The following is a 48,560-nucleotide window of genomic DNA, read 5'->3' as shown; positions in this document are numbered from 1 at the left end:
TCAAATATATTTAAAGTCCTAAGACTTACGTTTACACCATTTATTGGTTTGCCATTTCTGGCGTTTTGTTATTTTCATAACTTCTGACTATTTTCTCTATTCGGTTGTTAATGTCCTTATTTTTTAACTTTCGTCTGCGGTGTTTCCCACTGACAAAAATAATAATACCACAAATTTGAAACTTCGTCAACAACTTTTTTTATTTTTTTATAAAATATAAAAAAAAAGAGGATTTCTCCTCTCTTTTAATATTTTATATTAATTAGAACTTATAGTTCCATCCAGCTACAAACTCTCCATAATAAGACTTTTTAGCTTCTGTAGAATATTTCACTATTTCATATAAGTAACTAACATTAAAACTTAAATTTTCTGAGTATTTATAGTTTGTATTAATTCCATATCTTTGTAAATCACCAAAATCATAATCTGACTCTTCATTTTTTGCTAAAGCCTTTTCATTTTTAGCATCTTTTTTTAATCCTAATCTCACTTCTGCATCAGAAGAAAACTTTCCTGAAGCAAATAATGGGAAGTAAGCTCTTAATTGGTGCTCAGCCACTGAATCTGTAGTATTTCCTATTGTTTCATCTCCGTAGAAGAAGTATCCTAATGTTATTGGTCCCATTGTAATGTTTAAAGGCATAATTTCTATACTTTGAACATCAGCCGTACCAGGAGTCCCATTATTTGATTGATATCTTAAATCTACCCATCCAGATGTAAATCCATACGAATATTTTCCTCTAGCATAGTATCTATCATAGTTATTCTGAAGTCTTGCTCTAGCTCCTAATGAGTATCTAAAGTCTTCATTTCTATTAAAGTGTCTCCACGCATCTAATTGGAATCTTTCGTTATCCTGACCATCTAAAACTCCCTCATCCGAGTCTAATTTCCATGCCTTATAACCTTGAACAGCATATGTCCAGTTTCCTGAAGCTGAAGCTAATCCGATATCTGCTGCTAAGTAAGTTAATCCGATATCACCGTCTGAACTTCCAGCATTATTATCATTCTCTGTCCACATTCCAAAACTCGTTACTCTAAGTAATGGTTTTTCCTCAAAAACTACAATTTCTTGAGCTACAGGCTCAGCTACTACTACAACCTCTTTCGATACTTCCACTGGTGCTACTACAGCCTCTTTTGCAGATGCAGTTGCTCCAACTACTAATAAAGAACCTAATAAAAGTGCTAACTTTTTCATATAAATTCCCTCCAGTTATTATTTTTTTTAGAAATCCCCGTTTTTGAATTTCTCCCGTTACCTAGTTTATACAATATTTTAATCCTTTTGTAAATATTTTTTTATTTTTTTTCAAACTTTTTACCGACTTTTTACGTCTGGGTTTAATAATTTTTTTAGTTTAATTTTGTATTTTGTCATATTTAAGTTCATTTTTATTTATTTTTTTAACTGTAACTTCACTGAACTTTCAGTCATCTGTTTAAACCATATATTTTTTTTATCTTTAAATTCATTATATATATTTATTTTTTTATTCTACAAAAATAAAAAAATAAAAAAAAAGCAGATACATAAATGTATCTGCTGTAAATTTTCTTGAATAAAAAAGCGATTATCTCTTTGAGAATTGTGGAGATCTTCTTGCTTTTCTCTTTCCGTACTTCTTTCTCTCTACCATTCTTGAGTCTCTTGTTAAGAATCCAGCTTCTTTTAAAGCTCCTCTTAAAGTCTCATCAGCTTCTACTAAAGCTCTTGATAATCCGTGTCTGATAGCTCCAGCTTGACCAGCGTTTCCTCCACCGATTACGTTTACTTTAACTTCAAACTTATCTAAAGTCTCAGTTAAGTTTAATGGTTGCTCAACGATTTTAGAAAGTAACTCTCTTCCACCGAAGTAGTCTGCCATAGTTTTTCCATTTATTTCAATTCCTTTTCCACCAGGGATAAGTCTTACTCTTGCTACTGAAGTTTTTCTTCTTCCAGTTCCTCTATATTGAATCATTTCTGCCACTGTCAATCCCTCCTAAATTAAAATTCTACCTTTACTGGTTTTTGTGCAGTATGAGCGTGCTCAGCTCCAACAAATATTCTTAATCTTGTTAATTGCTCTCTTCCTAATCTATTCTTTGGAAGCATTCTCTTAACAGCTAGCATTAAAGCTTCTTTAGGATTCTTTGCAAGAATCTCTTCTAATCTTCTTTCTTTTAATCCACCAGGGAATCCTGAGTGACTGTAGTAAACTTTATCTGTTAATTTCTTTCCAGTTACAGCAACCTTCTCGATATTTGTAACGATTACGAAGTCTCCTCCATCAATATGTGGAGTGTAAGAAACTTTATCTTTACCCATTAATTTCTTAGCTATTTCTGCAGCTAATCTTCCTAAAATTTTTCCTTCTGCGTCATAATGAACGAATTCTCTTACAACGTCTTCTTTTCTTTGCATAGCAGTGTATTTCTTCACGTTTTTTTCCTCCTCGAAAATAGTTATATTTATTTTAATATAACGAACGGCGTTCCTTTGTGGGAAAGGATTTATTATACCTATCTATTATATCTACTTTTTCCTTTTTTGTCAATTACTTTTTGAAGATTCCTAAAGGTTTTCCTAGTGGTAAAAACTCTCTTCCAAAAGTTTTATTTAAAACATTTGCAGCTGATCCATAGAATGACATCATAGCTATTGCAAACTCTGCTACTGCAGCTAATGTGTGCATTGCATGTGGTGCAATTCCAAATGTTGTTCCAGCTAATCCTATAAATAAGAAATCAATTAATATAAATATTATTAATAATGTTTTATTAGTTTCAACTGCTGCAACTGTCATGAATAGTGTAAATATTAAATATCCTATAAATACAAATCCAAACGCCTTTGGATCTGCTGCAGCTTTCATAGCTTCACCAAATACTCCAAGTTGTATCATCCAGCTCATAGCCATTCCAAACCAGAAGAATGCATATCCACCAAATGCTGTTGTTCCAAATACATTTCCATGTTTAATATCATTTAAACAAGCTATTAACTGAACAAAAGCTCCTAAAAATATTGCCCAAGGAATTACTAGTGATACTCCACTTACAATTCCAAACTTATTTGCTGATGCTACTAATGTAACTATTGCAAGACCTAATAGTCCTAATGCTGAAGGGTCTGCTACTTCAATTTTTACATGATTGTTTTGATTCATCTTCTCTTTTCTTACTCCTTAATTAATTTTTTTACGCAAGGAGTATTTTAACCTTTTCATAAAACTTTGTCAACAAATACTTAACTTTATTTATTTTTTATATTGTTAATGCTGAAGCACCTTTTATTCCTGCATCATTCCCAAGTTCGCCTAGTCTGATTTGAAGATTTTCAATTGTTATCCCCAGTGCATAATTTGGTAACTTTTCTTTTACTTTATCCAATAAAATATCCCCTGCTAAAGCTACTCCTCCTGATAAAATTATTATTTCTGGATTTATAATATTCAAAACATTTCCAATTCCCATAGCAAGATACTCTGAAATATAGTCAACTATATCTAAAGAGAATTTATCCTCTTTTTTAGCTGCATCAAAAACATGTTTTGCTTCCAACTTATTTAAATCACCATCTATCAATTTATAAAGTTCATTATTTTTATTTATTTGTAATCTTGATAAAGCCTCTCTTACTACCCCTGTAGCTGACGCATAAGCTTCTAAGCACCCTTTTTGACCACATCCACATACTTTCCCATCTTTTTCTAATTTCATGTGACCAATTTCACCCCCTGCACCAGTAGCACCAGAAATCAATTTACCATCTATAAATATTCCACCGCCAACTCCTGTTCCAAGAGCTATTGTTACACTTTTAGAATATCCTTTTCCAGCTCCATATAAAGTTTCTCCAAGAGCTATTACATTGACATCATTATCCAACCTTGTTTTTACTCCTGAAATCTCCTCCATTTTTTCACTGATATTTATATTTTTCTCCCAAGGAAAGTTAGCAAAAAACCCAACTTTTTTCTGATCAATAACTGGTCCTGGTATCCCCATACCAATCCCTTTTATCATATCTCTAGTTATATCTAACTCATCTGATAATTCTAGAACTGTAGCCCAAATTTTGTTTAAAGTATAATCTACACCCTCTATTGATTCTGTTTTTATGCTTGTACTTTTTAAAATATCTCCATCAGAATTTAATATTCCAATTTTACTATTTGTACCTCCAATATCTATTCCTACAAAATATTCCATAAAACTCCCTCCTAATTATAAATATTTTTATACTTTTCTTTTAAGTACTTTATATAATATTCTGGATTTAATTCTTCTCCAGTTACTGAAACCATAATCTCTTTTGGTGTTTTCAACTTTCCGTATCTATGAATTTTCTCTCTTAACCACTCTTTAATCTTTTTCAACTCTCCTCTTTCTAGTGCTCCCTCTATGTTTATATCTTTTTTCATAGCATTTAAAATTTGAAGCGAATAAACATTTCCCAAAGCATATGATGGAAAATATCCAATAAGTCCACAAGACCAATGAACATCTTGCAGTACTCCTTCCGAATCTGTTGATGGAATTACCCCTAAATATTCATACATTTTCTCATTCCAAATTTTTGGTAAATCTTTTACCAAGTATTCTCCTGATAAAATCCCTTTTTCAATTTCATAACGTATCATTATATGTAATGAGTATGTTAATTCATCTGCTTCAACTCTAATCAAAGATGGCGATACTTCATTTATACCTTTATAAATCTCTTCTAGTGATAATTCTGATAATTCACTGTATTTGAATTTACTTTTTTCTAAAATTCCAAACCAAAACTCTTTACTTCTTCCAACAATATTTTCATAAAACCTTGACTGAGATTCATGTATTCCCATAGATGCCCCATCTGATAAAATTGTATCTTTCAATGTTTCATCCACCCCTTGTTCATATATTCCATGTCCACCCTCGTGAATAGTACTAAAAACACTTGAAAAGGGGATATTTTCTAGATATCTTGTTGTCAATCTAACATCATCTTTATTTACAGTTAATGTAAACGGATGAGCACTTTCTGATAAAACTCCTCTTTCTAAATCAAACCCTATATACTCTAAAATCTCTTTTGAAAAAAGCTTTTGATTATATTCTGAAACTTCAAACTTCACTTTTTTTTGAAAATCTCTTTTGTTTTTACCCACCTCTTTTAACAAAGGTACAATCTCTTTTTTTAACTCAGCAAAAAAGTTATCCAACTTTTTAATATTCATTCCTTTTTCATAATCATTTAAGATTTCTGAGTAAATATCCTCTTTTATTCCTCTATATTCTATAAACTTTCGATTAAAATTAAAAATTTGTTCTAAAACAGGGGCAAAACTTTCAAAATCATTATTCTCTCTAGCTAGCTCCCAGATTCCTTGAGCTTTAGCTGTAAGTTCAGAGTATATTTTATACTCTTCACTGGGAATAACTTTTATCTTTTCTATCTCCTCTTCTAAAAGTTCTATCTCTCTTCTAGTTGTATCATCTAGTTCATTTTCTTGTTTTTTTAACTCTTTTAATACCTCTAAAAACTCTTTAGAAGTAGTTAAATTATAGCTCTTCAAACTCAATTCTCCTATCATTTCAGAGATCAATTTATAACCACCTTTTGGTGCTTGTGTTTCCAAATCCCATTGAAGTAAAGCTAACATAGAATCTATTATTTTTTTCTCTTTTATCATTTTTCTAAATCTTTTTATTTTTTCTTTCATAATTCCACCCCTTTACCTTTTTATTTAATTATATTGAATTTTTCTCTCTTTAACAAGAATTTTCACGTTCTATTGATAATTTTAGTAAAATAATGTAAACTTATATGTAAAAATATAATAAATAGTATAAAAAGGAGCTTTTATGAAAAGAAGTATATCAGGTATTCAACCTAGTGGAATATTGCATTTAGGAAACTATTTTGGAGCCATGAAACAATTTATAGAAAACCAAGATAAATATGAAGGGTTTTATTTTATTGCCGACTATCATTCACTTACATCTCTCACTGATCCAAAAGCACTTAGAGAAAACTCTTACAACATAGTTTTAGATTATTTAGCTTTAGGACTTGACCCTGAAAAATCAACAATTTTTTTACAATCAGATGTTCCTGAGCATACAGAGCTTATGTGGCTGCTTTCTAACATTACTCCTGTTGGTCTTTTAGAGAGAGGACACTCTTATAAAGACAAAGTTGCAAAGGGATTTACACCTAATACTGGACTTTTAACTTACCCTGTTCTTATGGCTGCTGATATACTTATGTATAATGCTGACATCGTTCCAGTAGGAAAAGATCAAAAACAACATTTAGAAATGACAAGAGATATTGCACTAAAATTTAATCAACAATATGAAGTTGAGCTTTTTAAACTTCCAGAACCTCAAATTTTAGAAGATTTAGCTGTTATTCCTGGAACTGATGGACAAAAAATGAGTAAGTCATATGGGAATACAATCAATATGTTTGCATCTAAAAAAGAACTTAAAAAACAAATTATGAGTATTGTTACTGACTCTACTCCTTTAGAGGAACCAAAAGATCCAAACAATAATATTGTTAAGCTTTATGAACTTTTTGCAACTAAAGAACAAGTTGAAGAGATGAAAAATAAATTTGTTGCTGGAAATTATGGATATGGACATGCTAAAACTGAACTTTTAAATGCTGTACTTGAGTATTTTAAAGAGGCTAGAGATAAAAGAGAAGAATTAGCTAACAATATGGAGTACGTGGAAGAGGTTCTCGCTAAGGGAGCTGCTAAAGCTAGAGAAATTGCTAAAGCACAAATAATAGCTGCCAAAAAAGCTGTGGGATTAGTAGGAAATGCATATAGAAAATAAAAAAAGACAGTGAAAACTGTCTTTTAATTTTTTTATGGCGCACCCGAGAGGAATCGAACCCCTAACCCCCTGATCCGTAGTCAGGTGCTCTATCCAATTGAGCCACGGATGCATATTTTATCTATAAAAAAAAGGTAGTTACTCTACCTTAAACTACTTTTATAATGGCGGTGAAGGTGGGATTTGAACCCACGGTACGGGATTAACCGTACTCTCCCTTAGCAGGGGAGTGCATTAGGCCACTCTGCCACTTCACCATCCTTTATGGCGGAAGGTCAGAGACTCGAACTCTGAAGTCTTGCGACGCCGGTTTTCAAGACCGGTTCCTTACCAATTAGGATAACCTTCCGTACACAAAGATAGTATCATTTTTTTTGTTAATTGTCAAATACTTTTTTTATTTTTAAAAAAAAAGCTGCCTTAAAAGCAGCTTTAATTAACTATTTTTCTTCAGTACCTGTTGTTTCAGTTACTTCTTCTTTATTTTCTTCCTCTTTTGGAATAGGATTTCCAAACATCCACTCAATTTGTCTTCTAACTCCAGTCAACTCTACTACTTGACCATCAAATTCTAATCTATCATTCTCAGGAATAGCTAAGAATCCATCTTCTATTGGAGCATCTTTTAATAAGTTATGTTGAATTTTTATACCATTCTCAAATCCAAACGGTTTAAACTCTGTTTTTACACTTCTAATTAACTCATCATTTTTAGAGATCTCCTCTATTTGTTCTGGAGTGAATCTTCTTTGTGGTGGGTACTCTGCTATGAATAAAGTTTCTGTTTTTAAAAACTTTAACTCTTCTCCCTCTTTTTCAAATATATCTATTGTATATCTTCCTCTTGTTTTAACTAAAAATCTATCAATATCTACAATCTTTTTTCCAACACCTAAAGGATCTACCATCGGTGTTAACTCCCCTCTTGATATTAAATCATCATCAGGTCCATTTAATCTAACTTCAAATACTGTTGGTTTTGTAACCTCTTCAAAAGTTAAAACGATTGATAATCTCATCATAGGATGAGGAAATATCGGTTGAATTATATTATCAAAAGAGCCAAATATATCTACAGCTCCTCCTACTTGTTGACTCATTTGAGCTGCATGTGCAACTACTATATTTTTTACCTTAGCCATCTTATCCCCCTTTTTGGTTGTTTTGTTCTAATTTACTATAGCATACCTCTTTTAATTTGTAAATTTTTATTTCGAGATTGTAAATATAAAAATAGTACCTTTCCCCTCTTTGGAAATAACATCCACTTTTCCTCCGCATCTTTCTACAAGTTCCTTTACAATAGAGAGTCCCAATCCAGTTCCAGCCTTGTTACTCGTCCTTGCTTTATCCACTCTATAAAACCTTTCAAATATTTTTTCAACATCCTCTGAAGAGATTCCCACTCCATTGTCTTTTACACCTATTTTATACATACTCTTCGTTTCTATTATTGATATTTCTATTTCTGGTTTTAAATCTCCTCTATATATAATGGCATTTTCAACTAAATTTTTTAAAATAGTCAAAACTTTTTCAAAATCAATTTTTAACTCTCCCTCTTTATTTAAAAGGTTTAGATTATACGTTATATTGGCTTCACTTGTCTTAATTCTTTCATTTAATATTGCATGTAACTCTGTTTTTAACCTTGCTATTGGAATCTTTTCAATATTGACAATATTTGAGCTTTCAATTTTACTTATATTTAAAAAATCTGCGATAATATTCTCTAACTTATCTATATTATTTTTTATAGTCTTTATAAACTGAACTCTTAATGGTTCAGGTGCATCTTCTAATGCAATTACATAACCTTTTATATTTGTTAAAGGTGTCTTTAACTCATGACTTACATTACTTATAAATGTTTTTTGAATTTCTATCATTCCTTTAGTTTGAGTTATATCTTTTATAGACAGTAAGTATCTTTGATCTTGATCTAAAAATTTTACGTTTACACTGAAGTATCTTTTTAACCTCAAAATATAAACCTCTGATTTTTGATTTTGTTTTTCTCTCACACTTTTTTTTACTATATCTATAATTTCAATATCTTTTATCAAATTTAAATAACTCAATTTATCCTTTTCATAAAGGTAATTAAATCTACTATTTTTAATTATCAACTGTAAATTTTCATCAAAAAGACATATAGAAGAATCTATAGATGTTATTATTTGGTGTAAAATTCTCTTTTCTCTATTGAGATTAACTATATTTTCTAAATTTTGTTTTTGCCACTTTTGGACAATATCCCACAAATTAAGAATCCAAGGGTCTTTTTCAAAATATAGATTTTCTCCACTTCCTTTTTCTTTTAAAAAATCTTCAATAACTTCTATCCTTCTATAAAGATCTCTTTTTAAATACTTTTTATAAAAAGCATGTATTATAAAGTTTAAAAATGTAAAAAATAAAAGTTCTGCAACTAAAATTATATTTAACATTTTTAAAGTATCTCCATAATTTTTAGAAACTCTTACAACTACTTTTTCTCCCTCTTTATTAGTTCTTTCAACTGCATAATATGCCATAGTTTCATCTGAAATACTACTTTTTCTTATGTCAAATCCTATTCCAGTATTTTTAACTTCAAGAACTTCCCTTCTATTACTATGATTTTCCAACTTTCCTTCTTCATTATATTTTCTCGAATCATATATTACTTTTCCATTTAAGCCGATTATATTAAATCTCATATCAGAGTTTTCAAATATTTGTTGGTAATCTTTCTTGTCGTACTCCTTTATTAAATTAGATATGATAAAAATATTTTCTTTTAAGCTGTTTTTCACACCATCTTTGTATAAGTGAGATAGAAATGAAATATTAGTTATTACAAAAATTATTTCAATCATAACTATAAAAAATAAGGCAATTATCTCTTTTCTTCTAATCTGTATCCCACTCCTTTCACTGTTTTTATACACTCTGTTAAAAATGGTATCTTCTCTCTTAATTTAGATATATACACATCTACAGTTCTATCTCCTGAATAGTAATTACTTCCCCAAACTTTATCTAAAATTTTCTCTCTACTTACTACAATTCCTTTATTTTTAACTAAAAGCAAAAGTAAATCATACTCTTTCTTAGATAATTCTACCTCTTCACTATTATTTGTAACTAAATGTTTATCCTCATCTATTTCTAAATCTAAAAATCTATTTCTTATTTTTTTATTTTTTTCCTGTTGATTAAGAAGTTTTTTTCCTCTCAATAGAAGCTCTCTTGGATCAAATGGCTTTTTCATATAATCGTCTGCTCCAACTTCTAAACCTTTTAATACATCTTCAACCTCTGTCTTAGCTGTCAACATAATTATATACGGAGTTCCGTATTCATCTTCCATCTCTTTTACAATCTTCGTAAAATTTATTCCATCTAAATTAGGTAACATTAAATCTAAGATGATTAATTCATGTTTATCTTTTTTTAAATACTTCAAACCTTCTAATCCATCAGAAGCTACAGTTACTTTATAACCCTCTTTTGTGAAATAATAGTTTATTAACGCCTGTATTTCTAAATCATCTTCAACTACTAGTACCTTCATATCATCTCTCCTTATTTTTTCTTTTTATTATATCACAAATATAAAAAAGGTGTCCTCTTTTCATTAGGACACCTCTACCTACTATTTTGCTGGAACAAATCCCTCATCAGCAACTACTCTTTGTCCATCTGCTGATAATGCAAAGTCAACTAATCCATTTACATTTTTATTATCCGTATCTATAACATACCAATAGATTTCTCTTGCGATTGGATATTTTTTATCTGCTACGTTTTGTACACTAGCTTCTATCGAATCTACTTTTAAACTCTTTACAGATTTGTCCATATATCCCATCCCTATATATCCAATTGCATATTTATTACTCTTTGCTTCTTGCTTTATAGCTTCATTTGAAGGCATATACAAAGTATTTTTACCGTACTCAGCATCTTTCTTTGTATTTTCTTCTCTTATAATATGCTCTTTAAAAAACTCATGTGTTCCAGATGATGAATCTCTTGATAAAACAACTATTGTAGCATCATCTCCTCCAACCTCTTTCCAGTTAGTAATCTCTCCTCTAAATATTTTAGCCAAATCTTGATGCGTCAAATCATTTACTTTATTCGAATCATTTACTACTACTGTTATACCATCATATCCTAAAACAACCTCTTTTAATTTTAATCCCTTATCTTCTGCAGCTTTCATCTCTTTATCCTTAATATTTCTAGATGCCATTCCTATATCTGCTGTTCCATTTATTAAAGATGAAATTCCCACTCCAGATCCTCCACCTGTAACAGCAATTCTAGCATCCTTATTTTTTCCCATATACTCTTCAGCAATATACTGAGAAACATTTACTATTGTATCTGATCCTTTTACTTGAACAACTTTCGATGCCATTGCTGTTGTTGAATATGCTCCCATCATAGCCATTAACCCCATTAGAAAAAACTTTTTCATTTTCATCCTTCAACTCCTCCTAAATTTATCTTTATTTAAATTTTTATTTTTCTAGCCTTGTAAGTAGTATAGAACATCAATGTTAATCCAGTTTAAATTTAGTGTAAAAAAACTGTAAAAAATTTTTTACAGTTTTTTTACATACAATTAATCTTATTTTAACAAGCAGGATATATTATATTCATATGTAGTTTAATTTTAGTTTAAATTCAGTTTAAATTTTTTTTAATTTTTTAACATAGATTTAGGAGGTTATCATGCATAATATAAGAAAAGTTAAAGATTCTTTTATGAGTGGAGTACACTCTATCGTTGGAATTTTTAACATTCTAATTGTTATACTTATATTCATTTTTATTTTAGTTAATAGTTTATCTTTCTTTAAAGACTACCCTATTTCAAAATTTTTCTTTGGAACAGAATGGATATCTCTTTCAGGTAAATATGGGCTTCTACCCCTTTTAGTTGGATCATTTTGGGTAACACTAGTTGCACTTTGTATCTCTATTCCTATTGGAATTATAACTACTATATATATATCTGAATTTGCTAATAAAAAAACAAAAAAAATCATTAAAATCATCATAGAGACAATGTCTGCTTTACCATCAGTTGTTTTAGGGTATCTAGGACTATACGTTTTATCTGGCTTTATAAAAAATTCATTTAATTTACCAAGTGGATTAAATGCTTTAACTGGAGGAATCATGCTTTCTTTCATGGCTATTCCTACTATAGTAAGTTTATCTGACGATGCTCTAAACGCCCTTGATAAATCTTATCGTGAAGCATCTCTTGCCCTTGGAGCTAATAAACTTGAAACAGTTTTTAAAGTTCTTTTACCTGCAGCATTTCCTGGAATTTTCGCAGGTATTATGCTAGGGTTTGGTAGAATCATTGGTGAAACTATGGCTGTACTAATGATAACTGGAAATGCTCCTATAATGGCAACATCTCCACTATCTCCTGTTAGAACTTTAACAGCTACCATTGCTGCTGAAATGGGAGAAGTTGTTCAAGGTAGTCAGCACTACCATGCTTTATTCGCCATCGGTTTAGTATTGTTTGCAATAAGCTTCTTAACAAATAGTATTGCAGATAAATATATTAGAAAATCAAGAAAACTGATGGGTAAATAGGAGGAGTATTTAAATGAAAATTTTAAAAGGAAAAAGTGGTTTCGCTATCGAATTACTTATTAAGACAATTGCTTTATTAGCAGTAGTCCCAATATTTTTGATATTAGGGTACATTATCTATAAAGGCGTTCCTGCAATCTCATGGGAATTTTTAACTGAGGTTCCTAAAAGAGGAATGAGGGCAGGAGGAATTTTTCCCGCTATTGTCGGGACTATCTACCTAACTTTTGGAACTATTGCCGTTTCTGTTCCATTCGGAATTTTTACTGGAATATACCTTGTTGAATACGCTAAAGACAGTGTCTTAACTAGATTAATAAACTTAACTATTATCAACTTGGCTGGAATACCTAGTATTATATATGGACTTTTTGGAATGTCATTATTCGTTATATACTTTAAATTAGGTGTTTCAATCTTATCAGGATCTTTAACTTTAGGTATTATGTGTTTACCTGTTATTATAACAGCTACGAGAGAAGCTCTTTTAGCTGTTCCAAATAGTCTAAGAGAAGCATCTCTTGCTCTTGGAGCAACAAAGTGGGAAACAATTTCCAAAGTTGTGGTTCCTGCGGCATTACCTGGAATCTCAACTGGAGTTATCTTAAGTATTTCCAGAGCTGCTGGAGAAACTGCACCTATTTTATTTACAGCTGCAGCGTTCTATTTGCCATTTTTACCTCAATCAATATTTGATCAGGTTATGGCTTTACCTTATCATCTTTATGTTATATCAACACAAGTACCTAATATGCCTCAAAGCAACATGCATGGAACTCTATTTGTTCTGGTATTTATAACTGTAGGATTTAACCTTATTGGTGCATATATTAGAAATAAATTTGAAAAATAATAATCTCGTATAATTTTGGAGGAATATATAGTATGAAACAAGACGTTAGAATATCTGTTAAAAACTTTAACTTTTATTATGGTGATTTCAAAGCTTTAAAAGGTATCAATATGGATATAATCAAGAATAAAGTTACAGCACTTATCGGTCCATCTGGATGTGGTAAATCAACATTTTTAAGATCTTTAAATAGAATGAATGATCTTATATCAAGTGTTAAATACGAGGGGGAAATCCTACTTGATGACCAAAATATATTTGATAAACAATTTGATATTGTTGAACTTAGAAAAAAAGTAGGAATGGTTTTCCAAAAACCAAATCCATTTCCTAAATCTATCTATGAAAATTTAGTTTATGCTCCTAAATTACACGGAGAAACTAATAAGAAAAAATTAGATGAAATTGTAGAATCATCTCTTAAAGCAGTTGCTCTTTGGGATGAGGTAAAGGATAAGCTTCACCAATCTGCCCTTGGATTATCAGGAGGACAGCAACAAAGACTTTGTATAGCTAGAGCTATCTCTATCAATCCTGAGATACTTCTTATGGATGAACCTACTTCAGCTCTTGACCCAATATCAACTGCTAAAATCGAAGAGTTAATTGTTGAGCTTGCAAAAAATTATAGTATAGTTATTGTTACTCACAATATGCAACAAGCATCAAGAATATCTGATTATACTGGATTTTTTTATCAAGGTGTTTTAGAAGAGTTCGATGAGACTTCAAAAATATTTACTACACCTAGTGTTAAGAAAACCGAAGATTATATAACAGGAAAATTTGGATAAAAAGGAGATTTTATGAGAACTTTAAACGAATCTTTAAAAGCTTTAGACGAACATTATTTAGAAACATTAAAATATGTTGGTAGAAATTTCGATGTAAATTTAGAGATGTTACAAAACAATAGTTTTGATCCTACACTTTATGGAGAAGCTAAAATGATAGAAGATTTTATTAACTCTTTTGAAGTGAAATTAAAAGAAGATTCTATTATTACAATGGCTAGATTTCAACCAGCAGCTAAAAATCTTAGAAAGTTAGTAATGATTATCAATAGCGTAAGAGTACTTGAAAGAATGGGTGATCTTTTAAAAGCGAATTTATCTTTAATTAAAGATATCGAAAAAAAATCTCCAAACTTAGCTTACGCTTTAAGTGAGAAAGTTTTACCAATCGCAAAAAAAATCAGAGGTCTTTTTCAAATGTATGTTGATGCTTTTTTAAATGAAGACGTACGTTTACTATATAATGTTCTTTATCTAGATGAAGAGATTGATGACTTAATCAATGCTAATACAGATTATTTCCTTACTAAAATGAAAGAAACTCCTGATAACGTTGTTGGTGGTTCTGAGCTTATGCTTTTAGATAAAAAATTTGAAAGATTGTCAGATCACATAATACATTTAGCAAGTGATTTAATTTATATTTTAAATGGTGAAAACACTAGAAAAGCTGAATTACAAAATAAAAGTAAAGGGAACCAATAATGGTTCCCTTTTTAATTCTCTCTAATTCCTATATAATCTGCTAATTCTAAAAAAACTTTAATTTTTTCTTCTGGAAAAATATTTAAACTTCTCTTAGCATCTGAGATAACTTCCTGTAATATCTCTTTACTTTTCTCAATTCCAAATATACTCGGATATGTTGTCTTTTCCAGTTCTAAATCACTACCCACAGGCTTACCTATTTTTTCAAAGTCACCCTCTATATCTAATATATCATCTTTGATTTGAAAGGCTAATCCTATTCCATCTGCATAGTTTTCTAAAGCTTTATACTCCTCTTCTGTTGCTTCTGAAATTATTGCACCTATCTCCACTGGTAATTTTATTAATTTTCCTGTTTTATTTTCGTGAATATATTTTAAAGTTTCTAAAGATACTTTCTTTTTTTCACTTTCTATATCTACTGTTTGTCCACCAATCATACCATTTATTCCAGCATATCTTGATATCATACCTATTATCTTTACAAGTTTATCTGAAGCTACTCCTTTTGTTTCATCTGCTACAACAGAAAATGAATGTGTCAATAGAGCATCTCCTATTAGTATCGCTTCAGCTTCTCCAAACCTTTTATGAGTTGTTAATTTCCCTCTTCTATAATCATCATTATCAAGAGCTGGCAAATCATCATGAACCAAAGAATAAGAATGAATCATCTCTATTGCAACAGCTATTGGTAACCCTAAATCTATTTCTTTATCAAAAAGTTCTAATACCATTAATAACAAAATTGGTCTTAATCTTTTTCCTCCGTTTAAAACAGAGTATCTCATACCTTCTGCTATTACATTTGGATATTTTAATTTATTTAAATGATATTCTATATTTGAATCCACAAGTTCTCTTTTAGTTTTTAAGTAATTTTTAAGCATTTTCATCAACCTCTAGTTGAATATTATTATTTTCTGAAGTTACTTTGATTATTTTTCCCTCTGCTTTATTCAAAATATCTGAGGATTTTTTTAATAACTTCATAGCTTTTTCATACTCTTTAATTGATTCATCTAAAGATAACTCACCTTTATCTAATTTTTCAATTATCATATCAATTTCACTAATATTATACTCAAAACTATCTTTTTTCATGGATCCTCCCTCTTTTTATCTTGTATAGAATGTCACAACTTTTTTCCCGTATTTTCTTTCGTCTGTCTTTTTAAATTCTCCAACTTCTTCAGACATATCCTCATACATATGATGCTCACAAATTATTAATCCATTTTCTGCTAATAATCCAGCTTTTGATATAGCTCTCATAACTCTCTCACAAACCTCATCTTTATAAGGAGGATCCATAAAAATTATATCGAATTTTTCACCTTTTCTTCCTAAAATCTCAACAGCTCTTAAAGTTTCATTTTTGTAAGCTCTTGATTTGTTCTCATATCCTAAATTGTTGATATTTTTTATTATATATTTTAACGCTTCTTGATCTTTTTCTATCATTACAGCTCTTTTAGCTCCTCTGCTTAAAGCTTCTAGAGCTATATTTCCTGTACCACTAAAAAGATCTAAGAATCTAGCATCAGTCATATATGGAGCAATTATTGAAAATAGAGATTCTTTTATACTATCTTGAGTAGGTCTTGTATCTGTACCTTTTCTACATTCTAATCTCTTTCCTTTTGCTTCTCCTGCTATTATTCTCATCTTTTCACCTCTTTTTTATTAATAAATAAACATTGCATCTCCAAAACTAAAGAAATGATACTCCTTTTTTACAGCCTCTTTGTATACTTCCAACATAAACTCTCTATTTGAAAGAGCTGATACTAACATAAGAAGTGTTGATTTAGGTAAGTGAAAGTTAGTTATCAATGCATCTATAACATTAAATTTATACCCTGGGTATATAAATATCTCTGTACTTCCTGTTTTAGAAATTAAGTTCCCATCCATATCCACAGATGATTCCAATGCTCTAACAGTTGTTGTTCCAACAGCTATTACCCTTCTATTTTCTTCTTTTGCTTTTTTTATTCTTTCAACAGTAGATGAAGGAATTTCAAAAATTTCTTCATGCATTTTATGGTCTAAAACATCTTCAGTTTGAACTGGTCTAAACGTTCCTAAACCAACCTCTAAAAATACATCTAATATTTCAACACCTTTTTCTTCTATTTTTTCTAAAAGTTCTTTTGTAAAATGTAATCCAGCTGTAGGTGCTGCAACTGATTCTCCCTTTATTGCATAAACCGTCTGATATCTATCTTTTGTTTCTAAGGCCTCTACTATATATGGAGGTAGCGGCATTTTTCCAAGTTTATCTAATACCTCTTCAAACGCTCCCTCATATTCAAACTTTAGTACTCTGTTTCCATCTTCTTTTATCTCTAATAGCTCAGCTACTAACTCTTTATTTTCACCTATCTCAAGCTTTTGTCCCACTTTTAATTTTTTAGCAGGCTTCAATAAACATTCCCAAGTATCTAAGCTAACTCTTTTTATTAAAAGTATTTCTAAAACTCCACCAGTTTCTTTTTTTCCAAAAAGTCTAGCTGGTATAACTTTTGTTGAATTTCTTACTAAAACATCTCCTGGCTTTAAATAATCTATTATATTAAAAAAAGCTTTATGTTCTAACGTTTGATTTTTTTTATCTACTACCATTAATTTAGAGTGATCTCTAGGCTCTCTCGGTTTTTGACCTATAAGCTCATCTGGTAAATGATAATCATAATCAACTAACTTTGTTGACATCCTCTTCACCACTCTTTCTTCCTATTACTACTCTTTCTATTCCACTATAATCGTTTACAATTGCTATTATTTCAAACCCAGCTTTTTTCATAAATTGACTTACTTCATGTGCTTGATTATATCCCACTTCAAAAGCTAAATACCCTTTCTCTTTAAGATATTTTGGTGATTCTTCTGATATTTTTTTATAGAAATAGTAACCATCTCCATTGTCTGTCAGAGCTCCTTGAGGTTCGTGTTGCTTAACCTCTGGCATTAACTCTTCATACTCCTCTTTAGGTATATATGGCGGATTTGATATAATCATATCGTAGTCATTATCTTTTATATTTGAGAAAATATCTGATTTAATAAACTTTAAATTACTCTCTACGTTATTAATCTTTCTATTTTCTACAGCAACCTCTAATGCATCTGTACTTATATCTGCTCCTAAAACCATAGCGTTTGGTATCTCTTTAGCTATAGTTATAGATATCGCTCCACTTCCAGTTCCTATATCTAATACTTTAGGATTCTCTATCTCATTTAAAATAAATTTACACTGTTCTACTAAAATTTCTGTATCTGCTCTTGGGATTAAAACTCTCTCATCAACTTTAAAAGGTAACCCATAAAACTCCCACTCTCCTAAAAGATATTGTAAAGGTTTTTTTTCCTTTGCTCTTTTATAGAGTAAATCTTTTATCTCCTCTTTTTCTTTTAAAGAAATCTCTTTTCTCAAATTCATAAATAGCATTGTTCTCTTTACTTTCAAAACATGAGCAAATATATACTCTGCGTCTAACTTGCTATCTTTTACATCATTTTTATCTAGATATTCTATACTCTTTTGTAAAAGTTCTCTATTTTCAAAACTACAATCTTTCTCTTCAACTAGGCTTACCTCTTCTTTTGGAAGCTCATCAAAAGTTAATCTATTTCTAGCCATAGCTTTCAAATAATTTTTTATTTTATCTTTTTGTTCTAAATTAAGTTCCATATCAAAATAAGCATAAAGAGTTATTCTTTCTAAATTTAGCACATGAGATATAATCTTTTCACTTTCTAATCTGGGTTTTGAAAAGGAGTATTTTTTCAAATACTCCTCAGAAAATTTTAATATATCTAATAATTTCATAATTACTCCGCTGAACTTGAAAGCATCTCTGCTTGAGCAAATGTAGTTAGAGCATCTATCATCCCATCTATATCTCCATCTAAAAAGGCTTCTAATTGATGAGCTGTATATTTGATTCTATGATCTGTTATTCTTCCTTGTGGATAGTTGTATGTTCTTATTTTTTCTGATCTGTCTCCCGATCCTACTTGAAGTCTTCTTTCACTTTCAACAGCAGATCTTTGTTTCTCTAATTCCATCTCATAAAGTTTTGAAGCTAAGTGTTTCATAGCTTTTTCTCTATTTTTTAACTGAGATCTCTCATCTTGGCACTGAACAATTACCCCTGAAGGTAAGTGAGTTATTCTAACTGCAGAGTCTGTCATGTTTACGTGCTGACCTCCCGCTCCAGATGCTCTAAATGTATCAATCTTTAAATCTGATGTGTTTATCTTTACACCTTGAACTTCGTCAACTTCTGGTAAAACCGCTACTGTTGCTGTAGATGTATGGATTCTTCCAGATGATTCAGTTTCAGGTACTCTTTGTACTCTATGAACTCCTGATTCAAACTTAAGTCTTGAGTATGCTCCCTGTCCATTTATAGAGAATACCGCCTCTTTTATTCCTCCAACACCAATCTCTTGTTTCTCAATTATTTCAACTTTCCATTTGTGTCTTTCAGCATATCTCATATACATTCTAAATAGGTTTCCAGCAAATAAAGCAGCTTCATCTCCACCTGCTCCTCCTCTGATTTCTATTATAACGTTTCTATCATCATTAGGATCTTTTGGAAGTAATAATACTTTCATATCTTGCTCTATATTAGGAATTATTTCTTCAATCTCTTTTAACTCCTCTTGCATCATCTCTTTCATATCAGGATCTTTCTCTCCCCTGATATTTTCTTTTATAAAATCTAAATCTTCTTGATATCTTTTATACTCTTTGTACTTTTCAACGATAGGTGTTATATCATTTAATGCTTTGTTGCACTCCATCATTTTTTTAGGATTACTTAAAACTTCTGGAGAACCTAAAGCTTCTGTTAACTCATTAAACCTTACTACAACTTCTTCTAATTTAGTAAACACTGTCTTCACTCCTTTTTATATCTATACTTTAACTTATAAATTATACCATACTTACTTTAAAAATAAAATAAAAAATCTTCTTCCATCATTATTAAGGAAGAAGATTTTCAACTATTGTTTTTCTCTTGATTGCGCTATTCTTTTTAACGATAACTCTCTAGCTTTTAAATACTGATCTGTTGTTATATGTTTTTGAACCTCTATCTGATACTTCAATCTATCCTTTATAATTTCAGCATCTAAAAGTCCAACCTTCTCTACTAATTCATTTAATTTTTCAAGATTTTTTTCTGTGCCATCTAAAATATATTTATTAATTTCAATCTCCAATGCTTTTTTATCCAATGTTTTTAATTTATATTGAATACTAGCTTGTTCAATTATAATTTTAACTCTATCAATATTATCTTGACTTACCCCTACAGCTTTGAAATCGTCATCTTTAACTATCCCTATTCCCGATGTTGCATAGGCTGATACACTAAATACAAGTATCAACAGTCCCATCACTATTTTCTTCATAAAATCCTCCACTAAATTTGTAGATCTGTTACAAAAAGATTTTCAGTATTAAAATCTCTTTTATTTATCCTTATTTCATCTGCTTGAAATAGATCATCGATTGTAAAACCAACCTCTTTTTTATCTGAAACTTTTCTTTGTAGCTCCCCACTTTCTAAAGCTACCAACTTTTCTGTAGGAGAAATATTTCTTTTAACTAAATCATAAGAAGTCCCCGTAAAGACTCCAACTACAAAAAGAGATAAAGAAAAGAATGAGATCTTTTTATTTCTTTTTTTCTCCTCTTCTAGTAATGATTTATAAATATTAGCTCTTACTCTCTCTTTTGGAGATACCATTTATATCACACCTCCCATGTCTTTAATCGCCTTATAGTATATCGTTTTTACTGTTGATATATTCATTTCTTTCATATCTGCAATCTCCCTCAGTTTATAGCCATATATATCTTTTAAAACAACTATCTCTCTCTCCTGGAAAGGTAGTTCTTTTAACTTCTCCTCTAAAAGGATTGGAATATTAAAGTCCTCACTGCTTTCAACACTTAAAATTTCATCATTTAACTCTAGATTAAGTTTCTTTTTTCTAAAAAAATCATACGTTTTATTTATAGCAATCCTATAAATCCAAGTATAAATATTACTTTCCTCTCTAAAGCTTTTAAGGTTTTTATAAACACTAATGAAAACTTCTTGAGCTATGTCTTCGGCATCTTCGGCATTTTTTACTGTTGATAGTATTTTATAGTATATTCTATCAAAATACTCATTATATATCTGATCAAAATCCATTTAAATACCTCATTATTTTAGCTTTATAATTTTAGACTACAAAATTCTTAAAAAAGTTTTAATTAAAATCATCTTCAATTAATTTTTTTAACTCTTTTAGAATATCCCCTTCATCAACTTTTTTAACTATCTCTCCTTTTTTAAATAAAACCCCAACTCCTTTTCCTCCAGCTACACCATAGTCTGCTTCTCTTGCTTCTCCAGGACCATTAACAACACACCCCATAACAGCTATTTTTATTTTTTTATCTACTTTTTCAAACTCTTTTTCTACTTGATGTGCAAGTCCTATTAAATCTATCTCAGTTCTTCCACAAGTAGGACAAGACACAATCTCTACACCAACCTCTTTTAAGCCTAAAACTTTCAATATCTCTTTTGCAACTTTAATCTCTTCCACAGGGTCTTCTGTTAAAGAAACTCTAATTGTATCCCCAATTCCATCAACTAATAAAGAACCTATCCCAATTGCCGATTTTACAGTTCCTTGAAATGCTGTTCCTGCCTCTGTAACCCCCAAATGTAAAGGGTAGTTACATAATTTAGCTAACTTTCTATAGGCTTCAACCATCATTTTTACATTGCTTGACTTCAAAGAGATTACTATATCTGTAAAATTAAATTTTTCCAAAAGTCTCATATGGTATAAAGCACTCTCTACCATAGCATCAGATGTTGGTTTTCCATATTTTTCTAATATCGTTTTTTCCAATGATCCTGAATTTACACCTATTCTAATTGGCACACCTTTTTCCATAGCTTTTTTAACTACAATTTCAACCTTTTCATCACTACCTATATTTCCTGGATTAATTCTTAACTTATCAATTCCATTCTCTATAGCTAATAAAGCTAATCTATAATCAAAATGTATATCAGCCACTAATGGTATATCTATTTTTTCTTTTATTTCCTTTATTTTTTTTGCAGCTTCTTCTGTGTTCACTGTGACTCTAACTAATTGACAACCTTCTTCTTGAAGTTTTTTTATTTGATTAACTGTCTTTTCTACATCTGCTGTTGGAGTATTTGTCATCGATTGAATAATAACATCATTTCCACCACCAATCAATATATTTCCAACTTTTATAACTTTAGAATCTCTCATTTTTCACCTCTCACAAAATTTAAAAAAGCCCTAGTATAATCCTAGGGCTATCTAACTAAATAATTCATTGGATTATTAGCTTTTCCGTTTTTTCTAATTTCAAAATGCAAATGTGGTCCTGTTACTCTTCCTGACATTCCAGTTTTCCCTATAACTTGACCTGCCTTAACTCTATCACCTGTTTTTACATACATTTTATCTAAATGAGCTGACCTTGTTTCAAAACCATTCCCATGATTTATTTTAATTATTTTTCCATAACCTGTCATATATCCTGCAAAAACTACTGTCCCATCTTTTGAAGCCATAAGAGGAACATATCTTGCTCTCATATCAATTCCTGCATGCTGAATATATCTTTTTAAAACAGGATGGAATCTCTTACCAAAAGGACTTGTCACTCCTGCCCATTTTACTGGCATTGTAAAATTTTTCTGTACGGTTGTTCTATTTACACTTCCGCTACGAGTAAGTCTTTTCAAACTCTCTTCACTTGGATTATATATAAATAGTTCCTCTCCAACTCTTATATTATCATTTCTTAAATTGTTATATTTTCTTAAATCGTCTACATCTATTTTATAAGTAAGTGCTATTTTAAAAAGGGAATCCCCTCTTCTAACTTTATAAAAAACACCATTAGATTTTACAATCTTTATTTTTTGTCCTGCTTTTAAATTATTGGAAATTCCTGGATTATTAGCCTTTAAAACCTCTAAAGATATTCCATTTTTATCTGCTATTCCACCTAAAGTATCTCCATTAGCGACTACATAATTTTCTAGCTTTGGGATTTCATATGCTTGTTTCAAGTCTAAATCTTCAAGAAGAACACCCTCTATTGATTCATCTTCACCTATTTTATACTCTTTTTCTATTGTATAAAAATTACCATCAACAAGTTCCAATCCACCACCATCTTCTATAGTAGTTGTCTCTGAATAATATTCTGTAAACTTTTTTAAGTCTACTACTTCTGACTTATAAGGTTTAAAAACTAATATTAACATAGCTATAAACGCTGCTACTATTATAGCAAATATTTTAAATACCTCTTTCACTATTTCCCCCTTGCAAAAGACTTCTCATACATTTCTATAAGTTTATCATTGCTTTCAGTTGATGAAATAGTATCAATTAACTTTTTCGTCGCGGTAGCTTTATCTAGAGATGATAAATATCTTCTTATATTCCAAATAGAATCTAATTTCTTTTTCCCTACTAAAAGCTCCTCTTTTCTAGTTCCAGATTTTTGAATATCTATAGATGGATAGATTCTAAGCTCAGCTAAGTTTCTATCTAAATGTATATCTAAGTTCCCCGTTCCCTTAAACTCTTCATATATTACATCATCCATCTTACTTCCAGTATCAATTAAGGCTGTTGCTAAAATAGTTAAGCTTCCACCATTTCTTATATTTCTTGCTGATCCAAAGAATTTCTTTGGATAATATAAAGCCGTTGGATCAATTCCACCTGAAATTAATTTTCCACTTGATGGTATCACTATATTATATGCTCTAGCTAATCTTGTTAGAGAATCCATTAAGATAACTATATTTTCACCGTTTTCAATCTTTCTTTTGGCTCTTTCTAAAAGAGATTCAGTAACTTTTATATGATTTCTTGGATCGTCATCAAAAGTTGAAGCATAAACCTGTGCTCCTTTTACAGTTTCTTTTATATCTGTAACTTCTTCTGGTCTTTCATCTATTAAAAGAATCCAAACTTCAATATCTTTATTATTTTCAATTATAGAGTTTGCTATATTGCTAATCAATACTGTTTTACCAGCCTTTGGTGGAGCTACTATTAATCCTCTTTGACCCAATCCTATAGGTGCAATTAAATCTATTATTCTCCCAGAGATATTTTTTGCATCTGTTTCCAACTTTAACTGTTCTGTTGGATAAGCTGGTATTAACTCATCAAATGGTATTCTTGACTCCGCCTCTTGAATACTTCCATTATTTATTAAAAGAACTTTTCTAAGTCCATAGTTATTTTCACCTTGAACAGCCTCTCTTACTTCACCCAATACAAAATCTTCTGTCCTTAATTTAAATTTTCTTATTTGTGAAGCTGATACATAGACATCTTTTTCAACATTTGTATTTCTTAAAAAACCATATCCATCAGCCATTACCTCAAGATTTCCCCAAGCTAAATGCATTCCCTCTTTAGCATCAATCGCTTCATTTATTAATTCCACAATCTCCGCTTTTTTAGTTCTACTCGAATAATCAATCTCCATTTGTCTAGCAATCTCTTGTAACTCTTTTAGCAAAAAATTTTCTAACTTCTCCATTGTACCTCCAAGGTTACTAGTCTACTATCTCTCCGTATAGCGACCATGTTTTACACTCATTTATTTTTACATTAACAAATGTTCCTTCTAACTCTTTATCTCCTGCAAACAAAACAACTTTATTAGTTGATGTTCTTCCTGTTAGAACTTCTTCATTTTTTCTGCTTGGCCCCTCAACTAAAACTCTTTCTACTTTCCCTTTATAACTATCACTAGCTTCTTTTGATTTTCTATTTTGTAGATCTATTAGTCTTTGAAGTCTTTCTTTCTTCACTTCTTGGTCTAATTGACCATCCATTTTTGCTGCAGCTGTACCTTTTCTAGGTGAATACATAAACATAAATGAAGTTTCAAATCCAATTTTGTCTACAACATCTAAAGTATCCAAGAAATCTTCCTCTGTTTCATGTGGGAATCCTACTATTATATCCGCTGTTAATGATACTCCTGGAATTCTTGATTTTATTTTTTCAGCTAACTCTATATACTGCTCTTTAGTATACTTTCTATTCATTAGCTTAAGTATTCTTGATGACCCTGACTGTAGCGGTAAATGTAGACATCTTGCAACTTTTTCATTTTTAGCTATAACATCAATTACATCATCTCCAAAATCTTTTGGATGTGGAGAAACAAATCTAACTAAAAAATCTCCATCTATTTTACAAATTTCCTCTAATAATACTGCAAAATTCTCACCAGTTTCTAAGTCATTTCCATATGAGTTTACATTTTGACCTAGTAACATAATCTCTTTATATCCTTTTTCCACAAAAACTTTAACTTCATCTAAAATTTGAGGCATTGGAACAGATCTTTCTCTTCCTCTTACATAAGGAACTATACAATAAGTACAGAAATTATTACATCCATATGTTATTGGAATTGACGCTGTTTTTTTAGAATCAAACTCTGCATCTAATCTTGGTGGTAAATCATCTTCGTCACCTGTATAGATAACATGTTTAAAATCTCCTGATTCTATTTTCTCAATTGCCGTTGGAATTTTTCCAATATTTTGATTTCCCATTACAATATCTATTACAGGGAATTTTTTAGCTAACTCTTCTCCTTGTTCCTGAGCAAAACAACCTGTTATTCCTATGATTGTTCCTCTCTCCTCTTTAACAGCCATTAACTCTCCAAGCTTTCCATAGATTTGAGTAGCTGCTCCTTCTCTTACTGTACAAGTATTTAAAAATACTGCATCTGCTTCTGATACATCTTCAATTACATTATATCCCATATTTTGTAAGATACTCTTTATTTTTGCACTTTCGTTGACATTCATTTGACAACCGTATGTTATTATTACTGCATTTTTCAATTTTTTTCCTCCAAATTTTTAACAAATTACTACCTAAACATGTTAAAAATTATACCATAGTAGTACAACTTTTATCAATAATTCTTTAGCTAAACATTATTTAAATATATCTTTAGCTTCTAAATACCATAACAACAAATCTATATTCTCCATAGGAATATCTATTTCTTTACAATATTCTTTTAGTTTCTCCTCTATCTCTTTATATAACTTAGGAGTCACTGTTTTAGGAACCTCTTTTATTACATCTAAAGCTGCTAAATTTTTTAAAATATGTCTATCTAAAATTGCTAACTCTTGACCAAAACCAACATTTCTTAAAAAATGACTAGCCTCTTTATATGACATCCCTCTTATATTTTTTACAATCCACTCTCTCATTTCAAATGCTGAATTAAATGTTGAAAAAAAATCTTTTGTTATAAATTTTCCATTCTCATCCGTCATCTGCTTTCTAAGTATATAAAGATTTTTAGCCTTAGTTCTATTAAAACGAACAATATTTAAAAATGGAAGCATCTCCTCTTCGCTTCCTGTAAATAAAAGATTATTATCTCTCAGTTCGCTTATTGCTTTCCAGGCATTTCTAGCTTTAGATTGTGGAGTTAAAATACAAAAAGCTAACTCACAAAAGATATCTTTGTTATCTCCATCTTTCCATGTTTTTCTATAATCTTCTAATCTTTCTTCTATTCTACTTCTTATATTTTCATATATTTTTTGTACTTCATAAAAATAGGCATTTTTCATAAAACATACCTCCTAAAATTATTCGTACTTTAATTTTACCACATTTTTACAACTCTTTACATCTGTTTTTAAAAAAATAGGATAAAGCTATTTTTAGCTTTATCCTATTTTTTATAAGTTCACAAAATATCCATATTCTTTAAATAAACCTGATACTTCGTCTAAATTTTCCTTTTTTACCATTATGTGAAGATCTTCACCCTTTAAGATTAATGGTTTGAATCTTTTATCTTTTGTTATTGCTGATAACAACTCTTTATCATTTTTTAACTTTAAAACCTTATAATCAGGAACATGCGTTATTAACTCTGTTTTTTCAATAACATCTCCAAAAAATCTATTCCAATTCATTGGTAAATCATTTGTTATCTTTTCTTTGAACTCCTGTATCTTACCATGAACCTCGTTTAAATTTTCTAAACCTTTTGTTAAAGTTTCTTCAGATATTTTAAATTTATTTGGTGCTATTTTATTCCCTAGTTTTTCTAAAGTCATCATTCTAAGAGGGCTTTCTCCTATAACAGTAACAATTAATCTATCTTCATCTAAAACTATTTTTCCCTCATCCTCTAAAACTTTAAAATCATATGTTAATACTCTATCAAATATGTATCTACCTAGCTCTGTAAATTTAACATACTTTATTCCATCATACTTACTTAAATATCCATTTTTTAAATATAGTGAATTTGCTGATGATGGTTTTTCGTAACAAATTTCTAAAACTCCTAATGATGCTAAAATAAAAAATACTGATTTTATAAATGGTTCAACAACATATGCTAAATATTTATCATATCCTACTATTTTTGTTCTTTCATAATTTGCCTCATTAATATATAGTGTTGCGAAAGCTGATTCTAAATCTATAATTTCTATAAATTCATCTCTATAAAGTATACTCTTTATTATATTATCTATAGATACAAATCCATCATCTGGAAACTCAGATAAAATCTTATTTATAGTTGCTAAACCTCTTTTTATTTCATCATTTGATTTACCTACATTTTTTATTCCCTTTAAATAATTTAAATATAAGCTTATATATGTATTATCCTCACTTTTTATAATACTACCATCTAAAAACCCTTTTACAATAGCTTTTAAGTTACTAGATCTTATAAATTCATCATTTAAATACTCATCCTTAAAAAGAAATAAAAATAATCCCATAGTTTCTGTTTTTAAAAACTCTAAATCTTTTATTCCTTCGTAATACTCATGAATATTGCAATACTTCTTCATGTTATTTTTTGATTCTTTCAATAGTTTTCCACTACTTGAAAGTTGCATTTTTCCGTCCTTAAAAAAAGAGTAATATTTTCTTAAATTTTCTTGGATTTTTTCCTCATTATTTTCTCTAAACTCACACTCACAGTTTCCAACTTTATGAATAAAATATTCTCTTGGCTTATTCATAAACTGTCTCATAACTCTTACAATATCATTGTTTAGCGTTAAATACTCTCCTCTTTTTGAATCTCCATTTTTAGTAAAAAATAGAAACTCATCTTTTAACTCTGATTTTATATTGTATCCTTCCTCATCTTTTAAATAAACATCCCTATCTTTTATTTTAAATTTACCTTTCCAAGCTATACTTTCAAATATCTCTTGAACCTCTTTTGGTAATGAAGAAAAAATACCTTTAAATACCTCTTCTTTTGAATACATTTGTTCCATCAGTTCTAAAAATGTCTGTTTATTTGTAGATTCTGATATTAAAGAAATTTCAAACAATCCTAAATTACTTCCGATGTATCCGTCAGCTATCCAATCTAAAAAATATCTTTTAAAAATTTTAAAAAGAATCTCTTTTGAATAGCTTTCATTTAAAGCTTTTCTAAATCTATCTCTACTTATTCCCATATCATCTCCTATTCTCCAAGAATAAACTCTATATCCTTCTCAGTTAAAGTTTTTAAAGTCGCTCCCTCATCAGAAATTAAATTATCTAATAGCTGACTTTTACTTTCTTGTAATTTTAATATTTTTTCTTCAATTGTATCTTTTAATATTAACTTGTAAGAGAATACTGTCCTATCCTGTCCTAGTCTATAAGCTCTATCTACAGCTTGGTTCTCTACAGTTTTATTCCACCAAGGATCATAAATAAATATAGTATCCGCTGCTGTTAAATTAAGTCCTACTCCACCAGTTTTTAATGTCATTACAAAAACTTTATATTTTTTATCTTTTTGGAATAAGTTTACTAGACCTTGTCTATCTTTAGTCGCTCCTGTCATTTCTAAATACTTTATTCCTCTTTTTCTTAAATCTGATGTTATACTTTCAATACTTTTTATATAGTTTGTAAATACAAGAACTTTATGTCCATTTTCTACCGCATCTTGAACATTATTTATAAGAACCTCTCTTTTACTAGAAAGTACATTAGGATTTTTCATCTCAGGACAACTTGTCAATTGTCTCAGCTCATTTAAAGCTTGCAATATATAAAATTGTGTTTTCCCTAATCCTTGAGTTTTTATTTGACTATTTATCATCCCATAATAGTATGCTCTTCTTTCTTCGTACAATCTTTTCTGCTCTGGATTCATTCCTATAAACAACGTTTTTTCAATTTTATCAGGAAGATCTTTTAAAACCTCTTTTTTTACTCTTCTTAATATAAATGGATATATCTTCTTTTTTAATTCCTCTATCGCTTCTTTGTCATTCTCTTTTTGAATTGGATTAGCATAGTGATAATTAAACTCATCTAAAGTTCCAAACATCGATGGATTTAAAAATCTAAATAGAGAATATAGTTCTCCCAAATTATTTTCAATAGGAGTACCACTTAAAGCTAATCTATATTTTGAATCCAATAACATAACTGCTTTTGTTGTTTGTGCATTTACATTTTTTATATTTTGAGATTCATCTAAAACTATTAAATCAAATTTCATCTCTTTTAAATATTCAATATCATTTCTTACTGTACCATAAGTTGTTATTATTACTTCTACACTATTAAAAATAGACTTATCCCTAAAGTTTCCATAGTATATTCCACATTTAAGATCTGGACTAAACTTTTTTATTTCGCTCTCCCAGTTATATATCAAACTTTTAGGCATAATTATCAATGTTTTTCTTTTAGGAGTTAAATGTAAACTTGTTATTAATGTTATCGCTTGCAACGTTTTTCCAAGACCCATATCATCTGCTAAGCATCCACCTAAACTATTGTCCATTAAATATCTTAACCACTTATAACCATACTCTTGATACTCTCTTAGGGTAGCATTTATAATTGGTGTTGGTGCATTATAGTTTTCTATTTGATTGATACCTCTATAGAAACTCTTAGTTTTTTTAATTTCATTTGCTAATACTTTATCCTCAATTAAATCATCTATAATTGGTAAATCAAAAAATGAAATTTTTACATTTGATTTTCCATTATCTTTAAATACTCTTTCCAACTTTTCCATATATTTTCTGTTTATAAGTGCATTTGTTCCGTCACTTAAAACAATATATGAATCTTTTTTAAAGCTATTTAAAACATCCACTATTGAGAATTTTTCTCCCTCAATTTCTAAATGAACATCTCCTTCTAAAAAATCTATTCCGTGTTTAAAGTTTCCTACAACCTTTGGTTTTACAGCTTTTACACTGTATTTTTTTAAATTATCTGTTCCTACAACTTTATATTTACCCGCTAATTGAAGAAGCTCTTGTGTAACAAACTCTCTTGCTAACTTTTCTTGTAAAATTATAAAATTTCCATCTACGTAAAAACTAGATTTTATTTTTAAGTTCTTTTGATGCTTTACAATATTTTTAACAATCTCTTCCACTGTTTCATCTAAATAAGCCACTTCAACCTTTATTATTTCAACTCTTTTTAAATCATCTTTTATAACTAAAGCTTTCTCTAAATTATGCGCTTTTAAAAATTCATAATCAATTGTTGAAATTGATGCCCCTATTTTTAAATATAAACTATTATCTTGAGATATTTTTTCTATTATTAATTCTTGAACTGGTTTTAAATTTCCATCCTCTACAATTTCATAATCTAGACATTCAATTTCTATTCCACTACCAAATGAAGATGCTAATGTCAAATATTTTTCTAATTCTGGTTTTGAAAACTTAGACTCCATCTCCTTTAAAATATGTATAGTATCTTTAGGAATATCTATATAATAGATTGTATCCTCACTTATAACATAGTTATCTGAAACTATTTTAAAATCTTTCTCACCATTTAAAAGAAGTTTTCCTTCACATAAATCAAACTCATCTTCTACAAAATTAATTTTCAATACTATTTTATTTCCATTCAAAACCCATTTGATTGGGTTCATATCCCCTGTTACTACCTTCTTACTATTTTTTAGATAATCTAAAATTTCTATATTTTCATCTATATAGAGCTCATTTTTTTCGTTATCCCATCCAGAGAAAAAGCTATCTTCTTTTATCTCTTGAATTAAATCAATAATTTTCAAGTCATTTTCATCACTAATTTCATATTCTTCTATATTTTCTACGATATCCCCGTTACTGTCTACTAAAGAAACATATGTTCCTACTTCGTCACAAGTTAAAGTAAAAAATAGTGACTCTTTTATTTTTTTTAAATTAGATTCCATACCCTTTTCCCTCATATATAAATTTTTTCTGAAATATATTATATCAAATTTTCTAAGGGTTAGCAAGAAATTAAAAAAGGACTCCATTAATTAGAGTCCTTTTACTTAATTATTACTTAGCTTCTGATTCTTTTATTAAGATATTCATCTCTTCGATTAATGCATCTGCATCTAACCCATGAGCAGCAATTCCCTCTCCTAAAGTTTCTCCAGCTGCTACCATACATCCTACACATCCTAATCCATGCTTTTTAAATACCATTGAAATTACTGGATGCTTTTGAACTGCTTCTAAAATATTCATATCTTTAGTTACCATTTTTACTCCTCCTACATTCTCTTTCTATTACTTTTTTATTATATAAAACTTTACTTTTTTTGTCAATTATTTTCCAACAACATTTAATAGATCATGGATTCTCACAACTCCAACAACCTGTTTACCTGATAAAACAGGTAATACTGATATTTGACTCTCTCTATTTTCCATAAGATCTAAAGCGTCCAATGCCATTATATTTTCAGTGGCATAAGTGTAATTTCTAGTCATTATATCCTCAGCTTTTAAGGTAAAGAATTTATCTCTCATTTTTAAAGCTCTTCTGATGTCCCCTTCTGTTATAATCCCTAAAAGTTCATCATTTTCTACTATACAAACTACACCCAATCTTTTTTTAGTCATCGTCATTATTACTGTATCCATATCACTAGCCAATTGAGCTATTGGTAAATCCTTATGCATTACATCCCTTACTTTCATAAGCAGTCTTCTTCCTAAGCTTCCTCCTGGATGATAAACAGCAAAATTTTCAGGTTTAAAGTTTCTTGCAGTTATTAATACTGTTGCTAGTGCATCTCCCATAACTAAGGTACTCGTTGTTGAAGACATTGGAGCTAAATTTAATGGACACCCCTCTTTTTCAACACCTATATCTAGTATAGCATCTGCTTCTTTTCCAAGTCTTGAATTTGGATTACCTGTCATGGCTATCAATGTTGCACCTATTTTTTTTATTGATGGAAGAATCGAAATAACTTCGTCACTATTTCCACTATTAGATATAGCTATTACTATATCATTTTTATTTATCATTCCTAAATCCCCATGAAGACCCTCTGCTGAGTTCATAAAAACAGCTAATGTTCCTGTAGATGCAAGTGTTGCTGCTATTTTTTTCCCAATAATCCCAGATTTTCCAATACCTGTTATTACAACTTTCCCTTTAGAATTTAGTATTAAATTTACAACAGTTTCTAATGAATCTGATATTTTACTTTTGACTTTTTCTAATTCACAAATCTCTTTATCAAATAGATCTTGAGCTATTTTTTTTACGTCCATACTATCTTCCTTTTACTAAATCATCTATTTTTACAGCTACTTTTAATATCTCCTCTAAATCTGATAAGAACAACATATTTGGACCATCTGATTTAGCATTTGTCGGATCTGGATGAACCTCTGCAAATATTGCATCTATTCCAATCGCTAATCCAGCTCTCATTAAAGGAAATACAAACTCTCTATCTCCAGATGTTGCAGTTCCTAATCCACCTGGCTTTTGAACTGCATGAGTCACATCAAACACAACTGGATATCCAAACTTTCTCATCTCTCCAAATCCTCTCATATCTACAACCATATTGTTATATCCGAAAGTTGACCCTCTTTCACAAAGCATTATATTTGGATTATTCATCTCTTCCATTTTTACAACTACATTTTTCATATCCCACGGTGCCAAAAATTGTCCTTTTTTAATATTTACTGGTAATCCTGTTTCAGCTGCTGCTATAAGCAGATCTGTTTGTCTACATAAAAATGCTGGTATTTGAATTATATCTACAACTTTAGCAACCTCTTTACATTGCCAAGCTTCATGTACATCTGTCACTACTGGTACATTAAATCTCTCTTTTACTTTTTTTAATATCTCTAAACCTTTTTCAATTCCTGGTCCTCTATATGAATGTATAGAAGATCTATTTGCCTTATCAAAAGATGCTTTAAATACAAAGTTAATTCCTAATCTATCACAAATATCCTTTACTTTTTCAGCTACTTCCATAACTAACTCTTCTGATTCAATTACACATGGTCCAGCTATTAAAGTAAATCTATTGTCTCCACCAATTTCAAATTTATTCGCTATTTTAACTTTTTTTACCTCTTGAACTATCTTCAATTATTTCACCTCTTCTAATTCTTTTATCGCTTCTATGGCAATCTCTCTATCGTCAAAATATATCTTTGTTGTTCCTAAAATTTGATAAGTTTCATGCCCTTTACCTGCTATCAGTATTATATCATCTTTTTCAGCTTTTAAAACTGCTTTTTTTATTGCTTCTTTTCTATCAATTTCCACTATATAATTTTTATCTTTAAATCCTTTTATTATATCTTCTATTATTTTATTAGGATCTTCCGTTCTTGGATTATCTGAAGTTACAATTACTAAATCACTATATCTCTCACTAACCTCTGCCATTACAGGTCTTTTTATTCTATCTCTATCTCCACCACAACCAAATACAGTTATTATTTTACCACTAGTTTTTAAATCAGTAACTCCTTGTAAAATATTTTCTAGTGCATCTCCTGTATGAGCATAATCTACAACTACTTTGAACTCTTGACCTGCTAAAACTGGTTCAAATCTACCTGGAGCTCCCTTTATCTCTCTAGCTCTTTCTTTTATTGTATCTAGATTTATGTTTAATATTTTTCCAACTCCAATTGCTGCTAATAAATTATACATATTAAACTTTCCTAGTAATGATGGATTTATCTCTTTTATTAACTCAAAATCCAAATCAGCTTTTTCTTTTAAAGAGTATGTCATTCCTCCAAATTCACTATATATTCTTCTACCATACTCGTCATCTATATTGATTACACCATTTTTTGAATCTTTTAATTTTTCAAAAAGTATTTTTTTTGCATTAAAATAATCTTCCATATCTTTATGGTAGTCTAAGTGTTCTGGTGTTAAATTGGTAAAAACAGCTACATCAAAATCTAGCATATCTACTCTTCCACTTGTCAATCCATGAGAACTAACTTCCATCACTAGATATTCTAATCCTTTATCCACTGATTTTTTACACATTTTTATGATATCTAAAGATTCTGGAGTTGTGTTTGGTGCTTCTATTATCTCGTCTCCAATTTTATACTCCACAGTTCCTATTCTAGCAACCTTACTCTCTCCTAAAATTTGCTCTATTAAATAGGTTGTTGTTGTTTTCCCATTTGTTCCTGTTACACCAATTATTTTTAATTCTTTTTCTGGATTTTTATAAAAATTAGATGCAATTTTCCCTAATTTTCCTCTTAGATTTTCAACTAAAAAATATCCTATTCCCTCTTTTTGCTCTGTTAATTTTTCTGATATAATTATTGCTGCTGCTCCATTTTCAATAGCTTTATCAATAAATTTATGTCCATCTACTAAAGCTCCTTTTAATGCAATAAATATATCTCCTTGTTTTATCTTTCTTGAGTCATACTCTAAGTTTCCATTATATATATCTTTTTCTGTAGATTTTAATATTTTATAATCTACTCCTTTAAATAATCTTTCCATATTCATCCCTCGCTATATATTATTCAACTTATTATAACACTTTTCAAAAAAAAACAATATATACTTAAAGTAAAAAACAGAGGAAAAAATCCTCTGTTTTCATATTTACTATTTAGCTGGAGTATAAACTCCTGAATTTAAAGCATCCTTTATTGCTGCTCTTACTTTTGTTGCTCTTACTGAAGCTCCAGCGTTTTCGATATCTCCTGGAGCATATAATGTTTCCATTCCTTCGTTAACATTTTTTCCTGTTATAGCTTTTAATAGAGCTTCATATTGATCTTTATTTTTTGTTAAATCTTTATTCTTTAAATAATTTTGCTCTTTATAAAAAAGTGTTCTAAACTTTGGATTTTCAATTTTATCATCTTTTAAATCAAATTGAATCTCAACTTGAGTTTCTTGTCCAGAAATAAACACCCCTCTATAAGTTCCATTTCTATGTTCCGCTCCATAAGCTACTGCACCGATTATTGTTAATAACATTAAAAGTTTTTTCATATTCCCTCCTCAACCCATTTTAATATATTTTAAACTATTTAAATATATTTTGTCAATTAATTTTGATTATCAAATTATATCCCATGTTATAGCTTTGTTACCTTTTTCTTTTAATATACTATTTATAGTTTTAAAATGACCACATCCAAAAAATCCTCTGCTTGCTGACAATGGACTTGGATGAACACCTTCAAGAATTATATGGTTGGGATTTGTAATATATTTCTTTTTATCTTTAGCATTATTACCCCAAAGAACAAATATTACTTGCTCTTTTTTTTCATTAATTTTTCTTATAACTTCATCTGTAAATGTAGCCCAACCTATTTTACTATGAGAGTTAGCTTCACCCTCTCTTACAGTTAAACTGGCATTTAAAAGAAATATTCCTTGTTTTGCCCAATCTTCTAAGCACCCACTATTGAATATTTCCCCCTCCTCTTCACTGATTATCTCTTTATATATATTTCTTAAAGATGGAGGTAATGAAACTCCTCTTTTTACTGAAAATGCTAATCCATGAGCTTGTCCTGGTCCGTGATATGGGTCTTGTCCTAGTATCACTATCTTTATATTTTTATAAGGAGTTAATTGAAAGGCTGTAAATATCTCTTTTTTTGCTGGGTATACTATTTTTTCTGAGTATTCATGTTTTAAAAATTCTTTCATTTTTACAAAATATTCTTTTTTAACCTCATCTTTTAATATTTCATCCCAATCATTTCCTATTTTTAACATAACAAATCTCCCAATTACTTTTTATCTAAAGTTAATGATCCACACTCTTTAATATCTTTTTTCATTCCACAAGCTGAGCACTGCTCTCTACAATCAACTGTTAAAGCTTGTTTTTCACTTTTTTCTAATTCTCTTATGTAAAACTCTTTACTAACTCCTGTATCTACAAGATCCCACGGAAGAATAGCATCTAAATCTCTTGCACCTAAATAATCTTTTTCAGATATATTTAACTCCTCCATTGCTTCTTTCCAAATAGAAAAATTATCTTTATAGTCGTCTAGTTTTGCACCAATTTTGAAGGCTGTTTCTATTAAATCAGCTGTTCTTTCATCTCCTCTTGAAAGGAAACCTTCTAAATAAGATTTTTTAGGTGGATGCATTCTTAAAGTTGCTCCCTTCATCCCTCTAAAAGCATCTCTTAACATCCCTTGCTTTCTTTCTGTTTCTTCAACACTCATCTGCTCATGCCACTGATAAGGTGTATGAGGTTTCGGTACAAAATTTGAAACACTTGCTGTTATATTAACTCTTCTTCTAATTGTTCTACATCTATATGTTACTCTTTTTACTAGCTCATATATTGCCATAACATCTTCATCTGTTTCAAACGGTAGCCCTATCATAAAATAAAACTTTAAATTATCCCAACCAGCTTTTACTGCTGCTTCCGCTGTCTCTATAATCTCTTCCTCTGTTACCCCTTTATTGATAACATCTCTCATCTTCTGGCTTCCAGCTTCTGGAGCAAATGTGAACCCAGTTCTTTTTCCACCACTGATATTAACAGCTACGTCCACTGAATGTGTATTCATTCTAAGAGATGGCAATGAAATTGCTAAATTTTTATTCTCATATTTCTTTTGTAACCCATCTATTAAAGAACTTATTCCTGTATAATCACTACTACTTAAAGAGGATAATGATATTTCAGAATAACCTGTATTGAAAAGCATATCCTCTATTAATTCCATATTTTTCTCAAGACTTCTTTCTCTTACAGGTCTATAAACATATCCAGCTTGACAGAATCTACATCCTCTAGTACAACCTCTTTGAATCTCCACAGAAGCTCTATCATGAACTATTTGGATATATGGCACTAATTGCTCAGAATATGATGGTGTATTATCTATATCTTGAACTATAGCTCTTTTTATTCTTTTTATCCCTTTATGTAATTTAGGAATATAAACTCCCTCAAAATCTTTTATAGCTTCAAGTTTTTCAGCCTTTGTTTTTCCTGCAAGAGCAACTAATGTTTGAGCTAATTTTGTCATAGTTTCCTCTCCATCACCAATTACAAAGAAATCTAAAAATTTCTCCATTGGAGTTGGATTCATCATACAAGTTCCACCAGCCATTATAAGAGGATACTCCTCTCCTCTTTCATCTGCATGCAAAGGAATACCAGATAAATCTAAAGCATTTAAAACATTTGGATAACACATCTCATATGATAATGAGAATCCAATAACATCAAAATCTTTTAACTCTGTTTTTGTCTCTAAAGAAAACATTGGAATATTATTTTGTCTCATTAAAGTTTCCATATCTTCCATAGGAGCAAATCCTCTTTCTAAATAGAAATTATCAACTTTATTCATAATTGCATAAAGTAATTTTATTCCTAAATTAGACATCCCCACTTCGTAAATATCTGGAAAAAATAGACACATTCTAGCCTTCACTGAATCTAAATCTTTATGAAAACTATTTATTTCATTTCCTAAATACTGAGCTGGTTTTTCTACTGACATTAAATATTTACCTATATCTACTCTCATATCTCTCCTTTTATTCATCATCAATTTTTTGGAAAATTTTCATTTCATTTTCCCCATCATCTCTATGATGATCTCTACATAATCTCGCTACATCTATATTGATATCTTTTAATATTTCAAAGGCATTTTCAGAGTGTTTTTCTAATTTTTCATCTCCGATTAAAACTTTTTTTACTCTTTTTAAAAGACCTGTATTACCTTTTCCACAGTCATGTAATAATGCTAATTTTAAATAATTTTTATTATTTTTTAAAATTTTATTCTCACTACATTTTTTATAAACTAAAAATGAATGTAACTTATCATACTCTCGCATCTTAGTAAAAATCTCAAACTCTTCTATAGAAAGAATCTTTTTTACTTCCTCTTCATTTTTTTTATTAAATTTTAAAAATATATATCTATATACTTGCTTTAGTCTAGAAAGCATTTAAATCTCCCTTATTACTATATTTCCAAGTTCTTTTCTTAAGGACTTTATATTTGAAGCATTTCTTCCTATTACTTCTCCTTTTTTTTCCTTTTTTACATATAATATTGTAATCTCATCATCAACTGTTTTCTCTATTTTTTCAACTCCAGATATTTTAAGATTATCACATGACAGTATCATTTTATCCGTTAACTCTTCTTTTAAATACACATTTTCTAAAGTTAAAAATTTTCCAGGAAAAGTTTCAACCTCTCCAGTTAAAATATATCCTGCCATATTTCTAACTTGTTTAGGCATAAATGAATTCCCTATAAATTTCAATACTCCTTTTTGAAAAGTAACTTGAACTGTTCTTTCATGTTCTTTTAATTCTAATCCCTTCTTATCTGTAAATTTACTTACATCATAAGTCCCACTTATCTCTAAAAGAGTTTTTTCTATATCCTCTATTGATCTTTTAACTCTTTTTTTAGGATATCTATATAAGTATTCTCTCTTTTCTACATATTCTGGAAAAGACAAATTTGGAAAAGTTTTCTGTACTTTTCTTATAAAAATAGATTCCTTCATCTTTTCGTTAAATTTAAATATTATCTCACTTAAGTCACCATTAAAATTACTACTTACATATAAAAGATTTCTTTCAGCAGAAACTTTAGCATCTGTCCTTCCACCCTGTTGAATTCCCTTTGCCCAAGTAAATCCTAGTTCATTCATTACTCTTCTAAATTCACCTTTTACAGTTATTTTTTCCGCCATTTCATCAAAAGAATGAAATTTTTCTCCATTATAAAAAACTGTAAATATGTATCCCCATTTATCAGTTTTTTCAATACCTCTAAAATTCATTACTCTCCTCTTTTTCTAACAATATGGCATCTTCTACATCTTGCCTCATAGCTTTCACTAGCTCCAACTAATACAATAGGGTCATCCTCGTATGCTGGCTCTCCATCAACTAATCTTTGAGTTCTTGATGCTGGATTCCCACAACAAGCACAAATAGCATTAAATTTATCTACATATTCAGCTTTTGCCATTAATCTATCCATTGGTTTAAATGGTTCTCCTCTGAAATCTTGATCCAATCCAGCTACAACAACTCTCTTCCCTTGATCTGCCAGCTCTTCACAAAATTCAGCTACATCCTCTCCAAAAAATTGAACTTCGTCTATTCCTATAACCCTCACATCTTTATATTCAGCTTCTATTATATCTCTCATCTCTTTCACTGTTGAAGCTGGTACTGCTTCAATGAAAGCCTGGCTATGAGAAGCTACTTTTGTATCATCATATCTATCATCACTTGAATGTTTAAAAACTAAAATCTTCTGATTTGCGTATTTTGATCTTCTCATTCTTCTAATTAACTCTTCACTTTTTCCTGAAAACATACTTCCAGTTACAACTTCTATCCAACCCATTCCTTCTGTTAATAATAAATGCATTGTATCCTTTCCTCCATCATCAACTATTTTTTATCTGTTTTCTATTATAACATAATTAATACATCAAAACAAATCTATAAATCTTTTCAAAAGAAAAAGTAGCCACTACAGCTACTTTTAATTTCTCTATTTTTCGTCTACATATCCTAATTCTTTTAAGAATGGCTTCTTCTTTCTCCAATCATCTTTCACTTTTACCCAAAGCTCTAAATATATTTGAATACCTAAAAGATTTTCAATCTCTTTTCTAGCTTCAGTTCCAATCTCTTTTAGCATCTTTCCTTGTTTTCCAATTATAATACCTTTTTGAGAATCTCTCTCCACATAAATATTAATATCGAATTTATCTTTTCCATTATCTCTTCTAGTTACATTTATAATTTCAATAGCTACAGAATGAGGAATTTCGTCCCTTGTTCTTTCCAATATTTTTTCTCTAACAACCTCTGTTATTATTCTATACGTAGGCATATCTGTATACATATCATCTGGATAGTATTTTATTCCATCTTCTAAGAATGGATCTAGTGCTTCCAATAACTTAGGAACACCAATAGCATATTGACCCGCTATTTCTACAATAGCATCAAAATCTCCAAGCTTTTCTGCTATCTCTTCTCTTTTTCTCATCAATTCTTCATCATTTATTTTATCTATTTTATTAACTATAAGTATTCTTGGTGTTTTTTTCGCATCCTTTACCTTTTCCCATACAAATAAATCACCAGTACTGATCTCTTGAGAAGCATCAATAACCATAGCTATAACATCAACATCCCTCAATACTCTTAAAGCACTGTTTGTCATATGTTCACCTAACAAATGTTTCGGTTTATGTATTCCTGGAGTATCCACAAATATATATTGATTTCCATTAAAATTTAAAATACCTTTTATTGTATCTCTTGTTGTTCCTGCTTTATCAGAAACAATAGCAACTTTTTCATTTACAAGTTTATTTATTAATGTAGATTTTCCTACGTTTGGTCTACCTACAACTGCTATAAATCCAGCTTTCACTCTTAATCATCTCCTATTCCTATTTTAAAATACTTCTCTTTTAAGTCTAAAAAAAATTGTTCTTCGTTAGTTTCATCATTATATTTTACCATAGTTTTCAAAGTATTTCTCAACATATTTGGAGTTATCTCTCTCTCAATACCACATTTCTTTCCCAATGAGATAAATCTAGCTCTAAATGATTGTCTACTAAATCCATAAAATACAAGATTACTACTGCCACCAGCTAAGTGTGTTCGAATATCTTTTATATAGTTTTCAAGTTCTTTTGAAAGTTCATCAGATATTCCTATCTTTTCTCCCTTTTCATCATTGTATATAATTTTATATGAAACTAATTCTAAATCTGATACCTTTATTTTAAGAATATCATTAATCGATAAATTAGTTTCTACTAAAAGCTTTATAAGTAATTTATCTCTTATACCTTTATAATCTTTTCCACAGACATCTAAAATATTGTTAATCTCCCAAAGTTCTAAAGTTTCTAACTCTTTTTCTGGAGCTTTTTCAATTATTATTCCTTCTGAAGGATTATCATTAATAAATCTTTTTTCTAAAAGATATTTATAAAATGTTTTAATTGTACTTACTTTTCTTATGATAGAATTCGGTTGATAGTTATGTTTTAAAAACTCTACATACTTTAAAACATCCTCTTTTTTTACATCCAAAAAATCTTTCTCTATAAAACTTTCAAAATCTTTTATATCACCATGATATAAATCAAGAGTCTCTTTTTTTAAACTTTTTGAATCTGCTTTATATTTAATAAAATTTTCTAATAGTTCCATTACGCATCACCTAATAATTCTTTAGCATGCTCTATTACTGCTTCAGATATATTTTTTCCTGCTAACATTCTAGCAATCTCTTTGACTCTTTCATCTTCATCTAACTCTTTTACCTGTGTTATAGTTTTATTATCTAAAAGTTTTTTTTCTATATAAAATTGTTGAGTTGCCTTTGCAGCTATAGCAGGTGAGTGAGTTATACTCATAACTTGTGTTGTTTCTCCTATCTCTTGAAGTTTATTGGCTATCTTTCTAACAGTTTCTCCACCAACACCTGTATCAATCTCATCAAAAATTAATATTGGAATGTTATCTACTTTAGAAAAAATAACTTTTATAGCTAACATTATTCTACTAACCTCTCCACCTGAAGCAACTTTCCATAGAGGTTTTAATCCTTGACCAACATTTGTTGATATCATAAACTCCACTTGATCTATTCCACTTAAAGTCATCGACGAAGATTCTTCAAACTCAATTTTAAAATTAGCATCTCCCATATTTAATCCTTTTAGTTCATCTTGGAGATTTTCCTCTATAATTTTAGCCTTTAATTTTCTTATATCACTTAACTTTTTAGCTAAAGTATAGTATTTTGTTTTAGCTTCATCTCTATCTTTTTCTAATTTTTTTACTTGAAAACTATTTTCATCTAATAATTGAAGTTTTTCATCAATTTTTTCTCTATATTGGAGTATCGTACCAATATCATCTCCATATTTTGATTTTAAACGATTTATTGCATCAAGCCTTGAGATAACTTTTTCTAACCTCATATCATCTGCTTCTATATCATCATTTAAATCTCTAATGGAGTCCACACAGTCTTGTAAATCATAATAAACTCTTTCTAGTCTTTCTAGATTCTCTTGAAATTCTTTTCCATACTTTGAGATTGTCTCTAAATTTTTTCTACTATTATAAATTATATTTAAAGCATTTTTTTCTCCATCTTTTAATATATTTTCTGTTAATGATAGCTTTTCCTTTATTTTTCCCGCATGAAAAAGTTTTTTATACTCCTCTTCAAGCTTTTCATCCTCTCCATCCTTCAAATTTACCTTGTCAATTTCTTGAAGTTGAAACTCATAAAATTCCTTTTTCTCAAGAGTTTCTCTCTTATTTTTTTCCACATCTTGAATTCTTCTCTCTAAACTTGAATATTCATTATAGATTACTTCTAATTGTTTTTTTATACTAATTCCATCATCGCCTAAAAATCTATCTAAAAGTCTTAGATGATTACTTTTATTTAAAAGCATTTGATGGGAATGTTGTCCTACAATATCAACTAAAGTTCCCATTATCTCTTTTAAACTAGACATTGGTACTCTTATATTATTTACAAAAGCTTTTCCTTTTCCATTCTTATCTATATGCCTTCTTACAATAACTTCATTATCTTCAGCTTCTATACCTAACTCTTTTAATTCAGCTTCTTGCTCCTCATTAACTGCAAATACACCTTGTGCTAAAAGGTATTCCTCTCCATCCCTTACCATATCAGCACTGGCTTTTTCTCCTATTAAAAGATTTATTCCACTTAAAATTATTGATTTTCCTGCTCCAGTTTCTCCAGTTAAAACAATTAACCCACTTTTAAACTCTAAATCTACTTTCTCTATTATAGCTAAATTTTCAATTTTCAACTCTTTTAACATAGATTATCTCCCCACTTTAACTTATCTCTCAAAATCCCATAGTAATCTCTATTTTCTGGTAAAATAAGATTTATTTTCTCTTGAGAATAATATACTAATATCTCCTCTTCATCTTCTATCTCTCTTTCTATTTCACCATCTACTATTATACAACCTTTTTGCCCAGGTTTTAAAGTTAATATTAACCTTTCATCACCACTTATTATTATAGGCCTTGTTGCCAAATTGTGAGGAGCTAAAGGAGTTACTACTATTGCCTTTATTTGTGGCATAACTATTGGCCCTCCAGCTGAAAGAGAGTACGCTGTGGAGCCTGTTGGTGTTGCAACTATTATTCCATCTGCTTTATAATCACATATTTTAGTATTTTCTGTATTCATAGATATATTTAAAATTTTTGAACTAGCCATTTTTTTAGAAATAACAATCTCATTTAACACATCTATTTTTTCTCCTTTTATAACTATCTCCAAGAGCTGTCTACTCTCTTTTCTTACTATTCCTTTTAAATAGTTAATAAAAGTAGGTTCAAACTCCTCTATTTTTATTTCTGTCAAAAAACCTAAAGACCCTGCATTAATTGCAAAGATATCTATATTTTTATTTTTTATTAACCTTTTAGAAGCTCTAAGTAGAGTTCCATCTCCTCCTATAACAACAGCAAATTTTGCTTCTAATACATGAGTTTCAGGAACTATCTCTATATCACTTTTTAAAAAAAACTCTGTTAATTGATGATATAGCTTTACTGCTTCTTTTTTATCCTCATTGTAAATTATAGTTCCTTTCATTATTCCTCCCTTAAAATAGATTTTCTGGATTTATTGGTTTTAAATTAAATCTTACCTCGTAGTAAAGATTTGCTTTACTATCAGTATTCAAACCTAAAACTCCAATATCTTGGCCTCTTTGGACTTGTTGATTTAGTTTTACTCCTACAGCAATCAAGTTACCATATACACCAATTGTATTATATCCATAATCTATCATAACCACATTATTAAGTCCTTGAAATTTATCGGCATAAATTACTTTTCCACTCGTTGTGGCCTTAACCCTAGCTCCCATTTTTCCAGCTATTTCAATACCGTTACTAACAACTTCACCATTTTTCTTCTCTCTAAATTTTACAACAATAGTTCCTGAAATAGGCCTTTGAAATTTTCCAAGTTTAAGCACTGCAGTGTCTAATTTTACATTTTTAGCTGTTACACTTCTTGCCTTTATAATTCTTTCAATCTCTTTTTCTATATTTTTCTTTTGAACCTCTAACTTACTTATTGTTTTTACATGAGTTGTTTTTTCTTGGTTCAATCTAGTTATCAATCTATTTTTTTCCTGTTTTTTTACTTCGATAGACCTTCTATTAGAATCTAATTTTCTTTTAAGTACTGTTAACTTTTGTCGATCATTCTCAATATTCTTTTTTACTTGTTCTATTGAAGTTTGAACATTTTTTATATGTTCCATACTTTCTAGATCTCCATATAAAAGTCTTGAAAAACTTCGTTTTGCAATACTTCTATCCTTAGTACTGCTTTCTAAACTAGATTTTCTAGTTACCTCTATCATTTTAGCTTTATATTCTGATTTCTTTCTATCTAATGCTTTACTACTTACATTTAAATTTAATCCACCATATTCAATATTTCTATTAACTATTTTTACCTCTTCTTGAAGTTTTTCTGCTTCTTTTTCTATATCTTTAATCTCTGAATTTATATTTTCAATCTGTTTTGCAATACTTATTTTTTCAGAGTCTATATTTTCAATTCTACTGCTTTTTTGCTTTATTTCACTCTCTATTTTTTTCATTTTATTTTTCAGATTATCTACACTATCTCCAAATATAAAAGTTGAATAAATAAAAAAAATTATTATTCCTTTCATAATTAAACCTCATCTTTTTTTAGCTTACCTGTTGATTTCCAAGCTAAAAACAGAAGTGCTAGTGTTGCTACAATTTCAATTACTATAATTTGTTTAAAACTTTGAAGTATTAATGTCAATAAAATCTGTTGATACTTGTCTCTAAGAATAACATACATATTAAAAAATATCATGCCTCCAACTAAAGCACTTCCAAAAAATGGTATTAAATTTTTATTCCTAGCTACAGAAAAATTCCTTCTATTTTGAGGAGCTTTTATTGCAAAAATCATATAATCTCTGATTATAACCCCTCTTAAAATAGTTGTTATTGGATAATACATTCCTAGCGATAACAACAAGCAAATAAATAGTGACATATTTGCTGCACTAATTTTTCTTTGAGTATTTTGTAAAAATTGACTATCTATATATATCTCTCTTACCATAGGATTTACATCTAATAACTCTTGAATGGCATGAAGTTTTTTTTCATCTTTAAAATATACAATTATTGAATTTGGTAATGGATTTTCACTTTTAGGTATAACTATCTCTAATTCTTTTTGTAAATTTCTAAAAGCTTCCTCTTTTGATAAAAATCTCGTTCCTTTAACATTTTCATTTTCTAAAAGAAATTTTTCAAACTCTTGTAGTTTTTCTTTTGAGTTATCATTTTGTAACTCGATAGTAAAAAAATAATCACTCTTTAATATTTTCCCAATAAAGTAGCTATTAGAAGATAATGAAATAAATATATTAAATATAATAAAACTCAATGTCAATGCTATAAATGTTCTTGCCCCTTTTCTTCTTTCCATCTCTTCTCCCTAATTAAAATATAGAGGCCAGTTTAACTCGCCTCTATACTGTATATTTTCTATAAGTTTTCTTTTATTACTGATATTAATTTTGTTGCTGTTAATTCATACTTCTCTAATAACTCTTCAGCTTTTCCACTTTGACCAAATACATCGTAAATTCCAACTTTTTTAACTAATGTTGGATGTGTCTCTGATAAGAACTCTGATACTGCTGATCCAAGTCCTCCTATTACAGAATGCTCTTCAGCTGTTACAATAAATTTTGTTTCTTGAGCTGCTTTTAAAACTGTCTCTCCATCTAAAGGCTTTATTGTTCCAACATTTATTACTCTTACTGAAACTCCTTCAGCTTGTAACTTTTCTGCTGCTTCTAAAGCTCTTGCTGTCATAAGTCCCGTTGCTAATATTGTAACATCAGTTCCTTCTTTTATTGTATTTGCTATCCCTATTTGGAAGTCATATGAATCATCAAATAATACTGGTACATCTAATCTTCCCATTCTTATATATACTGGTCCATTGTACTCTGCTGCTGCAAATATCATTTTTTTAGTTTCTGTAGCATCTGCTGGCGATAATACAACCATTCCAGGAATACTTCTCATTAAAGAGATATCTTCAACTGATTGGTGTGATCCCCCATCCTCTCCTACTGAAATTCCCGCATGTGTTGGAGCTATTTTTACATTTAATTTTGGATAAGCTACTGTATTTCTTATTTGCTCAAATGCTCTTCCTGCTGCAAACATCGCAAATGTAGAAGCAAATGGTATTTTTCCACATGTAGCAAGTCCTGCTGCTGTTCCAATTAAATCTGCTTCAGCTATTCCAACATTTATATGTCTTTCAGGAAATGCCTCTTGAAATAGATTTGTTTTTGTTGATTTTGTTAAGTCTGCATCTAAAACAACTATATTATTATTTTGTCTTCCAAGCTCTACCAATGCTTCTCCGTAAGCCTGTCTTGTAGATTTTTTCATTATTTCATCCTCCAAATTTATTATATCTCTGATACTTTCTCTAGCTCTGCTATTGCTCTTTCTGTCTCTTCACAAGTTGGTGCTACTCCATGGAATCCACAAACATTTTCCATAAATGAAACTCCTTTTCCTTTTACAGTTTTAGCAATAATAACTGTAGGTTGCCCTTTTGTTTCTCTCGCTTTATCTAAAGCATCAAATATCTCTTGGAAGTTATGCCCATCTATTTTAATTACATTCCATCCAAAAGCTTCCCATTTTTTATCTAGAGGCTCTACACCCATAATTTCATCTACATTTCCATCTATTTGAAGATTGTTTGAGTCAACGAAAGCACATATTGAATCAAGCTTGAAGTGTGCTGCTGACATTGCCGCTTCCCATACTTGCCCCTCTTGTAATTCTCCGTCTCCCATTAAAACATAAGTTCTATAGTTTTCTCCTGAGATTCTAGCTGATAATGCCATTCCATTTGCTACAGACAATCCTTGTCCTAAAGAACCTGTAGATATCTCTATACCTGGAAGTTTTTTCATATCTGGATGTCCTTGTAAAGGTGATCCATAAGCTCTTAACGTTCCTAAAAGTTCTCTATCAAAGTATCCTCTTTCAGCTAAAGCAGAGTAAAGTACTGGAGCTGCATGTCCTTTTGATAAAACAAATCTGTCTCTTCCCTCCATTTTTGGGTTTTTAGGATCAATATTCATTTCTGAAAAATATAGTGCTGTTACTATATCTGCAGCTGATAGTGACCCTCCTGGATGACCTGATTTTGATTTACAAATCATTTGAACAATGTCTTTTCTAATTTTAGTAGCTTGTTCTACTAAAAAGTTAATGTCTCTCATTTTTTCTCCTCTCAATCCTTTTATTTAGTTAAATTATATTAAAAATTAACTTCTTTTGTCAAGTTAAGGTCCAGGATTTCTACAAATTTCCATGTACTAAAATAGGATTTTAACTTTTTCAAATATTAAGTGTACAATAAAACTGATTGAATTACTTATTTCATCATATTTTACTGCACTTAAAAATACACAAACTCCCGCAAAAAAGGTAAATGGTCTGAAAAACTTTTCTTCTTTTTTTATATTTTTTACAATTGTGTACACTCCTAATAAAGCCAAAATCATAACTTCTATGTAAGTTTGAGAATATTTTATCGATAAAAAGATACAATATATCCCTGTTAAAAAAATAAACCCTTTACTTCCTTTTACACCTAGACATATTCTACAATATGGAAAATATATTAAAGCTCCTCTTGACCATCCCTTAGGAAAAAAGTCAAAAATCATATGCAATCCCAATGCTAATGCAAAACCCATTATTGAAAATCTAAAAACTTCAACATCCTTTTGAGCATTATAAAAATATATCATTATCCAGAGCATTATTGGACTATGAGTTAAAATATTTCTGTGTTTTATCTTTAATTTAAAATCCCAATCGGGAAATTTTAATCCTATTAAAAAAGACATCCAAATCAATATTAATCCTATGAAACTCATAGATTCAAAAACTTCTATAACTTTTGTAAAATCTATTACCATGCAATATCCTTTCTATTTTTTCATATTATATCATATTTCTTTAAATGAAAAAATAAAAAAGAGAGTTAAGTTTAAAACTTAACTCTCAATATTTTAATAAGTAAGATTACTTAGTAATTTCTGCAACAACTCCAGAAGCTACTGTTCTTCCTCCCTCTCTGATCGCGAATCTTAATCCTGGCTCCATTGCAATCGGGTGGATTAACTCTACCGTCATCTCAATGTTGTCTCCTGGC

General features: G+C 29.7%; 50 protein-coding genes, 3 tRNA genes and 1 pseudogene. 5 read left to right on the top strand and 49 right to left on the bottom strand.

Translation table 11 applies throughout. From position 1 onward, the window contains the following. Positions 1 to 262 precede the first annotated feature (262 nt). The 6 genes from ACRC8M_RS08190 to ACRC8M_RS08165 form a co-directional block, all read right to left on the bottom strand. Positions 263 to 1,210 (bottom strand): hypothetical protein, encoded by a 948-nt coding sequence (locus ACRC8M_RS08190; protein ID WP_438528684.1) that lies wholly within the window; start codon positions 1,208 to 1,210, stop codon positions 263 to 265. 373 nt (positions 1,211 to 1,583) lie between these two features. After that, on the bottom strand, positions 1,584 to 1,982 hold the full coding sequence (rpsI, locus tag ACRC8M_RS08185; RefSeq protein ID WP_438528683.1) for a 30S ribosomal protein S9: 399 nt from the start codon (positions 1,980 to 1,982) through the stop codon (positions 1,584 to 1,586). 17 nt (positions 1,983 to 1,999) lie between these two features. Beyond that, the gene (gene rplM / locus ACRC8M_RS08180) at positions 2,000 to 2,434 is read right to left on the bottom strand and encodes a 50S ribosomal protein L13 (protein ID WP_185875657.1); all 435 of its coding nucleotides are present in this window, start codon (positions 2,432 to 2,434) and stop codon (positions 2,000 to 2,002) included. A 115-nt stretch (positions 2,435 to 2,549) separates the two neighbouring features. Beyond that, positions 2,550 to 3,161, bottom strand: coding sequence for an acetate uptake transporter (locus tag ACRC8M_RS08175; RefSeq protein WP_438528682.1), 612 nt, complete (start codon positions 3,159 to 3,161; stop codon positions 2,550 to 2,552). A gap of 97 nt (positions 3,162 to 3,258) precedes the next feature. Next, positions 3,259 to 4,206 carry an ROK family protein gene (locus ACRC8M_RS08170; protein ID WP_438528681.1) on the bottom strand — a complete coding sequence of 316 codons (948 nt, stop codon included), beginning with the start codon at positions 4,204 to 4,206 and terminating at the stop codon, positions 3,259 to 3,261. 11 nt (positions 4,207 to 4,217) lie between these two features. Continuing rightward, complete coding sequence (locus ACRC8M_RS08165) at positions 4,218 to 5,705, bottom strand: carboxypeptidase M32 (protein WP_438528680.1); 1,488 nt, start codon at positions 5,703 to 5,705, stop codon at positions 4,218 to 4,220. Between the two features lie 142 nt (positions 5,706 to 5,847). Between ACRC8M_RS08165 and trpS the strand changes: the two genes are divergently transcribed. Next, on the top strand, positions 5,848 to 6,831 hold the full coding sequence (gene trpS / locus ACRC8M_RS08160; RefSeq protein WP_438528679.1) for a tryptophan--tRNA ligase: 984 nt from the start codon (positions 5,848 to 5,850) through the stop codon (positions 6,829 to 6,831). A 35-nt stretch (positions 6,832 to 6,866) separates the two neighbouring features. Here the strand turns inward: trpS and ACRC8M_RS08155 are convergent. The 7 genes from ACRC8M_RS08155 to ACRC8M_RS08125 form a co-directional block, all read right to left on the bottom strand. Further along, positions 6,867 to 6,943: transfer RNA gene (locus tag ACRC8M_RS08155), tRNA-Arg, on the bottom strand. A 53-nt stretch (positions 6,944 to 6,996) separates the two neighbouring features. Continuing rightward, positions 6,997 to 7,088, bottom strand: a tRNA-Ser gene (locus ACRC8M_RS08150). Positions 7,089 to 7,096: 8 nt separating this feature from the next. Then, positions 7,097 to 7,180 (bottom strand) — tRNA-Ser (locus tag ACRC8M_RS08145). A 91-nt stretch (positions 7,181 to 7,271) separates the two neighbouring features. Next, entirely contained in the window at positions 7,272 to 7,973 is a 702-nt protein-coding gene (locus ACRC8M_RS08140; RefSeq protein WP_438528678.1) for a hypothetical protein, read from the bottom strand. A gap of 66 nt (positions 7,974 to 8,039) precedes the next feature. Further along, entirely contained in the window at positions 8,040 to 9,629 is a 1,590-nt protein-coding gene (locus tag ACRC8M_RS08135; RefSeq protein ID WP_438528677.1) for a sensor histidine kinase, read from the bottom strand. 83 nt (positions 9,630 to 9,712) lie between these two features. After that, positions 9,713 to 10,390 carry a response regulator transcription factor gene (locus tag ACRC8M_RS08130; protein WP_438528676.1) on the bottom strand — a complete coding sequence of 226 codons (678 nt, stop codon included), beginning with the start codon at positions 10,388 to 10,390 and terminating at the stop codon, positions 9,713 to 9,715. An 81-nt stretch (positions 10,391 to 10,471) separates the two neighbouring features. Further along, on the bottom strand, positions 10,472 to 11,308 hold the full coding sequence (locus ACRC8M_RS08125) for a phosphate ABC transporter substrate-binding protein (RefSeq protein ID WP_438528675.1): 837 nt from the start codon (positions 11,306 to 11,308) through the stop codon (positions 10,472 to 10,474). A 251-nt stretch (positions 11,309 to 11,559) separates the two neighbouring features. Here ACRC8M_RS08125 and pstC point away from each other — a divergent pair, with 251 nt between their 5' ends. From pstC to ACRC8M_RS08105, 4 genes are read left to right on the top strand one after another with little or no spacing between them, the layout of a single operon-like run. Next, complete coding sequence (gene pstC / locus ACRC8M_RS08120) at positions 11,560 to 12,441, top strand: phosphate ABC transporter permease subunit PstC (RefSeq protein WP_438528674.1); 882 nt, start codon at positions 11,560 to 11,562, stop codon at positions 12,439 to 12,441. Between the two features lie 13 nt (positions 12,442 to 12,454). Then, on the top strand, positions 12,455 to 13,294 hold the full coding sequence (gene pstA, locus ACRC8M_RS08115; protein ID WP_438528673.1) for a phosphate ABC transporter permease PstA: 840 nt from the start codon (positions 12,455 to 12,457) through the stop codon (positions 13,292 to 13,294). 32 nt (positions 13,295 to 13,326) lie between these two features. Further along, positions 13,327 to 14,088, top strand: a complete 762-nt coding sequence (gene pstB / locus ACRC8M_RS08110) for a phosphate ABC transporter ATP-binding protein PstB (protein WP_438528672.1) — start codon at positions 13,327 to 13,329, stop codon at positions 14,086 to 14,088. Between the two features lie 12 nt (positions 14,089 to 14,100). Next, positions 14,101 to 14,793 carry a phosphate signaling complex PhoU family protein gene (locus ACRC8M_RS08105; protein WP_297431394.1) on the top strand — a complete coding sequence of 231 codons (693 nt, stop codon included), beginning with the start codon at positions 14,101 to 14,103 and terminating at the stop codon, positions 14,791 to 14,793. 11 nt (positions 14,794 to 14,804) lie between these two features. Here the strand turns inward: ACRC8M_RS08105 and ACRC8M_RS08100 are convergent, their stop codons facing one another. The 36 genes and pseudogenes from ACRC8M_RS08100 to tuf form a co-directional block, all read right to left on the bottom strand. Then, the gene (locus ACRC8M_RS08100) at positions 14,805 to 15,692 is read right to left on the bottom strand and encodes a polyprenyl synthetase family protein (protein WP_438528671.1); all 888 of its coding nucleotides are present in this window, start codon (positions 15,690 to 15,692) and stop codon (positions 14,805 to 14,807) included. Next, positions 15,679 to 15,900, bottom strand: coding sequence for an exodeoxyribonuclease VII small subunit (gene xseB, locus ACRC8M_RS08095; protein WP_438528670.1), 222 nt, complete (start codon positions 15,898 to 15,900; stop codon positions 15,679 to 15,681). The genes ACRC8M_RS08100 and xseB overlap by 14 nt, the downstream gene beginning before the upstream one ends. A 15-nt stretch (positions 15,901 to 15,915) precedes the next feature. Continuing rightward, a complete protein-coding gene (rsmD, locus tag ACRC8M_RS08090; RefSeq protein ID WP_438528669.1) occupies positions 15,916 to 16,464 on the bottom strand; it encodes a 16S rRNA (guanine(966)-N(2))-methyltransferase RsmD in 549 nt (182 codons plus the stop codon). A gap of 18 nt (positions 16,465 to 16,482) precedes the next feature. Beyond that, entirely contained in the window at positions 16,483 to 17,514 is a 1,032-nt protein-coding gene (gene queA, locus ACRC8M_RS08085; RefSeq protein ID WP_438528668.1) for a tRNA preQ1(34) S-adenosylmethionine ribosyltransferase-isomerase QueA, read from the bottom strand. Next, complete coding sequence (gene prmC / locus ACRC8M_RS08080) at positions 17,495 to 18,634, bottom strand: peptide chain release factor N(5)-glutamine methyltransferase (RefSeq protein WP_438528667.1); 1,140 nt, start codon at positions 18,632 to 18,634, stop codon at positions 17,495 to 17,497. The genes queA and prmC overlap by 20 nt, the downstream gene beginning before the upstream one ends. 2 nt (positions 18,635 to 18,636) lie before the next feature. Further along, positions 18,637 to 19,710, bottom strand: coding sequence for a peptide chain release factor 1 (gene prfA / locus ACRC8M_RS08075; protein WP_438528666.1), 1,074 nt, complete (start codon positions 19,708 to 19,710; stop codon positions 18,637 to 18,639). Between the two features lie 111 nt (positions 19,711 to 19,821). Continuing rightward, the gene (locus tag ACRC8M_RS08070; protein ID WP_438528665.1) at positions 19,822 to 20,232 is read right to left on the bottom strand and encodes a hypothetical protein; all 411 of its coding nucleotides are present in this window, start codon (positions 20,230 to 20,232) and stop codon (positions 19,822 to 19,824) included. A gap of 11 nt (positions 20,233 to 20,243) precedes the next feature. Further along, positions 20,244 to 20,570 (bottom strand): hypothetical protein, encoded by a 327-nt coding sequence (locus ACRC8M_RS08065; protein ID WP_438528664.1) that lies wholly within the window; start codon positions 20,568 to 20,570, stop codon positions 20,244 to 20,246. Further along, positions 20,571 to 21,023: an RNA polymerase sigma factor gene (locus ACRC8M_RS08060; protein WP_438528663.1), complete on the bottom strand. Its 453-nt coding sequence runs from the start codon at positions 21,021 to 21,023 to the stop codon at positions 20,571 to 20,573. A 58-nt stretch (positions 21,024 to 21,081) separates the two neighbouring features. After that, positions 21,082 to 22,131, bottom strand: a complete 1,050-nt coding sequence (gene ispG / locus ACRC8M_RS08055) for a flavodoxin-dependent (E)-4-hydroxy-3-methylbut-2-enyl-diphosphate synthase (protein WP_438528662.1) — start codon at positions 22,129 to 22,131, stop codon at positions 21,082 to 21,084. A 47-nt stretch (positions 22,132 to 22,178) separates the two neighbouring features. Then, on the bottom strand, positions 22,179 to 23,192 hold the full coding sequence (locus tag ACRC8M_RS08050) for a peptidoglycan DD-metalloendopeptidase family protein (protein ID WP_438528661.1): 1,014 nt from the start codon (positions 23,190 to 23,192) through the stop codon (positions 22,179 to 22,181). Next, a complete protein-coding gene (rho, locus tag ACRC8M_RS08045) occupies positions 23,192 to 24,439 on the bottom strand; it encodes a transcription termination factor Rho (RefSeq protein WP_438528660.1) in 1,248 nt (415 codons plus the stop codon). Before rho ends, ACRC8M_RS08050 begins: the two co-directional genes overlap by 1 nt. 16 nt (positions 24,440 to 24,455) lie before the next feature. Next, positions 24,456 to 25,766 carry a tRNA (N6-isopentenyl adenosine(37)-C2)-methylthiotransferase MiaB gene (miaB, locus tag ACRC8M_RS08040; RefSeq protein WP_438528659.1) on the bottom strand — a complete coding sequence of 437 codons (1,311 nt, stop codon included), beginning with the start codon at positions 25,764 to 25,766 and terminating at the stop codon, positions 24,456 to 24,458. A 96-nt stretch (positions 25,767 to 25,862) separates the two neighbouring features. Beyond that, positions 25,863 to 26,516: an N-glycosylase/DNA lyase gene (locus ACRC8M_RS08035; protein ID WP_438528658.1), complete on the bottom strand. Its 654-nt coding sequence runs from the start codon at positions 26,514 to 26,516 to the stop codon at positions 25,863 to 25,865. A 111-nt stretch (positions 26,517 to 26,627) separates the two neighbouring features. Then, a complete protein-coding gene (locus ACRC8M_RS08030) occupies positions 26,628 to 28,388 on the bottom strand; it encodes a hypothetical protein (RefSeq protein ID WP_438528657.1) in 1,761 nt (586 codons plus the stop codon). A gap of 8 nt (positions 28,389 to 28,396) precedes the next feature. Beyond that, positions 28,397 to 31,129 (bottom strand): SNF2-related protein, encoded by a 2,733-nt coding sequence (locus ACRC8M_RS08025; RefSeq protein ID WP_438528656.1) that lies wholly within the window; start codon positions 31,127 to 31,129, stop codon positions 28,397 to 28,399. 112 nt (positions 31,130 to 31,241) lie between these two features. Beyond that, positions 31,242 to 31,448 carry a DUF1858 domain-containing protein gene (locus tag ACRC8M_RS08020; RefSeq protein WP_023051210.1) on the bottom strand — a complete coding sequence of 69 codons (207 nt, stop codon included), beginning with the start codon at positions 31,446 to 31,448 and terminating at the stop codon, positions 31,242 to 31,244. Between the two features lie 66 nt (positions 31,449 to 31,514). Beyond that, positions 31,515 to 32,471 carry a KpsF/GutQ family sugar-phosphate isomerase gene (locus ACRC8M_RS08015; protein WP_438528655.1) on the bottom strand — a complete coding sequence of 319 codons (957 nt, stop codon included), beginning with the start codon at positions 32,469 to 32,471 and terminating at the stop codon, positions 31,515 to 31,517. A gap of 1 nt (position 32,472) precedes the next feature. After that, positions 32,473 to 33,309, bottom strand: a complete 837-nt coding sequence (gene kdsA / locus ACRC8M_RS08010; RefSeq protein WP_438528686.1) for a 3-deoxy-8-phosphooctulonate synthase — start codon at positions 33,307 to 33,309, stop codon at positions 32,473 to 32,475. A 6-nt stretch (positions 33,310 to 33,315) separates the two neighbouring features. Further along, a complete protein-coding gene (locus tag ACRC8M_RS08005; RefSeq protein WP_438528654.1) occupies positions 33,316 to 34,716 on the bottom strand; it encodes a UDP-N-acetylmuramoyl-L-alanyl-D-glutamate--2,6-diaminopimelate ligase in 1,401 nt (466 codons plus the stop codon). Between the two features lie 108 nt (positions 34,717 to 34,824). Continuing rightward, entirely contained in the window at positions 34,825 to 35,217 is a 393-nt protein-coding gene (locus tag ACRC8M_RS08000; protein WP_438528653.1) for a hypothetical protein, read from the bottom strand. A gap of 69 nt (positions 35,218 to 35,286) precedes the next feature. After that, complete coding sequence (locus tag ACRC8M_RS07995) at positions 35,287 to 35,955, bottom strand: uracil-DNA glycosylase (RefSeq protein ID WP_438528652.1); 669 nt, start codon at positions 35,953 to 35,955, stop codon at positions 35,287 to 35,289. Between the two features lie 14 nt (positions 35,956 to 35,969). Further along, complete coding sequence (locus tag ACRC8M_RS07990) at positions 35,970 to 37,742, bottom strand: TIGR03960 family B12-binding radical SAM protein (protein ID WP_438528651.1); 1,773 nt, start codon at positions 37,740 to 37,742, stop codon at positions 35,970 to 35,972. Positions 37,743 to 37,752: 10 nt separating this feature from the next. Then, positions 37,753 to 38,172, bottom strand: a complete 420-nt coding sequence (locus tag ACRC8M_RS07985; RefSeq protein ID WP_438528650.1) for an HD domain-containing protein — start codon at positions 38,170 to 38,172, stop codon at positions 37,753 to 37,755. After that, positions 38,173 to 39,024 carry a KH domain-containing protein gene (locus ACRC8M_RS07980; RefSeq protein WP_438528649.1) on the bottom strand — a complete coding sequence of 284 codons (852 nt, stop codon included), beginning with the start codon at positions 39,022 to 39,024 and terminating at the stop codon, positions 38,173 to 38,175. It lies immediately after the preceding gene. Next, on the bottom strand, positions 39,024 to 39,623 hold the full coding sequence (locus ACRC8M_RS07975; protein ID WP_438528648.1) for a thymidine kinase: 600 nt from the start codon (positions 39,621 to 39,623) through the stop codon (positions 39,024 to 39,026). Before ACRC8M_RS07975 ends, ACRC8M_RS07980 begins: the two co-directional genes overlap by 1 nt. A gap of 126 nt (positions 39,624 to 39,749) precedes the next feature. Continuing rightward, the gene (gene era / locus ACRC8M_RS07970; RefSeq protein WP_438528647.1) at positions 39,750 to 40,643 is read right to left on the bottom strand and encodes a GTPase Era; all 894 of its coding nucleotides are present in this window, start codon (positions 40,641 to 40,643) and stop codon (positions 39,750 to 39,752) included. A gap of 2 nt (positions 40,644 to 40,645) precedes the next feature. After that, positions 40,646 to 41,437: a tyrosine-type recombinase/integrase gene (locus ACRC8M_RS07965; protein ID WP_438528646.1), complete on the bottom strand. Its 792-nt coding sequence runs from the start codon at positions 41,435 to 41,437 to the stop codon at positions 40,646 to 40,648. Next, positions 41,437 to 43,098, bottom strand: a complete 1,662-nt coding sequence (gene recN / locus ACRC8M_RS07960; RefSeq protein WP_438528645.1) for a DNA repair protein RecN — start codon at positions 43,096 to 43,098, stop codon at positions 41,437 to 41,439. The genes ACRC8M_RS07965 and recN overlap by 1 nt, the downstream gene beginning before the upstream one ends. Next, positions 43,092 to 43,889, bottom strand: coding sequence for an NAD(+)/NADH kinase (locus tag ACRC8M_RS07955; RefSeq protein WP_438528644.1), 798 nt, complete (start codon positions 43,887 to 43,889; stop codon positions 43,092 to 43,094). The genes recN and ACRC8M_RS07955 overlap by 7 nt, the downstream gene beginning before the upstream one ends. A gap of 10 nt (positions 43,890 to 43,899) precedes the next feature. Further along, positions 43,900 to 44,988 carry a murein hydrolase activator EnvC family protein gene (locus ACRC8M_RS07950; protein ID WP_438528643.1) on the bottom strand — a complete coding sequence of 363 codons (1,089 nt, stop codon included), beginning with the start codon at positions 44,986 to 44,988 and terminating at the stop codon, positions 43,900 to 43,902. 2 nt (positions 44,989 to 44,990) lie between these two features. Next, the gene (locus ACRC8M_RS07945; RefSeq protein ID WP_438528642.1) at positions 44,991 to 45,788 is read right to left on the bottom strand and encodes a cell division protein FtsX; all 798 of its coding nucleotides are present in this window, start codon (positions 45,786 to 45,788) and stop codon (positions 44,991 to 44,993) included. Between the two features lie 59 nt (positions 45,789 to 45,847). Further along, positions 45,848 to 46,774 carry a transketolase family protein gene (locus tag ACRC8M_RS07940; RefSeq protein ID WP_438528685.1) on the bottom strand — a complete coding sequence of 309 codons (927 nt, stop codon included), beginning with the start codon at positions 46,772 to 46,774 and terminating at the stop codon, positions 45,848 to 45,850. A 17-nt stretch (positions 46,775 to 46,791) separates the two neighbouring features. Then, positions 46,792 to 47,619, bottom strand: coding sequence for a transketolase (locus ACRC8M_RS07935; RefSeq protein WP_438528641.1), 828 nt, complete (start codon positions 47,617 to 47,619; stop codon positions 46,792 to 46,794). A gap of 96 nt (positions 47,620 to 47,715) precedes the next feature. Continuing rightward, complete coding sequence (locus ACRC8M_RS07930) at positions 47,716 to 48,324, bottom strand: hypothetical protein (RefSeq protein WP_438528640.1); 609 nt, start codon at positions 48,322 to 48,324, stop codon at positions 47,716 to 47,718. A 106-nt stretch (positions 48,325 to 48,430) separates the two neighbouring features. Further along, positions 48,431 to 48,560: pseudogene (tuf, locus tag ACRC8M_RS07925) on the bottom strand (elongation factor Tu); the annotation flags it as partial.

The sequence above is a fragment of the Cetobacterium sp. genome, from assembly GCF_051653945.1.
Classification (GTDB): Bacteria; Fusobacteriota; Fusobacteriia; order Fusobacteriales; family Fusobacteriaceae; genus Cetobacterium_A.
This window is presented reverse-complemented; position numbering and strand designations above follow the sequence as displayed.

What these genes read in the sequence shown, in the direction of transcription:
- ACRC8M_RS08190 (WP_438528684.1), bottom strand. Translation starts at nt 1,210, where the DNA reads ATGAAAAAGTTAGCACTTTTATTAGGTTCTTTATTAGTAGTTGGAGCA.
- ACRC8M_RS08175 (WP_438528682.1), bottom strand. Translation starts at nt 3,161, where the DNA reads ATGAATCAAAACAATCATGTAAAAATTGAAGTAGCAGACCCTTCAGCA.
- ACRC8M_RS08170 (WP_438528681.1), bottom strand. Translation starts at nt 4,206, where the DNA reads ATGGAATATTTTGTAGGAATAGATATTGGAGGTACAAATAGTAAAATT.
- ACRC8M_RS08165 (WP_438528680.1), bottom strand. Translation starts at nt 5,705, where the DNA reads ATGAAAGAAAAAATAAAAAGATTTAGAAAAATGATAAAAGAGAAAAAA.
- trpS (WP_438528679.1), top strand. Translation starts at nt 5,848, where the DNA reads ATGAAAAGAAGTATATCAGGTATTCAACCTAGTGGAATATTGCATTTA.
- ACRC8M_RS08140 (WP_438528678.1), bottom strand. Translation starts at nt 7,973, where the DNA reads ATGGCTAAGGTAAAAAATATAGTAGTTGCACATGCAGCTCAAATGAGT.
- ACRC8M_RS08130 (WP_438528676.1), bottom strand. Translation starts at nt 10,390, where the DNA reads ATGAAGGTACTAGTAGTTGAAGATGATTTAGAAATACAGGCGTTAATA.
- ACRC8M_RS08125 (WP_438528675.1), bottom strand. Translation starts at nt 11,308, where the DNA reads ATGAAAATGAAAAAGTTTTTTCTAATGGGGTTAATGGCTATGATGGGA.
- pstC (WP_438528674.1), top strand. Translation starts at nt 11,560, where the DNA reads ATGCATAATATAAGAAAAGTTAAAGATTCTTTTATGAGTGGAGTACAC.
- pstA (WP_438528673.1), top strand. Translation starts at nt 12,455, where the DNA reads ATGAAAATTTTAAAAGGAAAAAGTGGTTTCGCTATCGAATTACTTATT.
- pstB (WP_438528672.1), top strand. Translation starts at nt 13,327, where the DNA reads ATGAAACAAGACGTTAGAATATCTGTTAAAAACTTTAACTTTTATTAT.
- ACRC8M_RS08105 (WP_297431394.1), top strand. Translation starts at nt 14,101, where the DNA reads ATGAGAACTTTAAACGAATCTTTAAAAGCTTTAGACGAACATTATTTA.
- ACRC8M_RS08100 (WP_438528671.1), bottom strand. Translation starts at nt 15,692, where the DNA reads ATGAAAATGCTTAAAAATTACTTAAAAACTAAAAGAGAACTTGTGGAT.
- xseB (WP_438528670.1), bottom strand. Translation starts at nt 15,900, where the DNA reads ATGAAAAAAGATAGTTTTGAGTATAATATTAGTGAAATTGATATGATA.
- rsmD (WP_438528669.1), bottom strand. Translation starts at nt 16,464, where the DNA reads ATGAGAATAATAGCAGGAGAAGCAAAAGGAAAGAGATTAGAATGTAGA.
- queA (WP_438528668.1), bottom strand. Translation starts at nt 17,514, where the DNA reads ATGTCAACAAAGTTAGTTGATTATGATTATCATTTACCAGATGAGCTT.
- prmC (WP_438528667.1), bottom strand. Translation starts at nt 18,634, where the DNA reads ATGAAATTATTAGATATATTAAAATTTTCTGAGGAGTATTTGAAAAAA.
- ACRC8M_RS08070 (WP_438528665.1), bottom strand. Translation starts at nt 20,232, where the DNA reads ATGAAGAAAATAGTGATGGGACTGTTGATACTTGTATTTAGTGTATCA.
- ACRC8M_RS08065 (WP_438528664.1), bottom strand. Translation starts at nt 20,570, where the DNA reads ATGGTATCTCCAAAAGAGAGAGTAAGAGCTAATATTTATAAATCATTA.
- ACRC8M_RS08060 (WP_438528663.1), bottom strand. Translation starts at nt 21,023, where the DNA reads ATGGATTTTGATCAGATATATAATGAGTATTTTGATAGAATATACTAT.
- ispG (WP_438528662.1), bottom strand. Translation starts at nt 22,131, where the DNA reads ATGAGAGATTCTAAAGTTATAAAAGTTGGAAATATATTGATTGGTGGT.
- rho (WP_438528660.1), bottom strand. Translation starts at nt 24,439, where the DNA reads ATGGAGAAGTTAGAAAATTTTTTGCTAAAAGAGTTACAAGAGATTGCT.
- ACRC8M_RS08035 (WP_438528658.1), bottom strand. Translation starts at nt 26,516, where the DNA reads ATGAAAAATGCCTATTTTTATGAAGTACAAAAAATATATGAAAATATA.
- ACRC8M_RS08030 (WP_438528657.1), bottom strand. Translation starts at nt 28,388, where the DNA reads ATGGGAATAAGTAGAGATAGATTTAGAAAAGCTTTAAATGAAAGCTAT.
- ACRC8M_RS08025 (WP_438528656.1), bottom strand. Translation starts at nt 31,129, where the DNA reads ATGGAATCTAATTTAAAAAAAATAAAAGAGTCACTATTTTTTACTTTA.
- ACRC8M_RS08020 (WP_023051210.1), bottom strand. Translation starts at nt 31,448, where the DNA reads ATGGTAACTAAAGATATGAATATTTTAGAAGCAGTTCAAAAGCATCCA.
- ACRC8M_RS08015 (WP_438528655.1), bottom strand. Translation starts at nt 32,471, where the DNA reads ATGGACGTAAAAAAAATAGCTCAAGATCTATTTGATAAAGAGATTTGT.
- ACRC8M_RS08005 (WP_438528654.1), bottom strand. Translation starts at nt 34,716, where the DNA reads ATGGAAAGATTATTTAAAGGAGTAGATTATAAAATATTAAAATCTACA.
- ACRC8M_RS08000 (WP_438528653.1), bottom strand. Translation starts at nt 35,217, where the DNA reads ATGAAAAAACTTTTAATGTTATTAACAATAATCGGTGCAGTAGCTTAT.
- ACRC8M_RS07995 (WP_438528652.1), bottom strand. Translation starts at nt 35,955, where the DNA reads ATGTTAAAAATAGGAAATGATTGGGATGAAATATTAAAAGATGAGGTT.
- ACRC8M_RS07990 (WP_438528651.1), bottom strand. Translation starts at nt 37,742, where the DNA reads ATGAGAGTAGATATAGGTAAATATTTAATGTCAGTAGAAAAACCAGCT.
- ACRC8M_RS07985 (WP_438528650.1), bottom strand. Translation starts at nt 38,172, where the DNA reads ATGCTTTCTAGACTAAAGCAAGTATATAGATATATATTTTTAAAATTT.
- ACRC8M_RS07980 (WP_438528649.1), bottom strand. Translation starts at nt 39,024, where the DNA reads ATGAATTTTAGAGGTATTGAAAAAACTGATAAATGGGGATACATATTT.
- ACRC8M_RS07975 (WP_438528648.1), bottom strand. Translation starts at nt 39,623, where the DNA reads ATGCATTTATTATTAACAGAAGGAATGGGTTGGATAGAAGTTGTAACT.
- ACRC8M_RS07965 (WP_438528646.1), bottom strand. Translation starts at nt 41,437, where the DNA reads ATGGAACTATTAGAAAATTTTATTAAATATAAAGCAGATTCAAAAAGT.
- recN (WP_438528645.1), bottom strand. Translation starts at nt 43,098, where the DNA reads ATGTTAAAAGAGTTGAAAATTGAAAATTTAGCTATAATAGAGAAAGTA.
- ACRC8M_RS07955 (WP_438528644.1), bottom strand. Translation starts at nt 43,889, where the DNA reads ATGAAAGGAACTATAATTTACAATGAGGATAAAAAAGAAGCAGTAAAG.
- ACRC8M_RS07950 (WP_438528643.1), bottom strand. Translation starts at nt 44,988, where the DNA reads ATGAAAGGAATAATAATTTTTTTTATTTATTCAACTTTTATATTTGGA.
- ACRC8M_RS07945 (WP_438528642.1), bottom strand. Translation starts at nt 45,788, where the DNA reads ATGGAAAGAAGAAAAGGGGCAAGAACATTTATAGCATTGACATTGAGT.
- ACRC8M_RS07935 (WP_438528641.1), bottom strand. Translation starts at nt 47,619, where the DNA reads ATGAGAGACATTAACTTTTTAGTAGAACAAGCTACTAAAATTAGAAAA.
- ACRC8M_RS07930 (WP_438528640.1), bottom strand. Translation starts at nt 48,324, where the DNA reads ATGGTAATAGATTTTACAAAAGTTATAGAAGTTTTTGAATCTATGAGT.